45 protein-coding genes and 1 riboswitch (1 of these 46 cut by a window edge) are annotated in these 47500 nt (G+C 65.3%); of the genes, 21 read left to right on the forward strand and 24 right to left on the reverse strand.

Annotated features, from left to right (window positions below):
* Both VNK82_11390 and VNK82_11395 read right to left on the reverse strand, forming a co-directional pair.
* A partial coding sequence (locus VNK82_11390; protein ID HXE91557.1) for a rhomboid family intramembrane serine protease occupies positions 1-538 on the reverse strand: 538 nt, incomplete at its 3' end.
* 162 nt (positions 539-700) lie between these two features.
* Positions 701-2119: a M20/M25/M40 family metallo-hydrolase gene (locus VNK82_11395; protein ID HXE91558.1), complete on the reverse strand. Its 1419-nt coding sequence runs from the start codon at positions 2117-2119 to the stop codon at positions 701-703.
* Positions 2120-2237: 118 nt separating this feature from the next.
* Here VNK82_11395 and VNK82_11400 point away from each other — a divergent pair, with 118 nt between their 5' ends.
* The 3 genes from VNK82_11400 to VNK82_11410 are packed head-to-tail and all read left to right on the forward strand — an operon-like array spanning position 2238 to position 3184.
* Positions 2238-2441: a hypothetical protein gene (locus VNK82_11400; GenBank protein ID HXE91559.1), complete on the forward strand. Its 204-nt coding sequence runs from the start codon at positions 2238-2240 to the stop codon at positions 2439-2441.
* A complete protein-coding gene (locus VNK82_11405; GenBank protein ID HXE91560.1) occupies positions 2428-2817 on the forward strand; it encodes a carboxypeptidase-like regulatory domain-containing protein in 390 nt (129 codons plus the stop codon). Before VNK82_11400 ends, VNK82_11405 begins: the two co-directional genes overlap by 14 nt.
* A gap of 13 nt (positions 2818-2830) precedes the next feature.
* Positions 2831-3184: a carboxypeptidase-like regulatory domain-containing protein gene (locus VNK82_11410; GenBank protein ID HXE91561.1), complete on the forward strand. Its 354-nt coding sequence runs from the start codon at positions 2831-2833 to the stop codon at positions 3182-3184.
* A gap of 167 nt (positions 3185-3351) precedes the next feature.
* On the opposite strand, the gene VNK82_11415 is transcribed toward VNK82_11410, so the two are convergent.
* Complete coding sequence (locus tag VNK82_11415) at positions 3352-5175, reverse strand: 30S ribosomal protein S1 (GenBank protein HXE91562.1); 1824 nt, start codon at positions 5173-5175, stop codon at positions 3352-3354.
* Between the two features lie 299 nt (positions 5176-5474).
* Here VNK82_11415 and VNK82_11420 point away from each other — a divergent pair, with 299 nt between their 5' ends.
* Positions 5475-5957 (forward strand): HIT domain-containing protein, encoded by a 483-nt coding sequence (locus VNK82_11420; protein HXE91563.1) that lies wholly within the window; start codon positions 5475-5477, stop codon positions 5955-5957.
* 108 nt (positions 5958-6065) lie between these two features.
* Here the strand turns inward: VNK82_11420 and ligA are convergent, their stop codons facing one another.
* On the reverse strand, positions 6066-8084 hold the full coding sequence (gene ligA, locus VNK82_11425) for an NAD-dependent DNA ligase LigA (protein HXE91564.1): 2019 nt from the start codon (positions 8082-8084) through the stop codon (positions 6066-6068).
* A 76-nt stretch (positions 8085-8160) separates the two neighbouring features.
* Here ligA and VNK82_11430 point away from each other — a divergent pair, with 76 nt between their 5' ends.
* The 4 genes from VNK82_11430 to VNK82_11445 are packed head-to-tail and all read left to right on the forward strand — an operon-like array spanning position 8161 to position 11413.
* Entirely contained in the window at positions 8161-8769 is a 609-nt protein-coding gene (locus tag VNK82_11430; protein ID HXE91565.1) for a DUF1579 family protein, read from the forward strand.
* Between the two features lie 52 nt (positions 8770-8821).
* Positions 8822-9772, forward strand: coding sequence for a diacylglycerol kinase family protein (locus tag VNK82_11435; protein HXE91566.1), 951 nt, complete (start codon positions 8822-8824; stop codon positions 9770-9772).
* Between the two features lie 21 nt (positions 9773-9793).
* Positions 9794-10834 carry a metal-dependent hydrolase gene (locus VNK82_11440; GenBank protein HXE91567.1) on the forward strand — a complete coding sequence of 347 codons (1041 nt, stop codon included), beginning with the start codon at positions 9794-9796 and terminating at the stop codon, positions 10832-10834.
* Between the two features lie 54 nt (positions 10835-10888).
* The gene (locus tag VNK82_11445) at positions 10889-11413 is read left to right on the forward strand and encodes a DUF6580 family putative transport protein (GenBank protein ID HXE91568.1); all 525 of its coding nucleotides are present in this window, start codon (positions 10889-10891) and stop codon (positions 11411-11413) included.
* A gap of 17 nt (positions 11414-11430) precedes the next feature.
* Here VNK82_11445 and VNK82_11450 read toward each other — a convergent pair whose 3' ends face one another.
* The 5 genes from VNK82_11450 to glp are packed head-to-tail and all read right to left on the reverse strand — an operon-like array spanning position 11431 to position 15096.
* Positions 11431-12057, reverse strand: coding sequence for a VTT domain-containing protein (locus VNK82_11450; protein ID HXE91569.1), 627 nt, complete (start codon positions 12055-12057; stop codon positions 11431-11433).
* Positions 12058-12106: 49 nt separating this feature from the next.
* Positions 12107-12592 (reverse strand): MogA/MoaB family molybdenum cofactor biosynthesis protein, encoded by a 486-nt coding sequence (locus VNK82_11455; protein HXE91570.1) that lies wholly within the window; start codon positions 12590-12592, stop codon positions 12107-12109.
* 1 nt (position 12593) lies between these two features.
* On the reverse strand, positions 12594-13340 hold the full coding sequence (locus VNK82_11460; GenBank protein HXE91571.1) for a response regulator: 747 nt from the start codon (positions 13338-13340) through the stop codon (positions 12594-12596).
* A gap of 8 nt (positions 13341-13348) precedes the next feature.
* Positions 13349-13828, reverse strand: coding sequence for a cyclic pyranopterin monophosphate synthase MoaC (gene moaC / locus VNK82_11465; protein HXE91572.1), 480 nt, complete (start codon positions 13826-13828; stop codon positions 13349-13351).
* A 29-nt stretch (positions 13829-13857) separates the two neighbouring features.
* On the reverse strand, positions 13858-15096 hold the full coding sequence (gene glp / locus VNK82_11470) for a gephyrin-like molybdotransferase Glp (GenBank protein ID HXE91573.1): 1239 nt from the start codon (positions 15094-15096) through the stop codon (positions 13858-13860).
* 95 nt (positions 15097-15191) lie between these two features.
* Here glp and VNK82_11475 point away from each other — a divergent pair, with 95 nt between their 5' ends.
* Both VNK82_11475 and VNK82_11480 read left to right on the forward strand, forming a co-directional pair.
* Positions 15192-16673 (forward strand): diguanylate cyclase, encoded by a 1482-nt coding sequence (locus VNK82_11475; protein ID HXE91574.1) that lies wholly within the window; start codon positions 15192-15194, stop codon positions 16671-16673.
* Between the two features lie 81 nt (positions 16674-16754).
* Positions 16755-18116: a restriction endonuclease gene (locus tag VNK82_11480; GenBank protein HXE91575.1), complete on the forward strand. Its 1362-nt coding sequence runs from the start codon at positions 16755-16757 to the stop codon at positions 18114-18116.
* A gap of 1333 nt (positions 18117-19449) precedes the next feature.
* Here the strand turns inward: VNK82_11480 and VNK82_11485 are convergent.
* Positions 19450-20943: a hypothetical protein gene (locus VNK82_11485; protein ID HXE91576.1), complete on the reverse strand. Its 1494-nt coding sequence runs from the start codon at positions 20941-20943 to the stop codon at positions 19450-19452.
* A gap of 128 nt (positions 20944-21071) precedes the next feature.
* Between VNK82_11485 and VNK82_11490 the strand changes: the two genes are divergently transcribed.
* The 5 genes from VNK82_11490 (at position 21072) to VNK82_11510 (ending at position 27183) form a co-directional block, all read left to right on the forward strand.
* Positions 21072-21767: a PilZ domain-containing protein gene (locus VNK82_11490; protein HXE91577.1), complete on the forward strand. Its 696-nt coding sequence runs from the start codon at positions 21072-21074 to the stop codon at positions 21765-21767.
* Between the two features lie 25 nt (positions 21768-21792).
* Positions 21793-22695: an ATP-binding cassette domain-containing protein gene (locus tag VNK82_11495; GenBank protein HXE91578.1), complete on the forward strand. Its 903-nt coding sequence runs from the start codon at positions 21793-21795 to the stop codon at positions 22693-22695.
* Positions 22688-23941 (forward strand): ABC transporter permease, encoded by a 1254-nt coding sequence (locus VNK82_11500; GenBank protein ID HXE91579.1) that lies wholly within the window; start codon positions 22688-22690, stop codon positions 23939-23941. Before VNK82_11495 ends, VNK82_11500 begins: the two co-directional genes overlap by 8 nt.
* Complete coding sequence (locus tag VNK82_11505) at positions 23923-24648, forward strand: lysophospholipid acyltransferase family protein (protein ID HXE91580.1); 726 nt, start codon at positions 23923-23925, stop codon at positions 24646-24648. The genes VNK82_11500 and VNK82_11505 overlap by 19 nt, the downstream gene beginning before the upstream one ends.
* Before the next feature lie 62 nt (positions 24649-24710).
* A riboswitch (cobalamin riboswitch) is annotated at positions 24711-24922 on the forward strand.
* Positions 24923-24948: 26 nt separating this feature from the next.
* Entirely contained in the window at positions 24949-27183 is a 2235-nt protein-coding gene (locus VNK82_11510; GenBank protein HXE91581.1) for a TonB-dependent receptor, read from the forward strand.
* A gap of 305 nt (positions 27184-27488) precedes the next feature.
* On the opposite strand, the gene VNK82_11515 is transcribed toward VNK82_11510, so the two are convergent.
* The 6 genes from VNK82_11515 to VNK82_11540 form a co-directional block, all read right to left on the reverse strand.
* Positions 27489-27764: a EutN/CcmL family microcompartment protein gene (locus VNK82_11515; protein HXE91582.1), complete on the reverse strand. Its 276-nt coding sequence runs from the start codon at positions 27762-27764 to the stop codon at positions 27489-27491.
* The gene (locus VNK82_11520) at positions 27761-28054 is read right to left on the reverse strand and encodes a EutN/CcmL family microcompartment protein (GenBank protein HXE91583.1); all 294 of its coding nucleotides are present in this window, start codon (positions 28052-28054) and stop codon (positions 27761-27763) included. The genes VNK82_11515 and VNK82_11520 overlap by 4 nt, the downstream gene beginning before the upstream one ends.
* Complete coding sequence (locus VNK82_11525) at positions 28051-28371, reverse strand: EutN/CcmL family microcompartment protein (protein HXE91584.1); 321 nt, start codon at positions 28369-28371, stop codon at positions 28051-28053. Before VNK82_11525 ends, VNK82_11520 begins: the two co-directional genes overlap by 4 nt.
* Positions 28372-28432: 61 nt before the next feature.
* Positions 28433-28729 (reverse strand): ethanolamine utilization microcompartment protein EutM, encoded by a 297-nt coding sequence (gene eutM / locus VNK82_11530; GenBank protein ID HXE91585.1) that lies wholly within the window; start codon positions 28727-28729, stop codon positions 28433-28435.
* A gap of 69 nt (positions 28730-28798) precedes the next feature.
* Positions 28799-29605, reverse strand: coding sequence for a class II aldolase/adducin family protein (locus VNK82_11535; GenBank protein HXE91586.1), 807 nt, complete (start codon positions 29603-29605; stop codon positions 28799-28801).
* A gap of 85 nt (positions 29606-29690) precedes the next feature.
* Positions 29691-30149 carry a hypothetical protein gene (locus VNK82_11540; protein HXE91587.1) on the reverse strand — a complete coding sequence of 153 codons (459 nt, stop codon included), beginning with the start codon at positions 30147-30149 and terminating at the stop codon, positions 29691-29693.
* Between the two features lie 18 nt (positions 30150-30167).
* Between VNK82_11540 and queA the strand changes: the two genes are divergently transcribed.
* Entirely contained in the window at positions 30168-31262 is a 1095-nt protein-coding gene (gene queA / locus VNK82_11545; GenBank protein HXE91588.1) for a tRNA preQ1(34) S-adenosylmethionine ribosyltransferase-isomerase QueA, read from the forward strand.
* A gap of 84 nt (positions 31263-31346) precedes the next feature.
* The gene (gene polA / locus VNK82_11550) at positions 31347-34064 is read left to right on the forward strand and encodes a DNA polymerase I (GenBank protein ID HXE91589.1); all 2718 of its coding nucleotides are present in this window, start codon (positions 31347-31349) and stop codon (positions 34062-34064) included.
* Between the two features lies 1 nt (position 34065).
* Here the strand turns inward: polA and glmM are convergent, their stop codons facing one another.
* Together glmM and cdaA are read right to left on the reverse strand one after the other, a co-directional pair.
* Positions 34066-35430: a phosphoglucosamine mutase gene (gene glmM / locus VNK82_11555; protein HXE91590.1), complete on the reverse strand. Its 1365-nt coding sequence runs from the start codon at positions 35428-35430 to the stop codon at positions 34066-34068.
* Positions 35427-36266 (reverse strand): diadenylate cyclase CdaA, encoded by an 840-nt coding sequence (cdaA, locus tag VNK82_11560; protein HXE91591.1) that lies wholly within the window; start codon positions 36264-36266, stop codon positions 35427-35429. Before cdaA ends, glmM begins: the two co-directional genes overlap by 4 nt.
* Positions 36267-36391: 125 nt before the next feature.
* Between cdaA and VNK82_11565 the strand changes: the two genes are divergently transcribed.
* The gene (locus tag VNK82_11565; GenBank protein ID HXE91592.1) at positions 36392-37345 is read left to right on the forward strand and encodes an alpha/beta fold hydrolase; all 954 of its coding nucleotides are present in this window, start codon (positions 36392-36394) and stop codon (positions 37343-37345) included.
* A 360-nt stretch (positions 37346-37705) separates the two neighbouring features.
* Here the strand turns inward: VNK82_11565 and xseA are convergent, their stop codons facing one another.
* The 6 genes from xseA to VNK82_11595 all read right to left on the reverse strand — a co-directional run bounded on the left by xseA (position 37706) and on the right by VNK82_11595 (position 42808).
* Positions 37706-39073 (reverse strand): exodeoxyribonuclease VII large subunit, encoded by a 1368-nt coding sequence (gene xseA / locus VNK82_11570; GenBank protein ID HXE91593.1) that lies wholly within the window; start codon positions 39071-39073, stop codon positions 37706-37708.
* A 204-nt stretch (positions 39074-39277) separates the two neighbouring features.
* A complete protein-coding gene (locus VNK82_11575; protein ID HXE91594.1) occupies positions 39278-39634 on the reverse strand; it encodes a PilZ domain-containing protein in 357 nt (118 codons plus the stop codon).
* A gap of 268 nt (positions 39635-39902) precedes the next feature.
* Positions 39903-40127: a DUF2905 domain-containing protein gene (locus VNK82_11580; GenBank protein ID HXE91595.1), complete on the reverse strand. Its 225-nt coding sequence runs from the start codon at positions 40125-40127 to the stop codon at positions 39903-39905.
* Between the two features lie 84 nt (positions 40128-40211).
* The gene (locus tag VNK82_11585; GenBank protein HXE91596.1) at positions 40212-40367 is read right to left on the reverse strand and encodes a hypothetical protein; all 156 of its coding nucleotides are present in this window, start codon (positions 40365-40367) and stop codon (positions 40212-40214) included.
* A 50-nt stretch (positions 40368-40417) separates the two neighbouring features.
* Positions 40418-40624 carry a hypothetical protein gene (locus tag VNK82_11590; GenBank protein HXE91597.1) on the reverse strand — a complete coding sequence of 69 codons (207 nt, stop codon included), beginning with the start codon at positions 40622-40624 and terminating at the stop codon, positions 40418-40420.
* Between the two features lie 78 nt (positions 40625-40702).
* Positions 40703-42808: an ATPase, T2SS/T4P/T4SS family gene (locus tag VNK82_11595; protein HXE91598.1), complete on the reverse strand. Its 2106-nt coding sequence runs from the start codon at positions 42806-42808 to the stop codon at positions 40703-40705.
* Between the two features lie 263 nt (positions 42809-43071).
* On the opposite strand from VNK82_11595, the gene VNK82_11600 reads away from it, so the two are divergent.
* The 3 genes from VNK82_11600 to VNK82_11610 all read left to right on the forward strand — a co-directional run.
* A complete protein-coding gene (locus tag VNK82_11600) occupies positions 43072-45117 on the forward strand; it encodes an HD domain-containing phosphohydrolase (GenBank protein HXE91599.1) in 2046 nt (681 codons plus the stop codon).
* A 47-nt stretch (positions 45118-45164) separates the two neighbouring features.
* Positions 45165-45869 carry a hypothetical protein gene (locus VNK82_11605; GenBank protein HXE91600.1) on the forward strand — a complete coding sequence of 235 codons (705 nt, stop codon included), beginning with the start codon at positions 45165-45167 and terminating at the stop codon, positions 45867-45869.
* A gap of 296 nt (positions 45870-46165) precedes the next feature.
* Positions 46166-47500: the 5' portion of an IPT/TIG domain-containing protein gene (locus tag VNK82_11610; GenBank protein ID HXE91601.1), read on the forward strand. The gene runs 963 nt beyond the window's last position; 1335 of the gene's 2298 nt are visible here — the first part of the coding sequence; it begins with the start codon at positions 46166-46168; its stop codon lies off the right edge, out of view.

Genomic DNA, 47500 nt, shown 5'->3' on the forward strand with positions numbered 1-47500 from the left:
CGACCACCGAGATCAGCACCAGGAAGCCCACCCAGTAGCGCGCCTTGAGCGGGATGGGGAACGGCAGGATGATGATGCGCCGGTCGCCGTAGACAACGGCGAACGCCCCCAGGATGCCGTACACGCCGCCCGAGGCTCCGATGGTGGGCCCTGTCATGCTTACCAGCACGCCGGCGAGCGCCATCAGCACCGTCACGACCGCCGCGCCGGTCAGGCTGAGGAAGTAGAGGTCGAGAAAGCGCCGGCGTCCCCAAGCCAGCTCCAGGTCCGTGCCGAACATCCAGAGGATGAGCATGTTGTACAGCAGGTGGAAGAAGTCGCCGTGCAAGAACGAGTAGGTCACCAGTTGCCACAACCATCCCTTGACCACCAGGCCGGGCACCAGACCGAAGGCGTGGATGAAGGCGGCGGCCAAGCGCGGCGCCCCCACGCCCATCAGCAGCGTGAGCAGGAAGATGGCGGCGTTGCCGGCGATCAGCCACTTCATCGTGCGCGTGAAGGGAGGGAAGCTGAGCGTGACTTCGTATCCGCGGGGCATGAAAGAGCAGTGGCTAGTGGCTGGAGTTCAGAGTAACAGGTTTGCTGTGGGGCGCGAAGTCCGGCACGGCGGACGCCATGCCGCGCTTCGTATCAGGGCACGGCTTCAGCCGTGCCGAAAGGGACCGCGAAAAGAATGGGCTTTAGCCCCTGAGGGGTCCGCTCATCGCTCCGGTGTCGGCACCACCGCCAGGCTGCGGTGGCCTTGGGCGCCCACGGCCCGCACCGCGAGAATGACGTTGTCCTTGGACATCTTGAGCGTCGCGCGGGTGACGTTGCCTACCGGCTTCACGTTCTCCCAGTAGGGCGCGGTGGTCGAGCGCCACAGCACTTCGTAGCCCGTGGCCAGGCCCCCGGGCGAGGGTTCCCACACCAGCGTCGAGTCGTTCTCCAGCTCCTTGGTCAACAGGCGGACGTTGGCCGGGGGCGCGGGCGCCGCCGCCAGCGAGGCCAGTGTGGCGGCGTTCAGGCGCGCCACGTTGGCTACGTATTCGTAGTCCACGAACCTGGGAAGATCGCCGTACTCGATGCCTTTTTCCGTGCGCGGGTTCTGGTGCTGATGGTTGTAATCCTCGCGGAACTCGGTGAAGCGCACGGCGGCGTAGCCGAACTCGTTGAAGGGAGTGTGGTCGCCGCCGCGCAGGTAGCGGTCGCGGCGGAAGACCGGCATGGGCGCGAACGGCCCGCGCAGGTAGAGGCGCGCGGTGTCGCGGATGTAGCGGGCGAGCTGGCGCGAGGCGGAGTCGTTCTCGCCGCCGGTCGCGCGGATGAGACGCAGTTCCTGCTCCGTCGCATTCAGCGGAATGCCTTCGGAGAACACGCGCACCAGATTGCGATTCTGCAGGGTGTCGCCGGGCGTGCGGTTGCCGCCCACGATGTCGTTGTTCAGCACGCCGCCGAGGTTGAGATTCTTCTCCCGCGCGGTGCGGGCGAAATAGCGGCTGCCGAACAGTCCTTGTTCCTCCCCGGCCACGGCCATGAACACGATGGTCGCGGGGAAGCGGTGCTGGCTCAAGACGCGCGCGCACTCCAGGCTCACGGCCGTGCCGGAGGCGTCGTCATTGGCGCCGGGGGCGTCGCCGGTGGCGTCCAGCGGATCGGAATTGCGCGAGTCGTAGTGGCCGGTCACCACGTAGAGGCGGCCGGCGTTCGCCGGATCGGTGCCGCGCAAGGTAGCGACCACGTTGACGATCTCCGTCGGCTGCGGCACGCGCTCAGAGGTTCCCTGTGTGAAGCTTTGGAACTCCACTTCAAGGCAGCCTCCGCAGGCGCGTGAGTAGCTTTCGAATTCCTGCTTGATCCATTCTCGGGCGGCGCCGATGCCGCGCCCGGAGCGCACTGCTTCCGCATCGGCCGCGGAGAGTGTGTGCCGCGTCCCGAAGCCCGCCAGCTTCTCGATGTTGGCGCGGATACGGGCTGCGGAAACCTGGCGCAGCGCCGCCACAATGCGCGAATCGCGCGCCGACGATAACGTTGCCGGGGAGGGCGAAGCGGGAGGGCCCGCGGGGGCGCTCTGAGCCGCTGCTCCCGGGACGAGCGCCAGAGCCAGGATGGCAGTCAGGATATGGCCGGGGATGCGCACAGTTCCTCCTTGGGAATTTTTTCGCATTGCGCGCGCGTGCAACTTGACGCTGGCGCGAAGAGTCTCTAAATATAGCAGGGGCGCCGCGCCCGGCGTCCAATCCCCTGAGGAGGCACTCATGGTGTCTTGTCCGGAATGCGAAGCGGACCTGGACTTTGAAGAGGACGACGTAGACGAGGGCGAAATCGTCTCCTGTCCCGATTGCGGCACCGACTACGAGGTGGTCGGCACCGAACCGCTGCAGTTGGTCAAGGTCGAAGAGGAAGAAGAAGAAGACGAAGAGTACGAGGAGGAAGAGAGCGAGGACGGTGACTACTCGTAGCGTGCGCGCCCTCGCCCTTCCGCTGCTGGTCGCCGCGGTGTGCAGCGCGGCGCTGGAGAGCGCTCGGGCCTGGGGTCCCGAACCGAAAGACGATCCTCGCAAACCCTATGCGCTGATTTTCGGCACGGTCTGGGGGCCGGACTCGCGGCCGGTGCAGGGCGTCAAGATCAAGGTCCGCCGCGCCCACGAGAAAAAAGCCCGCTGGGAGATGTACTCCGACCGCCGCGGGGAGTTCGCCGTGCGGCTGCCTGCCGGCAAGCAGGAATACGTGGTGTGGGCAGACATCAAGGGCCCCAGGGACCGGCCCAAACCGGAAGTCCGTGTGCACATAGAAAACGACGAGCGTGCCGACATCGGCCTGCATCTAACGGAGTAGCGAGGGGGAGTCTGTGGGACGTAAGTCCTTTGTTTGCTTGGCGTTGTTTGCGATTTTGGGCGCTGCTCTGCCGCTTCTTTCCGCCGACCAGCAGGACAACACCCGTTCGCTCTCCGGGCAGGTGATGACCTCGCAGAACGAGCCACTGCCCAACGCCATCGTCTACCTGAAGAACCAGAAGACGCTGGGTGTGCGGACGTTCGTCGCCGAGGCCGACGGTGGCTACCGCTTCGGCGGCCTCTCGCCCAACGTGGATTACCAGGTCTACGCCGAGTACCAGGGCAAGCGCTCGGACACCAAGACGCTCAGCTCTTTCGACAGCCGCAAGAAGGTCGTCATCCACCTGCGCATCGACCCGGCGAAGTAAGAGTGGTCGATTCTACTTCGCGTCAAGATCTTCGCAGGGACGCCGCTGCTAGAGCCGCTCTATGGCAGGCATCCCGACCTCAAACCTCCCAAATGGGACGCTTTGCAGGGTCGAGGAGGCAATCCCCGTTCCTCCACGTGAATCCGCGGCGAGGGTCGTAAGGCGAGCTAGTTCTGCCCGTTGCCCGCGCGCTTCAGCGACATCAGCTCTTCGATGGTCGAAGTGGCGCTGGAAGCGGAGTGCTTGTAAGCTTCGACCTCGGCGCGGCTGCCTTCCTTGCCCACGGCGCGCAGACTGAGCCCGATTTTCTTCTCCTGCGGGCTCATCTTGAGGATGCGGAAGTTGTGCTCCGCGCCGGGCTCCAGCTTCATCTGTGTGCCGTGCTCGTCCACGGCCTCGGAGGTGTGGCACAGGGCCTCGACGCCGTCCGCCACTTCCACGAAGTAGCCGAACGGGGCCGAGCGCACCACTTTGCCGTGCACCACGTCGCCGACATGGTGGCTGTTGCAGAACGCCTCCCAGGAGTCGGGCTGGAGCTGCTTGATCCCCAGCGACAGCCGGCGGTTCTTGCTGTCGATGGCCAGGATGACGGTCTTCACCCGGTCGCCCTTCTTCAGCACCTCCGACGGATGCTTGACGCGCTTGGTCCAACTGATATCGCTGACGTGCACCAGGCCGTCGATGCCGTCCTCGATCTCCACGAAGGCGCCAAACTCGGTGAGGTTGCGCACCCGGCCCTCCACCACGGTGCCGACGGGGAAGCGCTCCTGCAACGACTCCCACGGGTTGGCCAGAAGCTGGCGCAGGCCCAGCGAGATGCGGCGGTCGCCGGGATTCACGTCCAGCACCACCACCTCCACCTCGTCGCCGACCTTGACGACCTTCGACGGATGCTTCATGCGCTTGGACCACGTCATTTCGCTGACGTGCACCAGGCCCTCGATGCCCTGCTCCAGCTCGATGAAAGCGCCGTAATCGGTCACCGAGATGACGCGGCCCTTCACCCGCGCGCCTACCGGATAGCGGTGCGCCGCGTCCAGCCACGGATCCGGGGTCAGTTGCTTGAAGCCCAGGGAGACGCGCTGCTTCTCCTTGTCGAACTTGAGCACTTTCACCTGGATCTCATCGCCCACGTGCACCAGGTCGCGCGGGTGCGTGAGCCGTCCCCAGGACATGTCGGTGATGTGCAGCAGGCCGTCGATGCCGCCCAGGTCGATGAACGCGCCGTAGTCGGTGAGGTTCTTCACCGTGCCGGTGAGGACGGCGCCTTCTTCCAGATGCTCCAGCGTTTTCGAACGCTTGGCCGCAATCTCTTCCTCCAGCAGCTGCTTCCGCGAGACCACAATGTTGCCGCGCTTCTTGTTCAGCTTGACGATGCGGACGTCGAATTCCTGACCCACCAGCGAATCCAGGTTGCGCACCGGGCGGATATCGGCCTGCGAACCGGGCAGGAACGCGCGCGCCCCGATGTCCACCGAGAGGCCGCCCTTCACGCGCTCCACCACCTTGCCGTGGATGGCCCGATTCTCGTGGTAGGCCTTCTCGATGTCGTCCCACACTTTCAGCCGTTGGGCTTTCTCGTAGGAGAGCAGGACGTAGCCTTCCTCATGCTCGCCGCGCTCCAGCATCACCGGGATCTCGTCGCCCGGCTTCACCTTGACGTTGCCCGCGTGATCCTGGAACTGGGCGATGGGCACCAGCCCTTCGGATTTCAGGCCCACGTCCACCACCACGTGCGTGGGCGTGATCTTGAGCACGGTGCCGGTGTGGACCTTCTCATCCAGCACGCCCTCGGTTTCGGCCGTGTAGGTTTCGAGCGCCTGGGCGAAATCTACGGTTTCTTTCTCGCCCGCGGGCTCCGTACTCGAGGGCGCCGTTGGAGCTGCTACGGTCGGGGGTGCAGCCTCCGGCGCTGGAACTGCGGGCGTTGCGGCAGTCGCTTCCGGGTTGATCGGGTTGTTTTCGGGGTTGGTCGGCTTCGGGTCTGACAAAGTCGTGTCCTGTTCAGGCTCCGTCCGCGTGCGGAATCCGGAGCCATCGAAAAAAATTCGCGGACTGCTGGCGCAACTCTCTCTGGAATGAGACGCCCGTGTCGTGACAACAACGGGCTTGGGACCCCAGCGGCCGGGGCCTGCAACGCGAACGCCGCGCTACAGGACCCAAAAACTATAGCAACCGTCGTTTTGGAGTGTCAAACCAGCGGTCCTCATTTTTCGATGCCATTCGGGCGCCCCCTGCTGCCCGCCTGCGTTTGGGAGGGCCGCGTCCACTCTGGTACCCTTGCCCTCCCATGGATTACCTGTGGACGCCCTGGCGCTACGCCTACGTCACCCAGACCGACAAGGCCCCCGCTTGCATCTTCTGCGAGAAAATCAAGGAAAAGGACGATCGCAAGGCGCTCATCGTGCACCGCGGCCCGCACTGCTACATTGTCCTGAACGCCTATCCCTATACGCCCGGGCACGTGATGGTGGTGCCCTACGAGCACCTCGACGAACTGCAGAAGCTGCCGGGGCCGACCGCGCAGGAGATGATGACGCTTTCGCAGCGCATGGAAGGCGTGCTCCGGGAACTCTACAAGCCGGACGGCATCAACCTGGGGATGAACATCGGCAAGGCCGCCGGCGCCGGCGTCGCCGGGCACGTCCACATGCACGTCCTGCCGCGCTGGATCGCGGATTCGAACTTCATGTCCGCCGTGGCCGAAACCAGGGTGCTGCCGGAGACGCTGGAGACCACGTGGGAAAGAGTGAAGGGAAAACTAAGGGATTGAATCGCTGAATCAGTCAATCATTAAATCATTGCAAGACATCCAGAAGACCTGTCCAGTGCGATGGCTGGGGTTGCTTTTCAATGATTCACTGATTCAATGACTCAAGGATCACTCTACGAGCTTCTCCATCTCTTTCTCCCCAATCACCTTCACTCCAAGCTCTCGCGCCCTATCCAGCTTGGATCCGGGGTCCGCACCGGCGACTACGTAATCCGTCTTCTTACTCACTGAGCCCGTGACCTTGCCGCCTGCGTCCTCGATCATGCGCCGGGCTTCGTCGCGTGAGTAGTGCGCGAGCGTACCGGTCAACACAAAGGTTTTGCCTGCGAGCTTGGTCCCGCGCTTCCTCTTCTTCGCCTCGAAGGTCAGGCCCGCCTTGCGCAGGCGTTCTACCAGTTCACGGTTGCGCCTCTCGTCGAAAAACGACCGGATACTCTCCGAAACGCGCGGGCCGACCTCGGCCACCTGCTGCAATTCTTCTTTGCTCGCGTCCATCAAGGCATCAAGTGAACCGAAGTGTTCGGCCAGCAGTTGCGCCGTGCGCTCGCCGACGAAGCGGATGCCCAGGCCGTAAATCACCCGCTCCAGCGGCAGCTTCTTCGAGGCCTCGATCTCATCGAGCAGGTTCTGCGCCGACTTTTCCCCCATGCGCTCCAGCGCGACCAGCTGGTCTTTCGTGAGGTCGTAGATATCGGCCACGCTTTTCACCAGGCCGCGGTCGCAGAGCTGGTCTACCAGCGCCTCACCCATGCCCTCGATGTTCATCACCGGGCGCGCGGCGAAGTGGCGGATGGTCTCCTTCAGCTTGGCGGGACAGTTGGCGTTGACGCAGCGATGGTCCACCTCGCCTTCGTCGCGCACCACATGCCCGTGGCAAACAGGACATTCGCTCGGCATGTGGAACTTCTTGTGGCCGCGCGGATGCTGTTTGTCCTCCACCACGCGCGTGACCTTGGGGATAACGTCGCCGCCGCGCTCCACCTCGACGAAGTCGCCGATCTTCAGGCCCAGGCGCTCGATCTCATCCATGTTGTGCAGTGTGGCGCGCGAGACGGTTGTTCCGCCGATGGGCACGGGCGTGAGCACGGCCACCGGCGTCAGTTTTCCGGTGCGGCCCACCTGCACAATGATGTCTTCCACCCGGGTCGTTCCGGCGCGCGCCGCGTACTTGTAGGCGATGGCCCAGCGCGGCGCCCTGCCCGTGTAGCCCAGCTCGTCCTGCAGCGCCGTGGAATCCACTTTGATCACCACGCCGTCGATTTCGTGCGGTAGCTTCTCGCGCTTTTCTTCCCACTCGCGGATGAAACGCAGCACTTCCGCCAGGTTTTTGGCCACGGTGTAATGCCGGTTCACCTTGAAGCCCGCGGTCTTCAGGGCTTCGAGCGCCTCCGAGTGCCGCTCAAAGTAGTAACGTCCCTTGACCAGCAGGAAGTAGGCGAAGAAGTCCAGCCGCCGCTGGGCGACGATATTCGGCTCCAGCGTCCGGATGGTCCCGGCGGCGGCGTTCCTCGGGTTGGCGAACTGCGAAAGTCCCTGGCGCTCGCGCTCTTCGTTCATCTTGCGGAACGCGGCCAGCGGCATGATGACCTCGCCGCGAACTTCAAAGTCGGCTGGCAGTCCGGCCTTCTTGCGCGTCGCGACCGGGACCGAAAGCGGTACCGAGCGGATGGTGCGCACGTTGGTGGTTACGTCCTCGCCCACCGTGCCGTCGCCGCGCGTGACGCCGCGCACCAGTTGTCCGTCTTCGTAGGTCAGCGCCAGCGACATGCCGTCCAGCTTCAGTTCGCAGACGTAGGCCACTTCCTTGCGCCCGGTGAGCTCGTGCACCCGCCGCTCCCAGTCGGCCAGTTCTTCCTCGCTGTAGGCGTTGTCGAGCGAGAGCATGGGCCGCGAGTGCTCCACTTTGCGGAAGCCCTCCGCCGGCTTGCCGCCCACCCGCTGCGTGGGCGAATCCGGCGTCACCAGCTCGGGATGTTCGGCCTCCAGCCGCTTGAGCTCGAGCACCAGCCGGTCGAACTCGGCGTCGGAGATCTCCGGGCTGTCGAGCACGTAGTAGCGATGCTCGTGGTACCGAATCTGGTCGCGCAGCTTCTCGATCTTCTGCGCTACCTCCTTCGCCGCGGCCATGCGCAGGATTATACTCAGAGGGTTTTCCCGGTTAATCCGGAGGTATTCATTCCTTTCTCATACGGGAGGAGGTCGCATGGAGACTTTGCGCGTGACGATGTTGGTTCTCGCCGTGGTGGCGCTGGTTCTGCCCGCCGCGTCTCAGAAAGAAAAGAAGCAGAAGGCGGCCCCGGCCTGGTCCGCTCCCAAGCCCGCTCCGGAGATGGAGAAGCTGGCCAGGATGATGGTCGGCACGTGGACCAGCACCGAGAAGCACGAACCCAGCCCGTTCAATCCCGCCGGCGGCGCCGGCAAGGGAGTGTTCAAGGTGAGCCTGGGTCCGGGCGGCCACTCGCTCATCGAGCAGTACAATTCGCGCGGCGCCATGGGCAAGTTCAACGGCCACGGCATGACCTTCTGGGATCCCAAGGCCAGGGTTTTCCGCGGCGTCTGGTGTGACAATATGACCGCCGGCTGCGAGGTCTCCGTGGGCCAGTGGGAGGGCGACAACCTGGTCTTCCTCAGCGAAGGCGAGATGGAAGGCAAGAAGACCAAGCTGAAAATGATCTACAGCGGCTTTAAGGCCAACGGCTTCGACTTCGGGATCGACATGTCGGTGGCCGAGGCTCCCATGGCGCGCACTATGACCATCAAGTACACGCGCGCCAGGGCGCAAGTCGCCGCGGCCCCTGCCCCGGCGCAATAGGAACCTCGGTTTTCGCGTGCCCTGCGCTCCCGTGATAGAAAAGTGCCACGGTATGCGCAGGGCTGCGCTCCTCTACAATCCGGCTTCCGGCGTGCGTCGGGAGCGCCGCGCCGCCGACGTGGAGGCCGTACGCCGGGTGCTGGAATCTGCCGGTATCGAGGCGTCCGCCGTCCCCACGCGCCACGCCGGCAGTGCTGCCGAGCAAGCCGCTGAAGCCATAGCCGCGGGCTGTGATGCCATCCTCGCCTGCGGCGGCGACGGCACCGTGCACGAAGCCCTGCAGGGCATCGTCGCGACCGGCAGCCGTACCCCCCTGGGCGTCATCCCGCTGGGTACGGGGAACGCGCTGGCCAACGATTTGGGGCTCTCGCGCGATCCCGCGCAAGCCGCCCAGGCCCTGGTCCAGGGCGCAACGCAGCGCATCGCTCTGGGCCGCATGGAATACACCGCGGCCAACGGCTCCACCGGCTCGCGCTGGTTCGTCTTGATGGCCGGTTGCGGTCCCGATGCCTGCATGCTCTATTCCATGAATCTGGCTGCCAAGGCGCACATCGGCATGGGTGCGTACTACTGGCAGGCCGGATGGATGTTCCTGACCCGCCGCTTTCCGCCCTTCGAGGCGGAAGTGACCGAGCCCGGCGGCGCGCAGCACACGCTCACCGTCTGCCAGATGATGGCGGTGCGCATCTCCTATTTCGGCGGGGCGCTGCGGCGGCTGGCGCCCGGGGCCGCGCTCAATCGCGACTGCCTGCGCGTGCTCCTCTACCGCCCTCCGGTCAAGCCGCGCTACTTCCTCTATCTGCTGGGAGTCTTTCTGGGAATCAACTGGCGTGTGCCGGGTGTCGAAGCCATGGACGCGACCGAAGTGGTCTGCCGCGCCTCGAAGAACGAGGCGCGCACAGTGCATGCCGAAGCCGATGGCGAACTGCTGGGCAGGCTGCCGGTGCGCGTCTCTATCGTGCCGGATGCGCTCACCCTGCTGGTGCCGCGACGTCCATCCTGAGAGGAGCTGAGCTCAAGCGCCGTGGAACCCGTTGCCCATTTCCTCACCAACCTGTGCGTGAGCCGCGCCGGCCTGAACCGTACTACGTCGCTGGCCACGGCCATGATGGTGGCCAGCGCCGAGATGCCCGACATCGACCTGCTGTGGAACCTGGGCGGTCCGGCGGCGGGATTCGGCGCGCACCGCGGCTTCACCCACACGCTGTTGGGCGCCCCACTCGTCGGTGCGTTGTCGCTGGCCGTGGTGTGGCTCTGGTACCGGCTGCGTTTGCGCCTGAAGCGCCCGCCGCCCACGCCCCCGCGCTGGCGCCGGTTGTTCCTCTACGGATGCCTGGGCGGCATCCTTCACATCCTGCTGGACTTCACCAACAGCTACGGCGTTCGCCCCTTCGCGCCGTTCTACGACCGCTGGGTCGCCTGGGACACGGTCTACATCATCGAGCCGGTGATGCTGGTGATCCTGGTGGCCGGGCTGGTGCTCCCCTCGCTGTTCGCCCTCATCCAGGAGGAAGTAGCCTCGCGGCGCATGCTTACGCGCGGGCGCGGCGGCGCCGTGTTCGCGCTCATTGCTCTGGTCTTCTTCTGGGGCGTACGCGATTATCAGCACCGCCGGGCCGTGGCCGCGCTCGAGGCCCGCATCTACCAGGGTGAGGATCCCATCCGCGTCTCCGCCTTTCCCTATCCCGTGAATCCGTTCCTGTGGTACGCGGTGGCGGAGACCCGGGAGTTCTACGCCTCCATGCACGTCAATTCGTTCACCGCCACCGTTGACCCGGAAGATCGCATGGAGATCCGCTACAAAAGCCAGGACACACCCGTCACCCTGGCCGCGAAGGACTCCCCTCTGGGCCGCGTGTACATGCACTGGGCGCGCTATCCCATGCTGGAAGTGGAGCCCATCAGCCCCACCGAGGGTGGCGGCTACCTGGTGCGCTTCTATGACCTGCGCTACGTCTACCCGGAGCCGGGCAGCCGGCGGCCGTTGCAGGCGCTGGTCGAGCTGGACCGCGACCTGCGTGCCGTGGCCGAGCAGATGAGCGGCCGTCGCAGGCTGCTGCGCTGAAGCCTGCTTGACGCTCCTCCGCTCCGCCGCAATAATGGGTTTCCCGAGGTGAACATGCTCGCTTACCTGTTCGTCGCGCTCGCCACCGCCCTGCGCTTCCTGCCGCCCATGCTGAACTTCACGCCGGTAGGCGCGTCGCTGCTCTTCTTTGGAGCGCGCCAGCCACGGCGCCGTCTGTGGATCCCGGTGCTCATGCTCGCCGCCTCGGATGTGGTCCTGAACCGCTTCGTGTACGGCTATCCGTTCACCGCCGACCTGCCCATCACCTGGGCGTGGTACGCGACCATCCTGCTGTTGGGCGGATTGCTGCGCGAGAACGACCGCCCGCTGCGCCTGGCCGGTGCGGCGCTGGCCACCTCGGTTTCGTTCTTCCTGGTGAGCAACTTTGCCGTCTGGGCGGTCTGGAACATGTACCCGAAGACGCTCGAAGGACTGCTGGCCTGCTACGCGGCCGCCGTGCCCTTCTTCCGCAACACGCTGGCCTCAGACCTGGTGTTCACCGTGGTGTTCTTCGGATTGCCCGCGCTGGTGGCTTCCTTTTCGCACTCCCCGCACGAGGATCGTCGCACCGCCGCGTAGGCTGCGGAGCAGAAGCGTCAGTCCGCCAGTTCCGCAACCGGGGAGCGCCGCAGCCGGTAGTAGAGGATCACCAGCAGGATCACCACTCCAATCGCGCCCAGCGTGGCTCCGAAGTGATTGCGGAACAGGTCGCCGAGCGTGTGCACCACCCGCTCGCCGAACAGGACCGTCAGAACGGACAGGATCGTGTAGCGCGCCATGCGCCCGGCGATGATCGCCAGAAGAAACTCTCCCAGTGGCATGCGGAAGACCCCGGCCGCCAGCACGAACAGTTTGAAGGGAGTGGGAGGCGGGAGCATGGAAGGCAGCATCAGCGCCCAGGCAGGGTGGCGCTCGAAGGAGTTGTGTAGGCTGGCCATGCGTTGCGGGGAGACCCGCTTCGCCAGCACCAACTGGCCGCCCTTCCACCCGATGCCGTAGAGGATGGTGCTGCCCAGCGCCGAACCTACGGCCCCCATCACCGGATACAGCCAGAACTGCTGCGGAAACTTGTAGACGTAGGCCGCCACCAGCGGGTCCATGGGGATGCCCACGAACGCGGCGTCGGCGAAGGCAATCGTGAACACCGCCCACGAGCCCAGCGGCGCCATCAGGCCCCACAGGAATGCGGTGTACTTCGCCAGGATGTGCTTGAGGAAATCCAAACGGACTGCTTCATTCTACGCGAAAGAATGAGCCCGCGCGCGACGGCCTCTAGGCGTGGCCGGCGGGATGCGCCGTGTTCCCGGCCAGCAGTTCCAGAGCGTGCGGCAGCAGGTCGATGATGGCGGCCAGCGATTCTGTCGCGCCCGCCGGGTTGCCGGGCAGATTGATCAGCAGCGACTGGCCGCGCGTGCCGCACAGGCCGCGGCTGAGCGCCGCCATGGGCGTCTTGCGCGCCCCTTCCAGCCGCATGCGCTCGGCAAGGCCCTCCACCAGGCGGTCGCACACCGCGCGCGTGGCCTCCGGCGTGACGTCGCGCTCGGCCAGACCGGTGCCGCCGGTGGTGACCACCAGTTGCGCCCGCGCCGCCAGCCGCATCAGCGCGTTTTCGATGGTGGTGCGCTCGTCGGGCGCGATCTCCGTGGCCACGACCTGGAACCCCTTGCGCCGCAGCGCCTCCGCCACCGCCGGGCCGGAGAGGTCCTGGCGCTCGCCGCGCGCCGCCGAGTCGCTGACCGTGAGCACCGCGGCCGTCATGTCAGGTTTCGAGGATGTTCTCTTCGGCGTCGCGGTTGGCCTCGTCGATCAGGCGCAGGCCTTCCATTAGCAGGCCCTGGGTGGAGCGGGTGCAGGTCTGCTCCGCGCTCTTGCCGGTGAAGTCGATGGTGAAGCTGCCGCCCGGCCAGCCCAGCACCTTGTACACGGCGTCGTCGCCCTTCAGCGGTCCGTAGACGGCGTGGTTGATCTGGCCGTCGGTGAAGTACATCTCGCAGCGCTCGCCGTCGTTGCTCAGCACCAGCTTGCAGGTCTTGTGGCCCAGCTCCAGCGACTGCAGCAGGTCCATCACGTTCATTTGCGCCAGGCTGCCGCGCAGCACGCCTTCGCCCGGCGCTTCCCGCGCCATTTTCTCCAGCGCGATGCGATCGATGGTCTTCTTGATCCGCGTTGTGGCGTCGCGCAGGAAGAAGGGCTTCTCCACCAGCTCTTCCACCGATTGCAGTCCGCGCAGCTTGTCGGTGATATCAGCTTTGCTGGCCAGCAGGATCACCGCCATCTTGGCGGTCGCGGCGCGGCTGCGGATCTTGTCCAGCAGTTGCTGGCCGTCGAGCCCGGGCATGCGAAAGTCGCTGATCAGCAGGTCGGGGGGCTCGTCGATCACCTTCAGCAGAGCGTCGGCGCCGTCCGTGGAGGTCGAGACGTGGGCCAGCGGGTCCAGCGCCCCGCGCAGCATCTCCAGCACCATCGGGTTGTCGTCCACCAGGAGGACTTTGACGTTGGCCTGCATGGGGTTGGCTATTTCCTCGGGCGCGCCCGCCGGTAGTCGCCGCTCTTGCCGCCCGTCTTGCGCTCCAGCACGACCTGGCGTATCTCGATGCCCTTCTCCAGGGCCTTGCACATGTCGTAGACGGTCAGAGCGGCCACGCTGGCGGCCACCAGCGCTTCCATCTCCACGCCGGTAGCCGCCGTAGTGGCCACGCGCGCGGCGATGGAGACGCCATTCTCGCACAGCCGTGTGGTCACATCAACGTGGCTCAACGGCAGCGGATGGCACATGGGAATCAGCTCGGCGGTCCGCTTGGCGGCGCTGATGCCCGCAATCCGCGCCACCTCCAGCGGATTCCCCTTGGGATTCCTGGGCAACGCCTTGAGCACGCGGCGCGACATGGCCACGAAGGCCGTGGCTTCGGCCTCGCGACGCGTGGCCGGCTTGGCCGAGACGTCCACCATGCGCGCCCGCCCCCGCGTATCGAAATGGGAAAGCTTTTTCGCCACGGAACGAGGAGCGCTATCTTACATCGGGCCTAGCGCAGCAGCACCGCGACCATCTCGCCCGCGGCCAACCGCTCGCGGTCCGGAGGCACCACCAGGAAGCAGTTGGCGCGGGCCGCCGAGGCCAGGTCTCCCGAGCCCTGCCAGAGCACCCGCTCGACTTCCGTCTCCTCGATATGACCGGTAAGACGCGCGGGCAGGAACCGCGTGAGACCCGTCCTCACCTTCACTTCCGACTTCAAGCGCGCGCGCAGGAAATGCAGCGGCTCGGGCGCGGCGCCGGAGAGCGCGTCCACCAGCGGGCGCGCGAACAATTCGAACGTCACCATGGTCGAGATGGGGTTCCCCGGCAGGCCCAGGAAGAACGTGGGGCGCGCGTTGGGCTGGCGCGCCGCGCGGCCGAACACTACCGGACGCCCGGGCTGGATGAGCGCGCCGGCGAAGAAAATTTCCGCGTCGAATTCGGCCAGCACCTGCTCCACCAGGTCATAGCGGCCGACCGAAACCCCTCCCGTGATGAGCAGCAGGTCCGCTCCCAGTCCCTGTTGGATGAGCCGCCGCAGGGCCTCGCGCTCGTCGGGAGCAATGGGCAGCCGCGCCGGGTCGCCGCCCGCCGCCTCCACCTGCGCCGCCAGCGAATAGCTGTTGGAGTTGCGGATCTGGTTGGGACCGGGCTCGGCCGCCACGTCCACCACTTCATCGCCGGTGGCCAGCAGGGCTACGCGCGGACGGCGAACGACGCGCACTTCCGTTCGTCCGGCCGCCGCCGCGGCGCCGATCTGCGCATACCCGAGGCGCGTACCGCGCGGAACGAGCACGTCGCCCGCGCGCGCTTCGCTGCCCGCAGGCACCACGTTCTCGCCTGCCGCGGCCGTGCGCGTCACCTCGACCATGGGGCCTTTGCGCGCCGTGTATTCCACCATGACCACGGCATCGGCGCCCGCAGGAACTGCCGCTCCGGTCATGATCTCGACGGCTTCTCCAGCGGCGAGCGAAACGAAGCCGGCAGGCGGACCGCCTCCCGCACGGATTTCGCCCACCACGCGCAGGTGCGCCGGCGGCGAGGCCAGGTCGGCGGCGCGCACCGCAAAGCCATCGCGCGTGGCGCGCGGAAAGGGCGGCAGGTCGCGGTCGCACAGAACGTCCTCGGCCAGCACGCGCCCGCGGCTCTCGGCCAGCGCCACGGGCTCCACCTCCGCAGGCCGGGCCTCGCGGGCGCGCTCCTCCACCACGCGCCGCGCGTCCGGAAAAGGCAACACAGGGGCGGACATGACTTTCGTCCTGCCGGTTATGGTACCAGCGTGCGGCCGTAAGCGCTTTCCGGGCGCGTTTTCCGCAAAACCATGCGGTAAAATCCGGCTCAGGAATGCAGAAGATCGCCATCCTGTACGACGCCAGCCAGGCCGTCCTCTCGACCTTCGAGCTGGATGAGGTGCTGAACCGCATCCTCTCCATCCTGCGCGACTATTTCCAGGTGCAGAACGCCACCATTTTTTTGCTCGACCCGGCGAGCAACGAGCTGTACGTGCGCGCGCATTTCGGGCGCGCAATCGGCAGTGAAGGCGTCCGGTTGCCCGTGGGCAAGGGCCTCATCGGCACGGCCGCGCAACTGAAGCGGCCCATCTACGCGCCCGACGTCAGCCAGGACCCGCGCTACGTGAAGGCGATGGAGTCCACGCGCTCGGAAGTCGCCATCCCGCTGATGGTGCGCGACGACGTAGTGGGCGTGCTCGATTGCCAGAGCGACCAGCTCGACTTCTTCAGCGCGGAAACGGTGGACCTGCTGACGCTGTTCTCCACCCAGGCCTCGATCGCCCTGCAGAACGCCCGCCTGTACACGCTGGAACGCAAGCGCTCGACGCAACTGGAGGCCATCAACGCCATCGCCCGGGAGACTACCGGCATGCTGGACCTCGACCAGTTGCTGGACAAGGTCTGCTCCATGATCCTGGTTTCGTTCCCGGTGGACGAGGTCGCGGTGCTGCTGCGCGAGGAGGAAGGCGACCTGGTCATCCGGGCGCAGCAGGGTCGGCTGACGCCGCGCATGCGCATCGGAGGACGCCTGCCCTCGGGCGCCGGGCTCTGCGGACGGGCGCTGGCCGGCGGACGTCCGGTGGTGGAGAACGACGTCACCACCGTCGAAGGCTACGTGCCGGGATACGCGGAAACCCGCTCCGAGCTATGTCTGCCTTTGATTTCCTTCGGACAGACGCTGGGCGTGCTGGCGCTGGAGAGCGCGACGCTGAACGCCTTCCAGCCCGGCGACGTGCAGGCGCTGGAGTCCATGGCCGATATCTGCGCCGGCGCCATCCAGAACGCGCGCTTCTTCGACCGCGTGAAGCAGATGGCCTACCTCGACGGCCTCACCTCCATCTACAACCGGCGCTACTTCGAGATGCGCGTGGTGGAGGAGATGGAGCGCGCCAGCCGCTACACCGGGCAGATGGCCGTGATCATGGTCGATATCGACCACTTCAAGCGGCTGAACGACGAATTCGGCCACCTGCTGGGCGACGAGGTGCTGCGCCAGATCGCCGCCATCTTCACCCAGCAACTGCGCAAGGCCGACGTGGTGTGCCGATACGGCGGCGAGGAGTTCGCCATCCTGGTGCCGGAAACCACCGGCGAGAAGGCCATGGGCGTGGCGGAGAAGCTGCGCCGCGTGGTCGAGGCTTGGCCCTTCCCCGGCGTGCCGCGCCCGGTGACCATCAGCGCCGGCGTCGCCGACTATCCCGAGAACGGCACCACCCGCGACGAACTGGTGCGCGCCGCCGACGAAGCCCTCTACGCCGCCAAACAGGCCGGAAGAAACCGCGTGATGGCCGCAGTGGGCGTCCGCAAGGGGTAGGTCGTAGAAACCGCACGGTTACAAGGTCGGCATTCCCCGGGGCTCTTCACCCCAATAACTCGTGCTATTCTCGCGAGTCAAATGAGAAAGAGCGATCTGCCCTTCGGGAGTGAGTTCTCCCCGAGCCAGATAGATCTCCGTGAAGTCCTAGAGTTCGCCAAACAGCACGGCGGAGACTGGAAAGCCTTCGAGGCTGCTGTCCGTTCGAAGTATTTCGATGCTCACATTGAAACCAGCGCGTACAACCGGGCCAAACTCGCCAATAACACAAAGCTCGGCATGCAGGCCTACGGCATCATTGATGACCAGGCCACCCTAACAACGTTCGGCCAGGAGCTCTATTCACTCCGACATGACGAAAAAGCACTGTACGAGGCGCTTGCCAGACACATCCTGCGGAATCTGAACGGAGCATCGTTGATTCAGTGCATTCAGGACATTCAGGCCAGCGGCGAGCCCGTAACCCTGATCAAACTGCGCGAATGGCTCGAAGAGCGTGGAATTCACTTCCCAAGAGGCGGCAAACACCCCAGCATCATGCGGCTTTGGCTTGAAAAGGCTGGCGTCTTTTCTGACGGCTATAGGGTCGACGAGTCGCGCTTGCGGAAGATGCTAGGAGTCGCTACGGAGGACATCGACGTTCTGGCAAGGCTTAGCCTACCCCAGCGATTCTTCCTCAGAACGCTGATCAACCTCGGACCGGATCGAAGCTACCCCTCGAATGAGATCGAAAAAGCGGCGACGGCTACGTACGGTCAGAAATACAACGAGAAGGCGCTGGCAAAACAGGTCCTGTATCCGTTAGAGAAGGCGGGATACATAACGCTCAAGAAGTCCACCCGAGCCAAACCACCGGTCGTCTCCGCAACACCGAAATTGGTTGCAGAAGTTGTCGAACCCCTGCTCCGGCAGCTCGAAATGCGCTTGCCGGACGACCTGCGTCCGCTTCTCCGCAGACCTTTCTCTGAGATTGTCACGGAGCTCAGTGCCACGGACCGTCATACGAGAGGCTTAGCCCTTGAGGCATTAGCGTTCAAGTTAATGCGACTCGTGGACCTTGAGTACCGGGCAACCCGCCTTCGCGGAATAGCCACTGGTGGAGCCGAAGTTGATGTAATCTTCGAATCGAGTCGTCTGGTGTTCTCTAGATGGCAGGTACAATGTAAAAACACGGCCAGGGTTACTGTTGATGACGTTGCAAAAGAAGTTGGCCTCACCCACTTTCTCAAGAGCAACGTCGTCGTCGTTGTCAGTACGGGGGAGATCGGGCAAGAGGCCCGTCGCTACGCAAACAAAATCATGCAAGATTCCAACCTCTGCGTGGTCATGGTTGATGGCGCAGACATCCGACAGGTTGTAGGTAATTCCTTGAGGATTTTGGATGTGCTCAACAGAGAGGCCAAGCACGCAATGAAGCTGAAGGTCTTGGAACTTCAGAAATAGGCATATGGCAACTCAAGCACCAAGGGGCTATCTGGTCACGGAACACGGCGCCGTTATTCATGGCGATTCTTGCCTCTATCTGAATCAGTATGTCAAGCAGTCTTCCGTGGACCTGATCATGACCAGCCCACCATTTGGCCTGGTCAGAAAGAAAGGGTACGGAAACGCTGACGCAAGCCAATACCTTGAATGGTTCCGACCATTCGCCGAAGCCTTTCGGCGGGTTCTGAGGGACAACGGCAGCTTGGTCATCGACATTGGAGGAGCTTGGATTCCTGGGCAACCAACCCGTAGCCTCTATCATTTCAAGCTTCTAATCATGCTTTGTGAAGAGTTTGGCTTCCATTTAGCCCAGGAGTTCTACTGGTGGAATCCCGCGAAGTTGCCCACACCAGCCGAGTGGGTCACCGTGCGCCGAATCCGAGTGAAGGACGCAGTCAATTGCATCTGGTGGCTTTCTGCGTCCCCGTGGCCCCGCGCTGACAATCGGCGGGTGCTTCAACCTTATAGCGAAAGCATGCGAGAGCTTCTGAGGAACGGCTACAAACCAAAGAAACGGCCATCTGGACATGACATAAGTGACAAGTTTGGAATCGATAATGGCGCTTCGATTCCACCAAATCTGATAGCTCTCGCAAACACCGAGAGTAACGGAGAGTATCTAAGGTACTGTAAGCACAAGGGGATTCAACCTCATCCCGCGAGATTTCCGGCGGCAATACCCGAGTTTTTTGTACGCATGCTCACGGACGTTGGGGACCGCGTGATCGACCCCTTCGCGGGAAGTTGTGTCACCGGGGAAGTCTGTGACCGACTAAGGAGAAAGTGGATCTGCATCGAGCTCGACGAAGAATATTTGAGAGGGGCAAAATCACGATTCACAAAATCTCGGCGGCCGAGCGAGTCCCAAGCATCGCTGTTTGAGCCTGAGATAACTCCACAGGGCTTTTACAAAGCGTATCGTCCCGGGATTCTCTGGAATGGGCATCCTGCCGATCGGCTTGTGGCAGACGGCGGGCGCAGTCGCAAAGTAGGCCAGGCAGCCAAAGCAACCAAGTAACTGTCTTCGCGGCAGAAATCGCTTTCTCCCCTTGACAAGCCCTCATTACTTGATATAAACTTTTTTAATGACTTATCAAAATGATAAGTTCTTTGTTTTGACTATTTTGGCCCTAAGCTCTTTGACATCAATATTTTGCCCGACCCCAGCCCCCTAAGTCTATTGCTTTGAAGATTTTGCAGGAAAATAGGGGGAGGGGAGGGGGTCCATCAGACCTGCGACCTGCGGGCTGAGAACTGAGAACTGAGAACTGAGAACTGAGAACTGCCCCTCTCACCGCAGCCGGTTGGCCACCGCCTGTACGCGCTCGTCAGTGCGGAAGCCGTGAATGTAGAGGGGGCCGGGCCGGCTGCGGACGTAGTCCGTGGCCTGGCTGATCTGGTCGCTGGCGTCGCCCGACGACGGAATGGAAATGTGGGTGAACTGGAAGCCGTAGACGGCAGTCCACTGCTGCTCACGCTGGATCCAGCGCTGGTTGTCGGGCTTCGTGCCGTCCATCAGGGAGACGACTTCACGGATACCCGCCAGCTTCAGGGTTCCGATCTCGTCGTCGGTCGGGTAGGGCCCGAGCACATATTTCCTGTTGAACTTGAACAGCGGCCCGCGCTCGAAGGAATCGCGTCCGATGGGGACGGGAACAAACTGCCCGCCGCCGAGAGCGGCATCGAGCGGCCAGACCCAGCGTCCTATGCGGTAGCCGAGGATGTACACCCGCTCGCCTGAGTTGCGCGCGTACTGGGCTAGGTCGCGAATGGCCAGCGGGTCGGGCGCATGGGTATCGATCGGCTTGGTGGTGACCCGCAGGTTGTAGTCGGCGGCCACCTTGTTGATCTGCTCGATCCAGGGCTGATTGTCGGGATCAGCGGGATCGAGCGTGGAGATGACCTCGCGCACGCCGTGGCGCAGTACGGCGGTGAACCATTCCTGCTCCACGGGCAGCGGTCCCAGGACGATGCGCTTGTGCTCGTAGGTGAAAATCGTGCCGCGCTCAAGACGTTCGGGCAGCAGCTCGTCCACGGATTCTCCCGCCAGCGCCAGCCCGTGGGTGGCCATCTGGCGGACGAGGTTGGCGCGATGCTGGCCCAGATAACAGTGCACGTAGTACCGCTTGCTGCCGTCGCCGAGCAGGCGGCGGATGGCCTCCAGTGCGTCCCGGTTCTCCGAGATCCAGGGCAGCATGGGGAAGGAGTACACCGGGATGCCGGCCTCGCCGGCGTTGGCGGTTTCGCGGTCGAGCAGCACCTTTTCGAAGGGAAGCGCGGGATGCAGCAGAGTAATCACGCCGTCGTAGTGCTGGAACTTGAGGCTCTTCAGGTCGTCCAGGTCGGGGTAGGGACCGAAGGTCAGGTTGCGGGAGAGCTGCTGGACGCGGGCGCGCCGCTCGGCGATGATGCCGACTCCGGTGTCCAGGAACATGACGAAGGCGGCGCCGGCTGCGACCACGACGAGCAGCAGGACGAGATGCGCCTGCCGCGGGCGATAGGTGCGCCCGAGTGCAAGGCGGTAATAGAGCGCGGTGACCGCCAGGGCGATCAGGCCCCAGGCGAAGACCAGCAGGCCGAGGAGGCGGTCGATGCCGGCCTGTCCCCAGCCCCGCGCTTCGAGCGCATGCTCCAGCGGCACCAGAGCGAACAGGAGGAAGGCAGCGCCGCCGGCAAAGCCGAAACAGCCCAGGAACAGCAAGGTCATCAGCCACTTGCGCCCGCGGCCGAGAGCGGGGCCGCGCGCCGTGGCTTTGGAACCCGATGGAGTGCCGCGTTGTGCCATGCTTCGCCCGCCGGCGCGGAAAGCGTGCGCCGGGGGCATCATGATACTAGAGGCTGGAAACCTGTTGCCAAAGGCCCCGGCGACGCGAAACAATGCCGTTCCCACTCTCCCAGGGAAAGAAGCGACCGATGAGCACCAGTCCGAAGCCGGCGCCGGAGGAGCGCAAGTCCGCCACTGTGGCCCTGTTCGGCCTGGAGGAGCCGGCGGCAGGCATCTTGCGCGATTGCTTCCGCCAGTTTGGCATCCGGACGGAAGCCGTGGTGGGAGACCCGGTGGAGCGCCTGCAGCGACAGAAATTCGAGGCCTGCGCGCTGCGGCTGAACGAAGATGCGGAGGCCATCCTGAAGGCGGCGCGCGGCTCGCCCTCGAACCGCCGCATCGTGGTGTATGGCCTGAGCCGCAGCCCGGAAGAGGCCATCCGCTACTCCAAGTACGGCGTGAATGCCATGTTGCAGGAGCCGGTGGACCGTCAGTCGGTGCTGAAGGTGGTGCGGGCCACGCACCTGCTGGTCATCAACGAACTGCGCATTTACGTGCGTGTTCCCGTGTTCACCGAGGTCGCTCTGGAACGCGCGGGCCGTAAGTGCACCGCCTCCACCCTGGAAGTGAGCGCCGGAGGCATGTCGATGCGCTGCGCCGAGAAGCTCGCCATGGGGGAGGCCGTCGACGTGAGCTTCACGCTGCCGGGAGAGAAGCCCTTGAAGCTGGGCGCCACGGTGGTGTGGCGGCGCGATCCTGATGTCGTGGGCCTGCGCTTCGAGCCCACTGACGAGCGCCGCATCACCGTGCGCCAGTGGATCGATACCTACCTGGGTATCGGCTGAGAAAATCACGTACACTCAGAGCGGAATGGCCACCGTCGTACTGGACCGCGTCCGCAAGGCGTTTGACCGCTTCGTGGCGGTGGACGACCTCGCCTTCTCCATCGCGCCCGGGACCATCCACGGGCTGCTGGGGCCGAACGGCGCCGGCAAGACCACCACGCTGCGCATGATCCTGGGCATCCTGGTGCCGGATTCGGGGGAAGTGCGTCTTTTCGACGAACCGTTCCGGCGCGAGCACCTGCGGCGCATCGGGTACTTGCCCGAAGAACGCGGCCTCTACAAGCGCATGAAGGTGCTGGACCAGTTGCGCTTCCTGGGCGAAGTGAAAGGACTGGCGGGCGAGGAAGCGGCACGGCGCGCGCGGCAATGGTGTGAGCGTCTGGCCATCGCAGACTGGCTGCCGCGCAAGGTCGAAGAGCTTTCCAAGGGGATGCAGCAGAAGGTGCAGTTCGTGGCGGCGCTGCTGCACGACCCGGAATTCGTCATCCTGGACGAGCCTTTCGCCGGCATGGATCCGGTGAACACCGCCATGTTGAAGGACGTGCTGGTGGAGCTGAAGAATGCCGGCCGCACCATCCTGTTCTCCACCCATCGCATGGAGCAGATCGAGCGCCTGTGCGACACGATCTGCCTGTTGCACCGCGGACGTGCCGTGCTGCAGGGAGACCTGAAGCGGATCAAGGCCGGCTACGGGCGGAACATGGTGCACGTGAGCTATGAGGGCGCAGCCGCGTTCCTGACCGGCAACGGCGTGGTGGAATCGTTCAACGACTACGGCAATTACGCCGAAGTGCGGCTCAAGGCGGGCGCCGACGCGCACGAGTTCCTGAAGCTGGTGGCCGCGAGCTGCCGCGTGAGCCGCTTCGAGCTGGTGGAACCCTCGCTGGAGCAGATCTTCCTGGAGGTGGTGGGGAAGGCCGATGCGTAACGTGTGGCTCGTCCTGAAGCGCGAGTACCGGGCCTGGGTGCTCACGCGCGCCTTCTGGTTCACCACCCTGCTGATGCCGCTGCTGGTCTCGCTGCTGCTGGTGCTCCCTGCGAAGCTGGCCAGCTACCGGCTGGAGGCGCGGCGCAGCATCGTGGTGGTGACGTCGCGGGCGGAGTTCGGGGAAATGCTGCGCCAGCAGCTCACCGAGGTGGACGAGAGCAATCCCACAGCGGTGAAGTTCCAGGTGCGCGTGAGCACCCAGGCGACCGAGGCGGAGCGGGAGTCGCTGCGCGCGCAGGTGGCCGCCGGCACCATCGACGGCTACCTGTGGGCCACCGACGACGCTCTGGCCGAGCGCAAGGCGCTCTACATCTCGCGGGGCGTGGGCGACTTCATGGAGTGGGGCGGGCTGCGCGTCGCGCTGCAGGTGGCGATGATGCGCGAGGAGCTTCGACGGCAGGGCGCCGGCGCCGTCGACATGCAGGAACTGCTTCGCCCCTTCGAGCTGCAGACCGTCCGCGTGGAGCAGGGAACGGAGCGGCGCTGGAGCGGCCGCGGCATGGTCATCATGACAGTTCTTCTGGTGACCTCGCTGTACGGCGTAGTGCTGATGTACGGCGTCATCCTGATGCGCTCGGTGCTGGAGGAGAAGGCGTCGCGCATCGTCGAGGTGCTGCTCTCTTCCATCTCTTCGCGCGAGCTGATGGCGGGCAAGATCCTGGGCGTGGGCTGCGTGGGCATGACGCAGATGGGCATCTGGGCGCTGATGGGCGTGGCCGTGCTGGTGCCGGCCATGGCCAAGTGGAAGGACATCACCCTGCAAGTGCCGGCCAGCGCGGCGCTCTTCTTCCCGGTCTTCTTCGTGCTCGGATATCTGCTGTATGCGGGATTGTGGGCGGTGCTGGCCGCCATCACCAACTCCGAGCAGGAAGCCTACCAGTTGCAGACGCTGGTGATGCTGCCGCTGCTGGTCTCCATCGTGCTGGTGTTCTTCGTCATCCGCCGGCCGGACGCCACGGTTTCCATCTGGCTCTCCATGGTGCCCTTTTTTGCGCCGCTGCTGATGTACGTGCGCATCCTGGTGGAGATTCCGCCGGCGTGGCAGATCGCCCTTTGCCTGACTCTGCTGACGGCTACCACCTGGGGGCTGCTGACGCTGTGCGCGCGCATCTACCGTATCGGCATCCTGATGTACGGCAAGCGGCCTACCTTGGCGGAAGTGTGGCGATGGACGAAGTACGCGTGAGCGCCGCCGCCGCGGCGCCGCAGGAGAAGCCGCAGACGGGAGTCCGGTTCACGGCGTGGCAGCGCTTCGTGATTTGGCTGGCCACGTGGGCGGGCACGCTCGCCATTCGCCTGATTGCACCGACGCTGCGCTGGTCGGTCTCCATCGAGGAGGGCGGGCCGCCGGAAGGAAACGTCCGCCCGGCCATCTACGTCTTCTGGCATCGCTGCGTGTTCGTGGCCACCTGGCACTTCCGCCGGCGTGAGATCGCGGTGATGACCAGTCAGAGCTTCGACGGCGAGTACATCGCTCGCATCATCGAGAAGTTCGGCTATGGCGCGGTGCGGGGATCGAGCTCGCGTGGCGCGGTGCGGGCGCTGCTGGGCATGCACCGCGAGATCGACCAGGGGCGCACCGTGGCCTTCACCATCGACGGCCCGCGCGGGCCGCGCTACGTGGCCAAGCCGGGGCCGGTGCTGCTGGCGCGCAACACCGGCGTGCCCGTCATGTGCTTCCACATCGCGCTCGAGGATCCGTGGATCCTGCCTTCATGGGACCAGTTCATGATTCCCAAGCCCTTCTCGCGGGCCCTGGTACGTATTGGGCGGCTCATCGATGTACCGGCGGACGCCGATTCGGCCGCCCTCGAGCGCTATCACGCCGAAATGCAGGCTACGCTCGACCGCATCCGCGAGTTCGCGGAGCAGAACGTCGCGCGGGCGCGTTGACAGCTTTCCTCATCCCGACTACAGTCTTGGTCGTTGACGGACGCTGTTCGGTCCGCCTGTTCTTTCTCAATCCGGGTTCGCGCGTCCCCGCCGCTGGGCGGGGACTGGGAAGCGGGTGAGAATCCCGCGCTGCCGCGCAACTGTAAGCGAGCGCTGTCGCGGCCGAGTCACTGTGGGGATGTTGTCCATGGGAAGGCCGGCCGCATGAAGGGATGCTGATTGCGGCATCCGAACTCGCAAAGCCAGGAGACCGGCGCGAAGCCGCCCTATCAACCTCTTTCGCGTGCAAAGGAGGATTCGATGCCGCTTCGTGGTTTCCTGGTGGTTCCGGTCTTGCTGGGCGCATGGGTGTGCGCCCCGGCTGAGCAACTCACGGTTCGCGTAGTCGATCCGCATGGCGCTGCAGTCGGCGGCGCGCGCGTGACGCTGTACAAACAAGAGAGCTCCACGGCGGTGGCCGTGCAGGCCACCAGCGCGCAGGGCGCAGCGGTGTTCGCGCAAGTCCCTGCCGGCGCATATCGCGTGGAAGTTCTGGCGGCAGGCTTTGCCGCATACGAAGGCGCAGTCGAGATTCCGCGCGATGCCGGGCACCAGGCGCAACTGGCGGTGGCCGGGCGCGCGGAGACGGTGGTGGTTACGGCGTCGGGAACGCCTTTGCCCGCCGCCGAGTCCGGAGCGCCGGTTGCGATCCTTGACCGCGCAACCCTCGAGGTGATGCAGCCCACGGCGGAGAGCGAGGCGTTGCGCTTTCTGCCCGGGGCCGTAGTCAGTACAGCCGGGCGGCGGGGCGGCATCGCCTCGCTGTTCGTGCGCGGCGGCGACTCGCGCTACAACAAGGTCCTGGTGGATGGCGTTCCGGTGGCCGAACCGGGCGGAACGTTCGACTTCGGCGTGGTGCCGCTGCAGGAAGCCGAACGGTTGGAGTTCGTGCGCGGCGCGGTGGCAACTCTCTACGGCTCCGACGCCATGACCAGCGTGGTGGAAGTGTTCTCCGCCACGGGGCACACGCGGACTCCGGAACTGCGCTTGGGCGCTGACGGGGGGCATTTCTCCACGGCGCACGGGTATGCGTCGCTGGCGGGCGCGCGGGGCCGTCTGGACTTGAACCTGTTCGCCGATGAGTTCCACACGCAAGGCGAGGGAGTGAACGACGAGTACGGCAACTCGTCACAGGGAGGGAACATCGGCGTGGTGCTTTCGCCGCGGGTCTTCTTCCGGCTGCGGGCGCGGCATTCCAACAACCGTTCCGGCGTGCAGGGCGCGTGGAACTTCAATGGAGAGCCATTGGCGTCGCCGGACATCGACCAGTTCGCGCGCCAAAGGAATTTCCTGGCCTCGGCGGAGCTGGTGGTTGCCGCGCCGGCGCGCTGGCAGCATCGGCTGCGCGGCTACGAGTACAACCACAAGCGCCTGAACGAAGATAACGTGGCCGACCGCGGCTGCGACGTAGTGGCCTTCGACTTCACCGACTGCTTCTTTTCCGCCTTCACCAACATCAACCGCGCCGGATTCAGCTATCAGGGCGAGTACGCCCCGCGGGCCTGGCTGCGCACCACTTTCGGCTACGAGTTCGAGGACGAGAACGGCGCGCTGGACTCGCAGTTCCTCACTCTCGATTTCGCGACGTTCACGCCGGCGCTCGGCACCAGCCACACGCGGGGGCTACGGCGGAACCATGCGCTGTACGCGGAGCAGGTGTTCACACGCGGCAGGTTCGCCGCCGTCTACGGCTTCCGCTATGCGCATAATGAGAGCTTCGGTGACCGGGTGGTGCCGCGCGTCTCGGTGAGCGTGCTGGCGCTTCACGGGGGCCAGGCGCTTTCCGGCACGCGGTTGCGCTTCGCCTACGGGGAAGGCATCAAGGCGCCGCGCTTCGAGGAGAGTTTCGGCTTCACCGGGACCTTTCCTACGTTGCCCAATCCCGACCTGAAGGCAGAGGAGAACCGCTCGCTCGAGGGCGGCTTCGAGCAGGGTTTTGCGAACAACCGATTCGCTCTGAGCGCGACGTACTTCCATAACCTGTTTCGCAACCAGATCAACTTCGTCATCGATCCGGTGACTTTCCAGAGCCAGTACGTGAATGTGAACCGCGCGTTTGCGCAAGGCGCGGAAGTCGAAGTGCACGGGCGGCTGCGGCGCGACCTGACGCTGGACGCCGCGTATGTCTACACTTCGACCCAGGTGCTGGAGGCTCCGTTCGGGCCGCAGCCGGAGGGAGCGCAGTTGTTGCGACGCCCGCGGCACCTGGGCTCGCTGCGGCTTACCTACCTGGCGCGACGCTGGGGCGGCAACCTGGGCGGGAGCTTCGTGGGGCGGCGTCCCGATTCGGATTTCTTCACGGCTTCCACAGCCGTAGACCACGCCGCCGGCTACGCGCGCGTGGACGTGGGCGGCTGGTACGCCGTGCACCCGCGGGTGACTCTGTACGCCAATGTCGAGAACCTGCTCGACCGGGACTACAACGAAGTGGTGGGCTATCCGGCCCTGGGAGTGAACCTGCGCGCGGGGATGAGGTTCCGGATCGGGGGCGAATAGAGACAAGACTTTGGCCACGGATGGACACGGATTGGGGAGCTTTGAACTATGAACTAAGAACTAGAGCGGTTTGGCTCTGTTCACATCCTCAACAGGAGTCTTGGCAGGAAATGGCAGAAACACCAAGGTCCCTTCGGGGCCCGCTCGGTCCGCGTTGCTCCCTCGCGGGCCCGCGGGACGACAATTCATTGTGGGGCCGCTTACGGCGCGGCTGAAGCCGCGCCCCTTCAAGACAGGATGTCAACGGAGCCAGACGAGTTCCAGGAACTGAGAATCAATCCCTGGTAATCGCGTGTGAATCGGGGCTAGGTTTTCAGCATATCCACTGCGTCCACCACGCCCACGATGGTCATATCGATAGGAGCGTTGACGCGGCCGGCGGCGCTCATGGCGGAGTAGCCTTCCTGCACGACCAGGACGCGGTCGCCCACGCCGGCGTCCACGGCATCCAGCGCCAGGATGGGTTCACCGCGCTCGCTGTCATCCGGGTGGACGGGCTGGACCATGAGCACCTTGCGGCCCTGATGGGAGGGATGTTTCTGCGTAGCCACGACTTCGCCGAGCACGCGGCCCAGGATCATCGCGAGGCCCTGCCAGCCGCGGGCGGAGAGCCGGCGGTGATGGCATCCACGATGCCGACGACGGCGGCGTCGGTGGGCACTTCGCCGCCCAAGGCCAGACCGGCCTCGCGGCCGCGGCACCAGTAGACGGTCTCCTCGAAGCCGGCGCCGATGGCGTCCACCGCCACCAGCGGGCGTCCGCGCGCCGAGCCGTCCTGCCGGATCGGTTGCAGCAGCAGGAACTTCTGGCCGGCCAGGCTCGGATGTTTCGCTGTGGCTACGACACGGCCAATCACGCGCGCCAGCATCATGCCCGCCTGCCTTTGGCCGGACCGGCGGCCAGACGCTTTTCGTTCTCGGAATCGGTGCGCACCGTGTCCACGATGCCCACGATGGCGCTGTCCACGGGAGAGTCCTTCAGTCCGGCGGCCATACGCGCGGAAGAGCCGCCCACCAGCAAAACGGTCTCATGGAAGCCCGCGCCGACCGTATCCACGGAGACGATGTAGTTGGAACCGTCGGGCTCGCCGGCGGGATTGACGGGCCGGCACACCAGGAGCTTGCGGCCCTCAAGGCGCTCGTCTTTGCGCGTGGCCACTACCGTGCCGACAACGCGAGCCAGTATCATCGGATCACTCTTCTCCGGAGAAGGAGCCGCGCCGCAATGGCACCGGCGCAGCCGTGGCGGCCTAGGCAGCCGCGCTCTTGCCGGAGCGGCCGATCGGCAGCACGTCTTCCAGGCTGGCATGCGGGCGCGGGATCACGTGCACCGCGATCAGCTCGCCCACGCGGCGCGCCGCGGCGGCGCCGGCATCGGTGGCGGCCTTCACCGCGGCCACGTCGCCGCGCACCATGGCGGTCACGTAGCCGGAGCCGATCTTCTCCCAGCCCACCAGCGTCACCTTGGCCGCCTTCACCATGGCGTCGGAGGCTTCGATCATCGCCACCAGCCCCCGCGTCTCGATCATCCCCAGTGCTTCGCCCATCGGTTTTCTCCAGGTCTCAGGTCTCAGGAACAAACCACCACATCAGCAAGAAACGAAATCAAAATCCACCTACCAGCGCCGCTTGCTGTGGCGCATGGCGTCTTCCACAATCGCCGCCAGTTCTTCGCGCGTCACGGTGATGCGCTCGGGCGGCTTGCCCGATCCGGGCGCTCCAGCCGCGGCCAAGTCCGCCGCCGTCACCGGACAGCCGGGAGCCATGGCGGCAGCCGAGCTTACACCTTCGTACTTCTCCCGCGCCACCATCAGTTTCGCGACGTCTTCCTGGCTCAGGAGCTGCTGCCTCCCAAGCAGGTGCGTGACCAGTGCGATGCGCGCGAAGTGTTCCACCGTTTCCATCTTCATATAGGCGCGCAGCAGGTCTTCGCCGTAGGTGACTACGCCGTGATTGGCCATCAGGATGGCATCGTACTGCGGCACCAAGGGCTCCAGCGCCTGCGTCAGTTCCGGTGTGCCGGGCGTGCCATACTGGGCGATAGGGATGCACCCCAGCGCCAGCACAATCTCCGAGATCAGCGCCTGGTTGAGCGGAATGCCAGCGGCGGCGTAGCCGGTAGCCGTGGGCGGATGCGCGTGCACGATGCCTTTGACGTCCGGACGCAGCCGGTAAACGAGCAGGTGCATGGCGATTTCGCTGGAGACATTGCGGCGCCCGGTGACCTTCTTGCCCTTCATGTCGACCACCACCAGGTCCTCGGGTTCCATCATCCCCTTGCTCATGGCGGTGGGCGTGGAGAGCACGGTGTCGTGGTCCAGGCGGACGGAGAGGTTGCCATCGGTCGCGGCCACGAAGCCGCGCTGATGGATCATCTTGCCGAAGCGGCAGATGTCCTCACGATGCTGGCGCTCGCTCTTCATACTACTAATGTCGTAGTAGACCTTTTCCGGGCGCGGTAGTCGGCGTATCCTACCGCAGGCGATTCCAGCGAGGCAACGGAGAAAGCTAGCAGATCCAGATGCCCCCGGGGACGACCAAGGCCGCCCCTACGGCCAGGAAGTCCAGGGCGTAGGACAAGAGAGTCCCGAGTGCCGCGTATTTCAGCATGCGTCTGCGGTCGCGTTGTGCGCGGTCGAAGAACAGCCACAAGAGCAGGTACCACTCGCCCATGCGGATGGGCAGCAGCAGGGCGTAATAGGCCAGGATCCACCACTCGCCGGAACCCTGGGCAGGGGCGTAGAGCAGGCCCCAGGAGAGGCCGAAGGTCGCCCCGACTACGATGCCGATGCCGGTCCGCGCCAGACCCACCAGGACTTTCTTCTTCGTGGTCCAGTCGAAGCGGTAGGCGCGGTTGAGGCAGACGGCGGCGCCGGTGTAGCCGGCCGCCTTCACCACGGCGAACGCGGCGAATCCGATGGGTGTTCCGCCCCCGGGCAGGGTTCCTCCGGGCAGCCAAAATAGCATGAAACCTATAATCGAGAGGTGCGGGTCGCCGACTTCGATTACCACCTGCCGCCGGAGCGAATTGCGCAGGAACCGCTGCCGGACCGCGCGGCCTCCCGACTGTTGCGCCTGGACCGGGCTTCGGGGCGCTGGGAAGACCGCCGCTTCGCTGACCTGCCCGAGTTGCTGCGCCCCGGCGACCTGCTGGTGCTGAACAACAGCCGCGTTTTCCCCGCGCGCCTTTACGGACGCCGCGCCGGCGCACGCGCCCAGCCCGTAAGCCCGCGCAATCCGGCGGCCAGGGACTTTCTGCGCGGCCGCGTAGAGGTCCTGCTGACCCGCCAACTCGACCCCCAGGCCGGGGAATGGGAAGCGCTGGTGCATCCCGGGCGCAAGATCGGCGTCGGGGAGCGGCTGTTCTTCGGCGAGCAGGATGAGCTGCAAGCCGAAGTCATTGCCCGCGGCTCTTTCGGTGAGCGACGCCTGCGGTTTGCCCCGGTCGCGGATTTCTTTGCCACGGTCGAGCGCATCGGCCATGTGCCCTTGCCGCCCTATATCGATCGACCGGACGTGGCCGCCGACCGCGAGCGATATCAGACCGTCTTTGCGCGCGAGCGCGGTTCAGTAGCGGCGCCTACTGCCGGGCTGCACTTCACGCCGCAGATATTGGAAGGCCTGCGTGTGCGCGGCGTGGAGACAATCGAGATCACGCTGCATGTCGGCCTGGGCACGTTCCAGCCGGTGCACACCGAGGTGGTCGAGAAGCACCGTTTGCATAGCGAGGCCTACACCGTCTCCCCTTCCGCGGCCGCAGCCATCCAAAAGGCGCGCGACGAAGGACGGCGGATCGTGGTCGTGGGCACAACCTCGGTGCGCACGCTCGAACACTGTGCGCGCACGAATCCCGAGGGCAGGATCACGCCCGGCTCGGGCGAGACGGACATCTTCATTTACCCCGGCCTCGATTTCCGGGTGGCCGGCGCGCTGCTGACGAACTTCCACTTGCCGCGCTCGACGCTGCTCATGCTGGTGTGCGCCTTCGCGGGCCGGGAGAATGTGCTGGCCGCGTACGAGCATGCAGTGAGGGAAAACTATCGGTTTTACTCTTATGGAGACTGCATGTTGATCGATTGAATCATTGAGTCAGTCAATCATTGAATCAATGAAAGGCCGCTTCCCGTCGAGCAGGCTGCTAGACTCTCTCGTGCGCGTCAGACAATGATTCAATCCTCCTTCAAGGGCCGCGTCTTTCTGATTGACGCCATGTCGCTGATCTTCCGGGCGTATCACGCCATGGCGCGGCAGCGGCCGATGTCCACTCGCGAGGGTGTACCCACAGCGGCCGTCTACGTCTTCGTCAATATGCTGCGCAAGCTGCGGCAGGACTTCGCGCCGGAATACATCGCCGCGGTCTTCGATCCCGCCGGGCCGACGTTTCGCGACCAGCAGGCGGCGAAGCTCACCACCGTGCGCAAGTTCGACATCAAGACGCAAACCTTCCAGGAGACGGCGTATCACGGTTACAAGGCGAACCGCGCCGAGACGCCTCCGGACCTGGCGCAGCAGTTTCCCTACATCCGGCGGGCGCTCGAAGGCTACGGCATCCCCATCCTGGTGGAGCCGGGCTACGAGGCCGACGACGTTCTGGGCACGCTGGCGCGCCAGGCGGCGGAGAAATCGCACGAGGTCTACGTGGTTTCCGGCGACAAGGACATGCTGCAACTGGTGGACGACAAGGTCCGCGTCCTCAACCCGCAAAAGGACAACCTGGTCTACGACGCCAAAAAGGTGGAAGAGGTCCTGGGTGTCCCGCCGGAGAAAGTCGTGGACGTGATGGCGCTGCGCGGCGACTCGATCGACAACATCCCCGGTGCGCCCGGCATCGGCGACAAGGGCTCGGTGGAGCTGATCCGGCGCTTCGGCTCGGTCGAACAGGCGCTCGAGCGCGCCGCAGAAGTGGAAAAACGGACGTACCGCGAATCGCTCGAGAACAACCGCGAAGTCATCCTCCTGAGCAAGGAACTGGCGACCATCGAGCGCAACGTACCAGTGGAGCTGGATCTGAAGACGCTCCAGGTCCGCGAGCCTGACAACGAAGCCCTGCGCGCGCTGTTCGCCGAGCTGGAATTCACCAGCTTTTTGAAGGAACTGGCGCCTGCGGCCGATCTCGGTCCCATCGACTACCGCGAAGCCCGCTCGGCTGCGGACGTGGAAGCCGTCCTGGCGCGGGTGACGGATGCCAGTCCGCTGGCTCTGGCCCTGGCGCCGGCCATCGCCGGCTCGGCGCGGAGCGATGAGGAGGAAGAGGCAGAAGAGGCCACGCTTCCGCTCGCCTCGACCGAGGCGGTCGCGCCGGCCAACGTGATCGCCATCTCAGCCGCGAAGGGCGAGGCGCTGACGGTGTCTCTTGAAGATGGGCCGCCCATGCGCAGGCTCGCCGAAGCACTGGCGGATGCGCAGATTCCCAAGGCCGTGCACGATTGGAAGTCCGCCATCCACGCGTTGGCGCAGCACGACGCCGAGCTGGCCGGAGTCCGCCACGAGACCATGCTGTACTCCTACCTGCTCGACCCGACGTACTCAACGCACGGGTTGCCTGAACTGGCGCTGCGGCGCTTCAACCTGAAGTTGAGCGGGTCGCTGGCGGAAGCTGCGGACATCACCGGGCGCCTGGCGCCGACCTTGCGTCAGGAGGTCGAGCGCGACGGTCTGCTGCGCGCCTATGAAGAGCTCGACCTGCCGCTGGCGCCGGTCCTCGCCCGCATGGAGCAGGCGGGCGTGAAGATCGACGCGCACGCGCTCGACCGCATGTCCTCGAACCTGGAACGCGAAGCGGAGAAGGTAGCGGCGCGCATCTACGAGCTGGTCGGCACGGAGTTCAACATCAACTCGCCCAAGCAGCTCGGCGACGTGCTCTACAACCGCCTGAAGCTGCCCAAGCCCAGCCGATATGGCAAGGGCAAAGTGCCTTCCACGGCGCAGGACGTCCTGGAAGCACTGGCTGAGCGCCATGATGTGCCGCGCATGGTGCTGGAATACCGCCAGCTCTCTAAGCTCAAGTCCACGTATGTGGATGCACTGCCCGAACTGATCGACCCGCGCACCGGCCGGCTGCATACCACCTTCAACCAGACGGGCACGGCGACCGGACGCCTTTCTTCCACCGAACCCAACCTACAGAACATCCCCATTCGCACGGAGCTGGGCCGCGAGATTCGCGCCGCCTTCGTCGCCGAGGCCGGCCATGTGCTGGTGGCGGCCGACTACTCGCAGATCGAGCTGCGGCTGCTGGCGCATTTTTCCGCCGACCCGCTGCTGGTCGAGGCCTTCCGGCGCGGCGACGACATCCATCGGCTGACGGCGGCGGAAGTCTTCGGCGTGCCGCCGCTGGCCATCGACGCCGAGCATCGCCGCCGCGCCAAGGCGGTGAACTTCGGCATCGTTTACGGCCTTTCGCCCTTCGGGCTTTCGCAGCAGATCGGCGTCGAGCAGCGCGAAGCCAAGAAGTTCATCGACGCCTACTTCGCGAAGTACGTAGGGGTGCGCGAGTTCATTGATAGGACGCTCGAGGAGACGCGGCGCACACAGCGCGTGCGCACGCTGTTCGGCCGCGTGCGGCCCATTCCCGACATCAACAGCAAGAATCCCAGCCTGCGCGGCTTCGCCGAGCGCACGGCCATCAACACGCCATTACAAGGCACAGCCGCGGACTTGATGAAGCTGGCGATGATCCGCATCGACGCAGAGCTCCGCGCCCGCCGCCTGAAGACCTCGATGACGCTGCAGATCCATGACGAACTGGTCTTCGAAGCGCCGGAGGCCGAGGTGCAGGAAGTCACGGCGCTGGTGAAGGAGCGGATGGAAAAAGTGTACGAGTTGCGCGTGCCGCTGGTGGCGGAGATCGGCGTGGGAAGGAACTGGCGCGACCTGAAGTGACTTAAGCGCCCAACGCCTTCTCGATTGCGGCGCAGATCGATTCGGTAGCCTGTTGCATTTCCTGTTCGGATTTCGCTTCGACCATGACCCGGGCCAGCGGCTCCGTACCGGAGTAGCGCACCACGACGCGCCCCTGTCCGTCGAGCGCGCGCTCTGCTTCGGCGATGGCGCGGGCCACGGCCGGCACCTGTTCGAGCGGTTTTTTCTCGCGCACGCGGACGTTCTTGATGATCTGCGGGAACACTTCCAGGTCGCCGACCAGTTCGGCAAGCGGCTTGCCGGTGCGCGCCATGATCTCCATGACCCGCAGCGCGGTCAGCAGGCCGTCGCCGGTAGTGTGGTCGTCGGCAAAGATGATGTGCCCGGACTGCTCGCCTCCCAGGACAGCCCCGGACTTCTGCATCTCCTCCAGCACGTACTTGTCGCCCACCGGAGCGCGCAGCATGCGGATGCTGGAGCGGGCCAGGGCCGCCTCCAGGCCCATGTTGGACATGGTGGTGGCCACCACCAGGTCGCCGCGCAGCGCGCCTTTGGTTTTCAGGTCGCGCGCGGTCAGCAGCAGCACGGCATCGCCGTTCACGATGTTGCCGGCGGCATCCGCGAACAGGGCGCGGTCGGCATCGCCATCGAAGGTGACGCCCAGGTCGGCCTCATTGCGCTTCACTTCTTCCGCCACCACGTGCGGGAACAGGGCGCCGCAATGGTCGTTGATGTTGCGCCCGTCGGGCGCGTCCTGCAGATAGCGGCAGCGCACACCGCACGCCCCGAACACTTCTTTCGCCAGCGTGCTGGCCGCGCCGTTGGCGCAGTCCACAACTACGCGCAGATGGCTCAGGTCGGTTCCCATCGGGTGGTCGTCCAGCCAGCGCACGTACAGACGCTGAAGAGAAGCGCTGCCGGGAAGCGAAGGCTCGTGCGGCGCGGGGCGTTCCGCGACGCTCGCCGCCTTGGGGTCGGCCAGCAGCGAGAAGATCTCCCGCTCGACTTCGAGTTCCACGGCGTCCGGCAGCTTGTAGCCGCTGGAGGCGAAGACCTTGATGCCGTTGTCGGTCCAGGGATTGTGCGAGGCCGAAATCACCACTCCGGCGGCGAAACCACGGGCTCGCGCCAGGTAGGCGATCCCGGGCGTGGTGATGACGCCGGCGCTTTCCGTGCGGACGCCCGCCGCGGCCAGGCCGGCCGTGACCGCATCCGCGATCCACGCGCTGGACTCGCGCGTATCCTGACCGAGCACGACCTTCGGCGGACCGTTGGTGCGTCCCAGGTGGTGTCCCAGAGCGCGCCCGATGATGAAGCTGGTATCGGCGTCGAGCGGGAACTCGCCCGCGACGCCGCGGATGCCGTCGGTGCCGAACAGCTTCCTCATTCCTGCTGGCCCTTCACGGTTTGGGACTCGTCGCGGACGACGATGGGCGTAGGCAGGGCCGCCGGCGGCAGGTAGCGGTGCACCAGCTCGCCCAGCCGCTGGCGCAAATACTCGACGGTGATGTCGCGCTCCACTTCGCCGGCCACGCCCAGGCTGATGGCGCCGGTTTCCTCGGAGACCACGATGGCCACGGCGTCGGTGTCTTCCGTGATGCCGATGGCGGCGCGGTGGCGCGAGCCGAGCTGGGTGGAGAGCACCGGGTTCATGCTCAGGGGCAGGAAGCAGGCCGCGGCGGCGATGCGGTCTTTCTGCACGATGACCGCGCCGTCATGCAGCGGGGCGCTCGGGCGGAAGATGGTGGCCAGCAGATCGTAGGTCAGGCGCGCGTCCAGCGGCACGCCGCTCTCGATGTAGGTCTTCAACCCGACTTCGCGCTCGATGACGATCAGCGCGCCGGTGTGGTTCTGCGCGAACAGGTTCACGGCCAGCACAATGTCGTCGTAGGAATCCGAACCGGCGCCCTGGGTGAGACGCGGAAAGGCGAGGGTGCGGCCCAGTTTTTGCAGCGCCTGCCGGATCTCCGCCCGGAAGATGACGATGAGCGCAAAGACGGCGTAGGGCAACAGGCGATCGGCCAGCCAGCTCACCATGGGCAAATGCCCGGCGCGCGCCACAGCCAACAGGAGCGCCAAGGCGCCCGCGCCCAGCAGCACGTGGTAGCCGCCGGTGCCGCGCAGCATCACCAGGAAGCCGTAGACCAGCGCGGCCACCACCAGGATGTCCAGCACCGACACCAGCGACACTTGTGTGACCAGCTCGAAGAAGCGAGTCATCATTCCACAACTCTAAGCAGTGAATCCAGAACGGGGCCGGCTGCGCAGTTTCTATTGTACCGCCATGCTCCAGCCGGCCCCCGAAGCGGCCGGCGCGCGCCGCTCGGGTAAAATCGAAGATTGTCCTCATGAGCGCGGAAGCCCCATCCCGAAACGGCCAGCCGGCAACACCTGCACTGCCGGCGTGGCTGCGGGAGATGTATCCCTTCCGTACGGCGAGCGTGACGGTCCACGGCAAGCGCATGAGCTACGTGGACGAAGGGGCCGGCGACGCGCCGCCCATCGTGCTGCTGCACGGCAATCCGACCTGGTCGTTCCTCTATCGCAACGTGATCCCGCGGCTCACCGGGCGCTACCGGGTGATCGCGCCGGACCACGTCGGTTTCGGGCTCTCGGAGAAGCCCGACAACCTCGCGTACTACACGCTGGAGCGGCACATCGCCAACTTCACCGCGCTGGTCGAGGCGCTGGGCCTTAAGAAGATCACGCTGGTACTGCACGACTGGGGCGGGCCCATCGGGCTGGGCTACGCGGTGGCGCATCCGGAGAACGTCGCGCGGCTGGTGCTGATGAACACCTGGGCGCACCTGCCGCACAACCCGGACGCCTACGAGCTGCACTGGGGACTGCGCATCTCGCGCGGGCCGCTGGGCAGCTTCACCGTCCGCAACCTGAACCTGTTTGTGGAGCTGGCGCTGCGCATGGCGGTGACCCGCAAGCTCTCTGCGCGCGAGTTCGATGCTTACCGTTTTCCTTTTCCGGACGCCGCCTCACGCACGGGCGTGCTGGCCTTTCCGCGCATGATCCCGCTGCGGGAATCCGATCCCGCCGGCCGCACGATGAGCGAGATCGAGCGCGGCCTGGCCAAGATCACCGCGCCCGCGGACATCCTGTGGGGCAAGCGCGACCCGGTGTTCGGCCGCCTGCACGCCTACCGGATGCGCGACAACCTGCGCAACGCGCGCGAGCCGGTGTTCCTTGATTCGGCCTCGCACTTTCTGCCCGAGGACGCGCCTGACGCGCTGGCGGAGAAGATCCTGACCGAGCGCAAGGCGGCGGTGGCGCTGAAGATCCTTACGTAGAGACGCAGCAAGCTGCGTCTCTACGTCGAGCGGTCGGCGGCAGTCGGCATTCAGCAATCAGCATCTAGCAAAACCCTAGATCCTTCGCTCGGGCTTCCCGCGCTGGAGGAAGCGCGCGGGAGCCCTCCCTCGCTCAGGATGACGACGTTGGTTGGTAGCCACCTGGAGACGCAGCAAGCTGCGTTTCTACGGAGCGCGGGTGGAATCCGCGGCGATGAGTTGCCAGTACTGAGTACCGAGTATCGAGTACTGAGTAACCCGAGCTCGCGGCAGGCCGCAAGCCGCTGGCAGCCGGCGGCCAGCAGCACTCGGCAGTCAGCAATCAGCAAGACCGAAGTTCTAACCACCGGCCACTGACCACTAGCCACTGGTTTTCCGCACGGTGGCGTGAATCGTTCCGCGCGCCAGGCGGGCAGAGATCTCATCGCCTGGGGCGAGTTGCGCGGCGTCCTTCAACAGGTTGCCGGCGGCGTCGAAGACCAGCGCATAGCCGCGGTCGAGCACCTTGAGCGGCGAGAGCCCGTCGAGCTGCGCGGCCAGGCGGTCCAGGGACGCCCGGCGCTCGAGCAAGTGATGGCGTGCGGCTGCGCCCAGCGCAGCAAACCGGGCCGCCAGCTCGCGCTTCAAACCGGCAAGGCGCCCGCGCAGGTCGTAGTGCCGCAGACGCGTCGCCGCGACGTCGAGCCGCCGGCGATGGCGCTCGAGCAGGTCCTGCTGGGCCTGTGCCAGGCGGAACAGCAGTTCATCGCGGCGCTGCTGGCGCCGCCCGAGGAACTCGTTGATGCGGGCGAAGGCGGCGTGCTGGGCCAGCTCGGTGAGCGTCTGGCGCGCCCTCAGCAGCCGGTAGCGGGCGGCGCGGGCCAGGCGCTCGCGCAGGTCGGCGACGCGCCGCTCGAGGTCGTGCTTGGGCTCGACCACCATCTCCGCTGCGGCCGAAGGCGTAGGCGCGCGCAGGTCGGCGACGAAATCGGCGATGGTGAAATCGGTCTCGTGGCCGACGGCCGAAATCACCGGCACCTTGCTCGCGGCGATGGTGCGGGCCAGCGCCTCGTCGTTGAAGGCGGCCAGGTCCTCGGCCGAACCTCCGCCGCGCGCCACCAGGATGACGTCCACGTTGCGGGCGCGGCTGAAGTAATTCACGCCGGCGGCGACCTCGGCGGCCGCCGCTTCGCCCTGCACCTGCGCCGGGAAGATGAGCACATGCACGCTCTCGTGACGCCGCCGGAGGACGTTCAGGATGTCGCGGATGGCGGCGCCCTGCGGCGAGGTCACGATGCCGATGGTGCGGGGCAGCGCCGGCAACGGCTTCTTGCGCGCGGCGTCGAACAGGCCTTCGGCCGCCAGGCGCGCTTTCAACTGCTCGAAGGCGATCTGCAGCGCGCCCGCGCCTTTGGGCTCCAAATACTCGGCGGAGAGTTGCAGTTCGCCGCGCGTCTCGTAGACCGTGACGCGCCCGCGGGCGATCACCGCCATGCCGTCCGCGGGCCGGAAGCGCAACAGCCGGGCCTGCGAGCGGAACATCACCAGGCGGAGCTGCGCGTCGCCGTCCTTGAGGGTGAAATAGAGGTGGCCGGAGTCGGCGGCGCGGAAGTTCGAGATCTCGCCCTCGACCCAGACGTCGGAGTACTCGCGCTCGATGGAGGTGCGCAGCGCTCCGATCAGGTCGCGGACGGTCCACACGCGCCGCGGCTGCGGAAAGAGCAGGCCAAGCTGGGGGTCGAGGGCCACGGAAACGCAGTGTACAGTGGCTGGTGGCCAGTTACCAGGAAGGGATGCCAACGCAGAGGCCGTAGAGAAGGGAAGGGGCAAAATGCAAAATATAAATAAAGAGGGGAAAGCGGAAGGCGGAGAACGAGAGGCAGTAAGCTAGCGGCTAGAGGCTAGTAGCTGACCCTCTGCGTCCTCTGCGTTCTCGGCGGTGGAAAAAGGGTGTTACTCCAGCGGCGGGGCGACGGCGTACGGGTCGTGCTGGACGACCTCGAAGTCGTCGTAGACGGCGGCGATGCCCACGCGCTTATCGGCCTCGCGCTGCTGGATGCGCACGATCCTGGCCTTGCAGCGCACCACCACCTGCTTGTCTCTGCCGGTGATCTCCGGGGGCAGGGGCATGGCGACTTCGATGGTGGAGCCCATCTTGAGCTCGACGTCGGTATAGAGGAAGACGCTGTTCTGGCTGACGTCGCGGGTGTACCACACTTCTTCGTGGACGCCGCCGTTCGACCAGCGGACCGAAGCCGGCATCAGGTGCGGAAGTCTCTCGTGGGTGCGCTTGCTCTTCGTCTCAGGCATAGTCCTCCCCCTTGCGCAGAACCAGTGGGGAGAGCCAGGCAGGGGGAGCGCCCAGTCGAATTATAGATAGCATGAAAGCCGGATTTTGGGAATCCCCCAAAACGGCCATCCCCGGCGGTGTCCATTGTAGCGCGGTTTCGGCGTTAAGCAGTTGCCCGGCAGGGGGATAGCGACGAGCGACAAGCAATAAGCGATAAGCAGTAAGCGATGCGGGTCCCGGGCTGGGCGGGAAAGAAGGCTTATTGCTTATCGCTTGTTGCTTATTGCCTTACTTTCCAAATCGCCCGATCAGGTACAACGCCAGCGACAGCACCACGCTCAGCAGGATCGACGTCGCCAGCGGAAAGTAGAATACGCTGTTCTTTCCGCGCCAGACGAAGTCTCCGGGCAGGCGGCCCAGGGGCAGGTTGAGCTTGCCGCCCAGGGTCAGCAGCAGGCCGAGGACGACCAGAACGGCGCCCAGGAGGATGAGGAGCTTGCCGGCGGCGGACACAAGCACATTTTAGCCACTGAGACACTGAGGGCACAGAGGAGACATCCCTCGGGTGAGGCCCTTAGGACAACCATCCTTATGCAGCTAGACGCGGTTGTGATGGCCGGACAGGCCGTCAATGTTGGGAATGTCCCTTTCGCCTGGGGCAAGGTAGGATTGCTTCAGAGAATTGAAGACAAAGAAACCATCGGAGCCGAAGCCGTCGCCGCCATGTTCATGCGGTTGTGCAGCGTGCGACATAGGGATTCACTGCGCGAGAAAGCCGGACTGCCAGCACCCGCCGTACAAGCCTAGGCCGAAAAGCCGGTAGTAGCTGACGCCTGAACCGGTTCGTCCTGGAAGCGGCGCTGTTCTTTGCCCACCCACTCGACGAAGAGTGCTTCAAACTCCTGCTGGGTATAGATTCCCTTCTGGATCAGGAGGGTGTTCATCGCATACAGCGCGGCCCTGAACCGCTCTTCTCTTGAGGCAATCCGCAGAGCTTCGTCGAAAGACACTGTCACCCTCAACGCTGTTCAGACGCAATCAAAGCATTAGTTCCCGGCAAGTGTCAACGAGCCTGTAGATGCAAGTGCCTACTCCTGCACGCTCACCACTTGCAGGATCTCCTCGACCGTGGTCAATCCTTCCTTCAGCAGCCAGGCGGAGTACTTTTTCAGGTCGAGCATGCCGTGGCGGAGGGCGGCGGCGTGGATCTCTTCCGTGGTTGCGCCCTTGGCGACCATGGTGCGCAGTTCGGGGTTCATCTTCAGGACTTCGTAGATGCCCACGCGGCCGCGCACGCCCTTGCCGTTGCACTCGCCGCAGCCCACGCCCTTGTAGATGGTGGTGCCTTTCTCCAGGCCCATAAATTCGCAGGTGGTGTCGTCGGCCTTGATGGGCTCCTTGCATTTCTGGCAGAGGCGGCGGGCCAGGCGCTGCGCCATCACGCCGATGGTGGAGGACGAGACCAGGAAGGGCTCGACGCCCATTTCGCCCAGACGCGTAAACGAGCCGGCGGCGTTATTGGTGTGCAGCGTGGTGAAGACCAGGTGGCCGGTGAGGGCGGCTTCGACGGCGATGTGCGCGGTTTCCTTGTCGCGGGTCTCGCCCACCAGGATGATGTCCGGGTCCTGGCGCAGGAACGACCGCAGGATGCGCGCGAAGTCGAGCCCGATCTCCTTGTGCGCCTGTACCTGGTTGATGCCGCTCAGGTCGTACTCGATGGGGTCTTCGGCGGTGGAGATGTTGACGCCCGGTTCGTTCAGTTCGGCGAGCGCCGAATAGAGCGTGGTGGTCTTGCCGGAGCCCGTCGGCCCGGTGACGTACATGATGCCGTAGGGCTGGGAGATGAGCTCGCGCACCAGCTCGAGCGTCGCCTGGTGGGCGATGAGCTTATCGAGGCCGAGCGTAGTGTTCGATTTGTCGAGGATGCGCATGCAGACCTTCTCGCCCCACTTCGACGGGATGGTGGAGACGCGGAAGTCGATGGGCCGGCCTTCCATGTTGACGCTGATGCGGCCGTCCTGCGGCAGGCGCTTCTCGGAGATATCCAGCTTGGAGATGATCTTCAGGCGCGAGGTCAGGCCGAGCTGCACCTTCTTGGGCAGGTTCTGGACCACGCTGAGCACGCCGTCAATGCGGAAGCGCACGACCACTTCGGTCTCCATGGGCTCGACGTGGATGTCGCTGGCCCCCTTCTTGATGGCCAGGCCCAGGATGGAGTTGGCCAGGCGGATGATGGGCGCGTCTTCCGAGGCCGACATCAGCTCCTGCTTGGTCTCGGCGCCGGTGGGGCCGCCATCTTCGGTCATCTGCAGATCGCGGATGATCTCCGACTGCAACAGGTCGATCATTTCCGCCGACGTCTTGCCCGCCATGTCGAGCGTGCCGGTGACGGCCTTGCCGGCCGCGGCGGCCGCCGGCTTCTCCTCCTTCTGCATGAGCTGGGCGTAGGTGGTGCTCATGAACTTCTTGAAGTCTTCCTCGGTGGTGACCACGGGCTCGATCATCACGCCCTTGATGATGCGGCGGATGTCGTCGAGGGCGATGATGTTGTTGGGGTTCACCATGGCCAGCGTCAGCCGGTTGTTGGCGAAGGCCACGGGGATGACGCGGTGCTGCAGCATCATGGTCTGCGGAAGCAGGGCGAGCACCCGGGCGTCGAAGTTCATCTTGGCCAGGTTCATGTACTCGATGCCCACCTGCTGCGAAGCGGCCTCGACGCGCTCGGCCAGCACGGCGGTGAGCGCCAGCCCCATCTTCGGATACAGCATGAACAGGTCCTGGAAGTCCTTCTGCTCAAGGACCGCACAGGTCGTGGCCTGGGTGGCGGTGACGGTGGCGCTGCGCGGCTTGCCGGTCAACAGCGACATTTCGCCGAAGTTCGTCCCCGGGCCCAATTCCGTGAGCAGGAAGTCGATGTTGGTGTTGGGGTCCTTCTTGCGCACCTCGACCAGGCCGGAGGTGATGAAGAACATGGAGCTGCCGGGGGCGCCTTCGCGCACGATGACGGTGTTGGGCGGGTAGTCGCGGCGCTTCATGCGCTTGACGACTTCCTGGCACTCGGCCACCGAAAGGCCGCTGAACAGCTTGATGCGCTGCAGGAAGTGCAGCGTTCCGGTTTCGGTCGTGGGCTTGGCCGGCGCGGCGGCCGGCGCAGCAGCCGGAGCGGCGGATGGACTTGCCGGGAGTGTGGCCATCGGGTTCTCTCCTCACCTCGCGTGCTGGCGGCGTCCGCTCGGAAGCTCCGGGAGACGGCGCGCAAGGAACGCCTGGGACCACCGTCGCATGCGGGGGAAGTGCGCGGATTATATACCACGGCAGCGCCGGTGGGGCGGCGTTTCGGCGCCGCTTCGGCGCCCGCGTCCTTCTGCTATAGTAACCACCGCCGGAGGGTGCGGGGCGGCGCTCGCGGCCGCCCGATCCTCCCCCGGAGAGGCGCGTCCTCATCCCATTCGACCGCATGAGCACGGGCGCGAAACCCGAGGTGTCGCCGGCTGCCCCGCTGCCCCGGCAGCCCCTGCCCATCGTGGTCTTTTTCGAAGGCGACACGGGCGGCAAGCGGGCGGCCATCGAGGCTCACCGTTTCCGCCGTCTGCCCTTCGAGCACCTGGACAGCCAGGCGCCGGAGGCCGAGCGCGTGTTCCTGGTGACCGAGGAGTGGATCCTCAAGGATCACTTCGAGGCGCTGCGCGCGCCCAACGTGCGCATCATCGCGCTCACCGACCGCCGCTTCAGCGACCCGCGGCTGGACGGCGCCGTCTACTCCTATCTGCCCGCCAACACGCCGCCGGAGCTGGTAGAGCGCGCGGTGGAGAACGCGGTGGACCACATCCGCCTGCTGGCCTCGCGCCGCGAGCTGAACGAGCGGCTGGTGGGCGCCACCCGCGAGATCAGCGAGCTGAACCAGATCGGCGCGGCGCTCTCCGCCGAACACAACACCGAGAAGCTGCTGGAGCTGATCCTCACCAAGTCGCGCGCCATCACCCAGTCCGATGCCGGGTCGCTCTACATCGTGGAGACGGCGGAGAGCCTGGAAGAAACCACCGCGCCGGTGAAGGACGAGGTGGGCAAGCTGGTGATGCGGCAGCAGCGCGAGCCCCAGAAGCGCCTGCGCTTCAAGCTGGCCCAGAACGATACCGTGGCCGTGCCCTTTCGCGAAGCCACCATGGAGATCAACGAGCGCTCCATCGCCGGCTACGTGGCCATGACCGGGCAGACGGTGAACATCGCCGACGCCTATCGGTTGCCGCCCAACGTGCCCTACAGCATCAACCGCAAGTTCGACGAAGATTCCGGCTACCGCACCAAGTCCATCCTGGCTGTGCCCATGCGCAACCAGAAGGACGAGATTGTGGGCGTGGTGCAGCTCATCAACGCCAAGCGCAACGCGGAGGCCAGGCTGGATTCGGTGGCCGCCGTCACCGCGCAGGTGGTGCCCTACTCGCAGCGCATGCAGGAGATTGCCGCCTCGCTGGCCAGCCAGGCGGCCGTGGCGCTGGAGAACAGTCAGCTCTACCAGGCCATCCAGACGCTGTTCGAAGGCTTCGTGAAGGCGTCGGTCATCGCCATTGAGGCGCGCGACCCCACCACCAGCGGCCATTCCTTCCGCGTCGCCAACCTCACCGTGGGCCTGGCCGAGGCCGTGGACCGTGTGGAGAGCGGCGCTCTCGCCGCCATCCACTTCACGCGGCAGGAGATGAAAGAGATCCGCTACGCCTCGCTGCTGCACGACTTCGGCAAGGTGGGCGTGCGCGAAGAAGTCCTGGTGAAGGCCAAGAAGCTCTACCCGTGGCAGCTCGACCTGGTGAAACAGCGCTTCCACTTCGTGAAGCGCACCCTGCAGCACGAGAACTCGCAGAAGCGCATCGAGCACCTGCTGGCGAAGGGCCGCAAGGAGTACATGAAGCAGCTCCCGGTCTTCGACCAGGAACTGGAAGAACGGCTGGCGGAACTCGACGGCTACTTCAAGAAAGTGCTGGAGTCGAACGAGCCCACCGTGCTGCCCACCGGCAGCTTCGAGATGCTGATGGACATCGCCGCCAGGAAGTACCTCGACTTCGACGGCGAAGAGCGGGCGCTGCTCACCGAGGACGAAGTGCGCCTGCTTTCCATCCGCAAGGGCTCGCTCGACGACGCCGAGCGCAAGCAGATCGAATCGCACGTGGTGCACACCTACAACTTCCTGCAGCAGATCCCGTGGACCAGGGAGATCCGCAACATTCCCGGCATCGCCCGCGGCCACCACGAGAAGCTCAACGGCACCGGCTATCCCTACAAGCTGAGCGCCCCGGAGATCCCGGTGCAGACGCGCATGATGACCATCTCCGACATCTTCGACGCCCTGGCCGCCTCCGACCGTCCCTACAAGAAGGCCGTCAGCCTGGAGCGCGCGCTCGACATTCTCGACCTCTCGGTGAAAGACGGCGAGCTCGATCCCGACCTGCACCGCGTCTTCGTCGAAGCCCGCGTGTTCGACAAGTGGAAGATCGAGCCGTTTCCGTACTGAAGACCGTTTCGAGTTTCGCGTTTCGAGTTTCGCGCGATGAAAGCGCCATGAGAATCCGTCCCTTGGTTGTTGCGGCAGCTCTGATTTGCCTGGCTTCTGCTCAAACCGGGCCCGTTGACGTCTCCGCCGAGCCTCACCACCACCTTGCGCTGGAGAACCAGTACGTACGCGTCTTCCGCGTCGAGGTTCCCCCCAACGCCGCGACTCTTCTCCATCGCCACGCGAACGACTATGTCTTTGTCGTCCTGGGCGCGAGCCGGGTATCGAACGAAGTGGAAGGCAAGCCGCCGGTGACGCTGCAACTGGCTGACGGCCAGGCCGGCTACACCGAGGGCGGCTTCGCCCACCGCGCGCGCAACCTGGCCTCGACGCCCTTCCGCAACGTGGCCATCGAGATTCTGCCCGCGGCCCGGCGGCGTGCGGCTGCGCGCAAGCCTGCGCCGGGATGGGAGCGCGGCGTCGAGCTCTTCGAGGGCGGCTCCGTCGACACCATCGTGGTGCGCGGCGGCCTGCGCGTCACGGAAACCGAACTCAAGCCCGGTGCGACGCTTCCTCTGCACCGGCACGTGGGCCCGCACTTGGCCGTCGCCATCACCGACCTCGAGCTGCGCAACCAGCCCTCCGGCAAGCCCGCGCAAACCATCCGCATGCGCGCCGGTGAGTCGGAGTGGGTGGGGTCGGCCGGGGCGGCTCACTCGCTGACCAACACCGGGAGCCGCCCGGCGCGCTTCCTCGCCATCGAGTTTCGCTAGGACCAGCCCGAACGGGTGCTGGGCTCGATCGAGACATTTCTCCGCGCCGGTGGTACGACAAGCCCAATCATTGAGGACGCGGCTCTTGCTGCTCCGGAGAAAATCCGCATCGTCTCCGCTTGACACGGGACAAATAACCGCAGTACAGTTCGGGCAACGTTTCAGCTCCCCAGGGGTAGGTGCTGTAATTGGGCCACGGTAATCGCTGAGGTCCGCTCAGCGGTGAGGTGGAAGCGGTGGCCACGCAAGAGATTGTCCCGTCCGATGAGTTTGGGACGACCGCGCCTCTACTGCGCGTGTACCTGCGAGTCGTTTGCCTGCTCCTTGGCGCGGCGTTTGCCTTGGCCGGTTGCGGCGGCGACGGCCAACCGACGACAAGCCCGCCGCCTCCGACGCCCAATCCGGTTCCATCGATTACGTCGCTTTCGCCCCCGAGTGCTTTAGTGGGCGGACCCGCATTCGCCTTGACGGTCACAGGCGCGAACTTTGTCAACGGCAGCGTAGTCCGATGGAACGGCATCGACCGGACTACCACCTTCGTCAACAGTACGCAACTCACCGCCTCTATTCCGGCCACGGACATTGCGACACTGGTCGTGGTCCAGGTCACGGTGTTCAATCCCGCTCCCGGCGGCGGCCTCTCGAACCAAGTTGCTTTCATCATCAATGTGCCCGCGCCGACGCTCACCAGCATCTCCCCTTCGAGTGCCGTGGCTGGAGCAGCGCCAATCACGCTCACGGCCATTGGCTCGGGCTTCATCAATGTCTCGGTAGTCCGCTGGAATGGGGCCGATCGGCCCACCACTTTCGTCAGTTCCACCCAGCTCACGGCTGCCATTCCGGCCAGCGACCTTGCGGCCGCGGGCGCCGCTCAGGTCACGGTGTTCAATCCCGCGCCGGGCGGCGGCCTCTCTGGCGCCCTTACGTTCACCATCGACCCGCTGGTCAGCAATCCCGTCCCGGTGGCCGCGTCGGTTTCACCCTCCACGGTTCCCGTCGGGGTGAGCGGCTTTCCTGTAACGGTGGATGGCTCCGATTTTGTGGCCGCGTCGGTGGGGCAGTGGAATGGGAGCAATCGGGGCACGACCGTGGTCAGCAGTACGCGGCTGCGAGCCGGCGTGCGATTGGCCGATACCGCGGTTGCAGGCAACGCCTCGGTCGCGGTCTTCACTCCAGCGCCGGGCGGCGGAACCTCGGCCTCCCTGAACGTCACCATCGCGCCTGCGGCCGGCACCGTGGGCGTGGTGGATCGGCCGAGCGTGCCCGATGACCAGGCGGAAGCCGAGGGGAACAGCTTTTCCCCCGCCATCAGCGCCGACGGACGCTTTGTGGCGTTTGTTTCTCTTGCCACTAACCTGGTGGCCGGAGACACGAATGGATTGCGCGACGTTTTCCTCCGTGATACGTGTCGAGGAGCACCAGCACCTTGCACGCCTTCGACCACCCGGATCTCGGTGGCGAGCGACGGTACAGAGGCCAATGGCGACGCCTTTGGCCCTCCCTCAATCAGTCCCGACGGTCGCTTTGTCGCGTTTGATTCCTTTGCCGACAACCTGGTGCCCGGCGATACCAACGGGACGTCTGATGTCTTCCTCCGCGACACCTGCATCGGAGCGGCAGGGTGTACGCCC

The organism is Terriglobales bacterium (assembly GCA_035573675.1).
Taxonomy (GTDB): domain Bacteria; phylum Acidobacteriota; class Terriglobia; order Terriglobales; family Acidobacteriaceae; genus DATMAB01.

Bases quoted from the DNA above. Each gene is read 5' to 3' on its own strand.
- VNK82_11400 (HXE91559.1), top strand. From the start codon at position 2,238: ATGGTGTCTTGTCCGGAATGCGAAGCGGACCTGGACTTTGAAGAGGAC.
- VNK82_11420 (HXE91563.1), top strand. From the start codon at position 5,475: ATGGATTACCTGTGGACGCCCTGGCGCTACGCCTACGTCACCCAGACC.
- ligA (HXE91564.1), bottom strand. From the start codon at position 8,084: ATGGCCGCGGCGAAGGAGGTAGCGCAGAAGATCGAGAAGCTGCGCGAC.
- VNK82_11430 (HXE91565.1), top strand. From the start codon at position 8,161: ATGGAGACTTTGCGCGTGACGATGTTGGTTCTCGCCGTGGTGGCGCTG.
- VNK82_11435 (HXE91566.1), top strand. From the start codon at position 8,822: ATGCGCAGGGCTGCGCTCCTCTACAATCCGGCTTCCGGCGTGCGTCGG.
- VNK82_11445 (HXE91568.1), top strand. From the start codon at position 10,889: ATGCTCGCTTACCTGTTCGTCGCGCTCGCCACCGCCCTGCGCTTCCTG.
- VNK82_11455 (HXE91570.1), bottom strand. From the start codon at position 12,592: ATGACGGCCGCGGTGCTCACGGTCAGCGACTCGGCGGCGCGCGGCGAG.
- VNK82_11460 (HXE91571.1), bottom strand. From the start codon at position 13,340: ATGCAGGCCAACGTCAAAGTCCTCCTGGTGGACGACAACCCGATGGTG.
- glp (HXE91573.1), bottom strand. From the start codon at position 15,096: ATGTCCGCCCCTGTGTTGCCTTTTCCGGACGCGCGGCGCGTGGTGGAG.
- VNK82_11475 (HXE91574.1), top strand. From the start codon at position 15,192: ATGCAGAAGATCGCCATCCTGTACGACGCCAGCCAGGCCGTCCTCTCG.
- VNK82_11480 (HXE91575.1), top strand. From the start codon at position 16,755: ATGAGAAAGAGCGATCTGCCCTTCGGGAGTGAGTTCTCCCCGAGCCAG.
- VNK82_11485 (HXE91576.1), bottom strand. From the start codon at position 20,943: ATGGCACAACGCGGCACTCCATCGGGTTCCAAAGCCACGGCGCGCGGC.
- VNK82_11490 (HXE91577.1), top strand. From the start codon at position 21,072: ATGAGCACCAGTCCGAAGCCGGCGCCGGAGGAGCGCAAGTCCGCCACT.
- VNK82_11495 (HXE91578.1), top strand. From the start codon at position 21,793: ATGGCCACCGTCGTACTGGACCGCGTCCGCAAGGCGTTTGACCGCTTC.
- VNK82_11500 (HXE91579.1), top strand. From the start codon at position 22,688: ATGCGTAACGTGTGGCTCGTCCTGAAGCGCGAGTACCGGGCCTGGGTG.
- VNK82_11505 (HXE91580.1), top strand. From the start codon at position 23,923: ATGGACGAAGTACGCGTGAGCGCCGCCGCCGCGGCGCCGCAGGAGAAG.
- VNK82_11510 (HXE91581.1), top strand. From the start codon at position 24,949: ATGCCGCTTCGTGGTTTCCTGGTGGTTCCGGTCTTGCTGGGCGCATGG.
- VNK82_11515 (HXE91582.1), bottom strand. From the start codon at position 27,764: ATGATCCTGGGCCGCGTGCTCGGCGAAGTCGTGGCTACGCAGAAACAT.
- VNK82_11520 (HXE91583.1), bottom strand. From the start codon at position 28,054: ATGATGCTGGCGCGCGTGATTGGCCGTGTCGTAGCCACAGCGAAACAT.
- VNK82_11525 (HXE91584.1), bottom strand. From the start codon at position 28,371: ATGATACTGGCTCGCGTTGTCGGCACGGTAGTGGCCACGCGCAAAGAC.
- eutM (HXE91585.1), bottom strand. From the start codon at position 28,729: ATGGGCGAAGCACTGGGGATGATCGAGACGCGGGGGCTGGTGGCGATG.
- VNK82_11535 (HXE91586.1), bottom strand. From the start codon at position 29,605: ATGAAGAGCGAGCGCCAGCATCGTGAGGACATCTGCCGCTTCGGCAAG.
- VNK82_11540 (HXE91587.1), bottom strand. From the start codon at position 30,149: ATGCTATTTTGGCTGCCCGGAGGAACCCTGCCCGGGGGCGGAACACCC.
- polA (HXE91589.1), top strand. From the start codon at position 31,347: ATGATTCAATCCTCCTTCAAGGGCCGCGTCTTTCTGATTGACGCCATG.
- glmM (HXE91590.1), bottom strand. From the start codon at position 35,430: ATGAGGAAGCTGTTCGGCACCGACGGCATCCGCGGCGTCGCGGGCGAG.
- cdaA (HXE91591.1), bottom strand. From the start codon at position 36,266: ATGATGACTCGCTTCTTCGAGCTGGTCACACAAGTGTCGCTGGTGTCG.
- VNK82_11565 (HXE91592.1), top strand. From the start codon at position 36,392: ATGAGCGCGGAAGCCCCATCCCGAAACGGCCAGCCGGCAACACCTGCA.
- VNK82_11575 (HXE91594.1), bottom strand. From the start codon at position 39,634: ATGCCTGAGACGAAGAGCAAGCGCACCCACGAGAGACTTCCGCACCTG.
- VNK82_11585 (HXE91596.1), bottom strand. From the start codon at position 40,367: ATGTCGCACGCTGCACAACCGCATGAACATGGCGGCGACGGCTTCGGC.
- VNK82_11595 (HXE91598.1), bottom strand. From the start codon at position 42,808: ATGGCCACACTCCCGGCAAGTCCATCCGCCGCTCCGGCTGCTGCGCCG.
- VNK82_11600 (HXE91599.1), top strand. From the start codon at position 43,072: ATGAGCACGGGCGCGAAACCCGAGGTGTCGCCGGCTGCCCCGCTGCCC.
- VNK82_11605 (HXE91600.1), top strand. From the start codon at position 45,165: ATGAGAATCCGTCCCTTGGTTGTTGCGGCAGCTCTGATTTGCCTGGCT.